This is a genomic window from Paenibacillus senegalensis JC66 (assembly GCF_000285515.1).
Classification (GTDB): Bacteria; Bacillota; Bacilli; order Paenibacillales; family NBRC-103111; genus Paenibacillus_L; species Paenibacillus_L senegalensis.
The window spans coordinates 433,394-491,064 of the sequence record NZ_HE610958.1; the positions used below are offsets into that span (position 1 = coordinate 433,394).

45 protein-coding genes (1 of these 45 cut by a window edge) are annotated in these 57,671 nt (G+C 49.0%); 7 read left to right on the forward strand and 38 right to left on the reverse strand.

Going from position 1 to position 57,671, the window contains the following annotated elements; all coding sequences use genetic code 11:
• The 3 genes from PSHG_RS27245 to PSHG_RS27250 all read left to right on the forward strand — a co-directional run.
• Positions 1-185, forward strand: a 185-nt coding sequence (locus PSHG_RS27245; RefSeq protein WP_010272569.1) for a PadR family transcriptional regulator, incomplete at its 5' end; no start/stop codon positions are given.
• 6 nt (positions 186-191) lie between these two features.
• Entirely contained in the window at positions 192-881 is a 690-nt protein-coding gene (locus PSHG_RS10445; RefSeq protein ID WP_010272571.1) for a permease prefix domain 1-containing protein, read from the forward strand.
• Positions 871-1,476: a DUF4825 domain-containing protein gene (locus tag PSHG_RS27250; RefSeq protein ID WP_157213444.1), complete on the forward strand. Its 606-nt coding sequence runs from the start codon at positions 871-873 to the stop codon at positions 1,474-1,476. The genes PSHG_RS10445 and PSHG_RS27250 overlap by 11 nt, the downstream gene beginning before the upstream one ends.
• Before the next feature lie 228 nt (positions 1,477-1,704).
• On the opposite strand, the gene PSHG_RS10455 is transcribed toward PSHG_RS27250, so the two are convergent.
• The 15 genes from PSHG_RS10455 to PSHG_RS10530 form a co-directional block, all read right to left on the reverse strand.
• Complete coding sequence (locus PSHG_RS10455) at positions 1,705-2,499, reverse strand: ABC transporter ATP-binding protein (RefSeq protein ID WP_010272573.1); 795 nt, start codon at positions 2,497-2,499, stop codon at positions 1,705-1,707.
• A 1-nt stretch (position 2,500) separates the two neighbouring features.
• A complete protein-coding gene (locus PSHG_RS10460; protein ID WP_010272574.1) occupies positions 2,501-3,403 on the reverse strand; it encodes an ABC transporter permease in 903 nt (300 codons plus the stop codon).
• Between the two features lie 127 nt (positions 3,404-3,530).
• Positions 3,531-4,589: an ABC transporter substrate-binding protein gene (locus tag PSHG_RS10465; protein WP_010272575.1), complete on the reverse strand. Its 1,059-nt coding sequence runs from the start codon at positions 4,587-4,589 to the stop codon at positions 3,531-3,533.
• Positions 4,590-4,948: 359 nt separating this feature from the next.
• Positions 4,949-5,386, reverse strand: coding sequence for a hypothetical protein (locus tag PSHG_RS10470; RefSeq protein WP_010272576.1), 438 nt, complete (start codon positions 5,384-5,386; stop codon positions 4,949-4,951).
• Positions 5,387-5,547: 161 nt separating this feature from the next.
• On the reverse strand, positions 5,548-7,590 hold the full coding sequence (locus PSHG_RS27255; protein WP_010272577.1) for a PrsW family intramembrane metalloprotease: 2,043 nt from the start codon (positions 7,588-7,590) through the stop codon (positions 5,548-5,550).
• 794 nt (positions 7,591-8,384) lie between these two features.
• On the reverse strand, positions 8,385-8,486 hold the full coding sequence (locus tag PSHG_RS31705) for an HAD hydrolase family protein (protein WP_010272580.1): 102 nt from the start codon (positions 8,484-8,486) through the stop codon (positions 8,385-8,387).
• An 8-nt stretch (positions 8,487-8,494) separates the two neighbouring features.
• Complete coding sequence (locus PSHG_RS27265) at positions 8,495-9,124, reverse strand: HAD family hydrolase (RefSeq protein ID WP_010272582.1); 630 nt, start codon at positions 9,122-9,124, stop codon at positions 8,495-8,497.
• Positions 9,125-10,809: 1,685 nt separating this feature from the next.
• Positions 10,810-11,547 (reverse strand): 6-phosphogluconolactonase, encoded by a 738-nt coding sequence (locus PSHG_RS10490; RefSeq protein ID WP_010272587.1) that lies wholly within the window; start codon positions 11,545-11,547, stop codon positions 10,810-10,812.
• 123 nt (positions 11,548-11,670) lie between these two features.
• Complete coding sequence (locus tag PSHG_RS10495) at positions 11,671-13,716, reverse strand: alpha/beta hydrolase family protein (RefSeq protein WP_010272589.1); 2,046 nt, start codon at positions 13,714-13,716, stop codon at positions 11,671-11,673.
• On the reverse strand, positions 13,716-15,068 hold the full coding sequence (locus PSHG_RS10500) for a Gfo/Idh/MocA family protein (RefSeq protein WP_010272591.1): 1,353 nt from the start codon (positions 15,066-15,068) through the stop codon (positions 13,716-13,718). Before PSHG_RS10500 ends, PSHG_RS10495 begins: the two co-directional genes overlap by 1 nt.
• Positions 15,069-15,092: 24 nt before the next feature.
• Complete coding sequence (locus PSHG_RS10505; RefSeq protein WP_010272593.1) at positions 15,093-15,923, reverse strand: carbohydrate ABC transporter permease; 831 nt, start codon at positions 15,921-15,923, stop codon at positions 15,093-15,095.
• On the reverse strand, positions 15,916-16,797 hold the full coding sequence (locus tag PSHG_RS10510) for a carbohydrate ABC transporter permease (RefSeq protein ID WP_010272595.1): 882 nt from the start codon (positions 16,795-16,797) through the stop codon (positions 15,916-15,918). The genes PSHG_RS10505 and PSHG_RS10510 overlap by 8 nt, the downstream gene beginning before the upstream one ends.
• Before the next feature lie 105 nt (positions 16,798-16,902).
• Positions 16,903-18,225, reverse strand: a complete 1,323-nt coding sequence (locus tag PSHG_RS10515) for an ABC transporter substrate-binding protein (protein ID WP_010272598.1) — start codon at positions 18,223-18,225, stop codon at positions 16,903-16,905.
• 676 nt (positions 18,226-18,901) lie between these two features.
• Positions 18,902-19,939: a LacI family DNA-binding transcriptional regulator gene (locus PSHG_RS10520; protein WP_010272601.1), complete on the reverse strand. Its 1,038-nt coding sequence runs from the start codon at positions 19,937-19,939 to the stop codon at positions 18,902-18,904.
• A 739-nt stretch (positions 19,940-20,678) separates the two neighbouring features.
• Positions 20,679-20,882 carry a DUF1128 domain-containing protein gene (locus PSHG_RS10530; protein WP_010272602.1) on the reverse strand — a complete coding sequence of 68 codons (204 nt, stop codon included), beginning with the start codon at positions 20,880-20,882 and terminating at the stop codon, positions 20,679-20,681.
• 568 nt (positions 20,883-21,450) lie between these two features.
• Here PSHG_RS10530 and PSHG_RS10535 point away from each other — a divergent pair.
• The gene (locus PSHG_RS10535; RefSeq protein ID WP_010272604.1) at positions 21,451-21,852 is read left to right on the forward strand and encodes a secondary thiamine-phosphate synthase enzyme YjbQ; all 402 of its coding nucleotides are present in this window, start codon (positions 21,451-21,453) and stop codon (positions 21,850-21,852) included.
• Between the two features lie 324 nt (positions 21,853-22,176).
• Here PSHG_RS10535 and PSHG_RS10545 read toward each other — a convergent pair whose 3' ends face one another.
• The 3 genes from PSHG_RS10545 to PSHG_RS10555 all read right to left on the reverse strand — a co-directional run bounded on the left by PSHG_RS10545 (position 22,177) and on the right by PSHG_RS10555 (position 25,193).
• A complete protein-coding gene (locus PSHG_RS10545; RefSeq protein WP_157213445.1) occupies positions 22,177-22,542 on the reverse strand; it encodes a DUF4383 domain-containing protein in 366 nt (121 codons plus the stop codon).
• A 663-nt stretch (positions 22,543-23,205) separates the two neighbouring features.
• On the reverse strand, positions 23,206-24,168 hold the full coding sequence (locus tag PSHG_RS10550; RefSeq protein ID WP_010272608.1) for an aldo/keto reductase: 963 nt from the start codon (positions 24,166-24,168) through the stop codon (positions 23,206-23,208).
• Between the two features lie 20 nt (positions 24,169-24,188).
• On the reverse strand, positions 24,189-25,193 hold the full coding sequence (locus PSHG_RS10555) for a Gfo/Idh/MocA family protein (RefSeq protein ID WP_010272610.1): 1,005 nt from the start codon (positions 25,191-25,193) through the stop codon (positions 24,189-24,191).
• A gap of 293 nt (positions 25,194-25,486) precedes the next feature.
• Between PSHG_RS10555 and PSHG_RS10560 the strand changes: the two genes are divergently transcribed.
• Entirely contained in the window at positions 25,487-26,320 is an 834-nt protein-coding gene (locus PSHG_RS10560) for an AraC family transcriptional regulator (protein ID WP_010272612.1), read from the forward strand.
• A gap of 110 nt (positions 26,321-26,430) precedes the next feature.
• Here PSHG_RS10560 and PSHG_RS10565 read toward each other — a convergent pair whose 3' ends face one another.
• The 3 genes from PSHG_RS10565 to PSHG_RS10575 form a co-directional block, all read right to left on the reverse strand.
• Positions 26,431-30,225 carry an FIMAH domain-containing protein gene (locus PSHG_RS10565; RefSeq protein WP_010272614.1) on the reverse strand — a complete coding sequence of 1,265 codons (3,795 nt, stop codon included), beginning with the start codon at positions 30,223-30,225 and terminating at the stop codon, positions 26,431-26,433.
• A gap of 672 nt (positions 30,226-30,897) precedes the next feature.
• Positions 30,898-31,551, reverse strand: a complete 654-nt coding sequence (locus PSHG_RS10570) for a YigZ family protein (protein ID WP_010272616.1) — start codon at positions 31,549-31,551, stop codon at positions 30,898-30,900.
• 470 nt (positions 31,552-32,021) lie between these two features.
• Complete coding sequence (locus tag PSHG_RS10575; protein WP_010272618.1) at positions 32,022-33,377, reverse strand: glucose-6-phosphate isomerase; 1,356 nt, start codon at positions 33,375-33,377, stop codon at positions 32,022-32,024.
• Between the two features lie 261 nt (positions 33,378-33,638).
• Here PSHG_RS10575 and PSHG_RS10580 point away from each other — a divergent pair, with 261 nt between their 5' ends.
• On the forward strand, positions 33,639-34,271 hold the full coding sequence (locus PSHG_RS10580; RefSeq protein WP_010272620.1) for a CGNR zinc finger domain-containing protein: 633 nt from the start codon (positions 33,639-33,641) through the stop codon (positions 34,269-34,271).
• 460 nt (positions 34,272-34,731) lie between these two features.
• On the opposite strand, the gene PSHG_RS29320 is transcribed toward PSHG_RS10580, so the two are convergent.
• The 13 genes from PSHG_RS29320 to PSHG_RS10650 all read right to left on the reverse strand — a co-directional run bounded on the left by PSHG_RS29320 (position 34,732) and on the right by PSHG_RS10650 (position 53,096).
• Positions 34,732-37,068 carry an MMPL family transporter gene (locus tag PSHG_RS29320; RefSeq protein ID WP_010272622.1) on the reverse strand — a complete coding sequence of 779 codons (2,337 nt, stop codon included), beginning with the start codon at positions 37,066-37,068 and terminating at the stop codon, positions 34,732-34,734.
• A gap of 238 nt (positions 37,069-37,306) precedes the next feature.
• Positions 37,307-38,512 (reverse strand): NAD(P)/FAD-dependent oxidoreductase, encoded by a 1,206-nt coding sequence (locus PSHG_RS10595; RefSeq protein WP_148497540.1) that lies wholly within the window; start codon positions 38,510-38,512, stop codon positions 37,307-37,309.
• A gap of 132 nt (positions 38,513-38,644) precedes the next feature.
• Entirely contained in the window at positions 38,645-39,541 is an 897-nt protein-coding gene (locus PSHG_RS10600) for a methyltransferase domain-containing protein (protein WP_010272626.1), read from the reverse strand.
• Positions 39,528-40,799: a type III polyketide synthase gene (locus PSHG_RS10605; protein ID WP_010272628.1), complete on the reverse strand. Its 1,272-nt coding sequence runs from the start codon at positions 40,797-40,799 to the stop codon at positions 39,528-39,530. The genes PSHG_RS10600 and PSHG_RS10605 overlap by 14 nt, the downstream gene beginning before the upstream one ends.
• Before the next feature lie 1,390 nt (positions 40,800-42,189).
• Positions 42,190-42,621 carry a hypothetical protein gene (locus tag PSHG_RS10610; protein ID WP_010272629.1) on the reverse strand — a complete coding sequence of 144 codons (432 nt, stop codon included), beginning with the start codon at positions 42,619-42,621 and terminating at the stop codon, positions 42,190-42,192.
• Positions 42,622-42,867: 246 nt separating this feature from the next.
• Positions 42,868-45,216 (reverse strand): RNA polymerase recycling motor HelD, encoded by a 2,349-nt coding sequence (helD, locus tag PSHG_RS10615; RefSeq protein WP_010272630.1) that lies wholly within the window; start codon positions 45,214-45,216, stop codon positions 42,868-42,870.
• Between the two features lie 411 nt (positions 45,217-45,627).
• Positions 45,628-45,876, reverse strand: coding sequence for a DUF6199 family natural product biosynthesis protein (locus tag PSHG_RS10620; protein WP_042121676.1), 249 nt, complete (start codon positions 45,874-45,876; stop codon positions 45,628-45,630).
• 38 nt (positions 45,877-45,914) lie between these two features.
• Positions 45,915-46,565: a TraX family protein gene (locus PSHG_RS10625; RefSeq protein WP_010272632.1), complete on the reverse strand. Its 651-nt coding sequence runs from the start codon at positions 46,563-46,565 to the stop codon at positions 45,915-45,917.
• A 240-nt stretch (positions 46,566-46,805) separates the two neighbouring features.
• On the reverse strand, positions 46,806-48,815 hold the full coding sequence (gene tkt, locus PSHG_RS10630) for a transketolase (protein WP_010272633.1): 2,010 nt from the start codon (positions 48,813-48,815) through the stop codon (positions 46,806-46,808).
• A 201-nt stretch (positions 48,816-49,016) separates the two neighbouring features.
• On the reverse strand, positions 49,017-49,589 hold the full coding sequence (locus PSHG_RS10635; protein ID WP_010272634.1) for a hypothetical protein: 573 nt from the start codon (positions 49,587-49,589) through the stop codon (positions 49,017-49,019).
• Between the two features lies 1 nt (position 49,590).
• On the reverse strand, positions 49,591-50,667 hold the full coding sequence (locus PSHG_RS10640; protein ID WP_010272636.1) for a hypothetical protein: 1,077 nt from the start codon (positions 50,665-50,667) through the stop codon (positions 49,591-49,593).
• A gap of 233 nt (positions 50,668-50,900) precedes the next feature.
• Positions 50,901-51,803 carry a formyltetrahydrofolate deformylase gene (gene purU / locus PSHG_RS10645; RefSeq protein WP_010272639.1) on the reverse strand — a complete coding sequence of 301 codons (903 nt, stop codon included), beginning with the start codon at positions 51,801-51,803 and terminating at the stop codon, positions 50,901-50,903.
• A gap of 162 nt (positions 51,804-51,965) precedes the next feature.
• Complete coding sequence (locus PSHG_RS10650; protein WP_010272640.1) at positions 51,966-53,096, reverse strand: deoxyribonuclease IV; 1,131 nt, start codon at positions 53,094-53,096, stop codon at positions 51,966-51,968.
• A gap of 273 nt (positions 53,097-53,369) precedes the next feature.
• Between PSHG_RS10650 and PSHG_RS10655 the strand changes: the two genes are divergently transcribed.
• On the forward strand, positions 53,370-53,795 hold the full coding sequence (locus PSHG_RS10655) for a DUF2621 family protein (RefSeq protein ID WP_010272642.1): 426 nt from the start codon (positions 53,370-53,372) through the stop codon (positions 53,793-53,795).
• Between the two features lie 150 nt (positions 53,796-53,945).
• Here the strand turns inward: PSHG_RS10655 and PSHG_RS10660 are convergent, their stop codons facing one another.
• From PSHG_RS10660 to purH, 4 genes are all read right to left on the reverse strand, one after another.
• Positions 53,946-54,422, reverse strand: a complete 477-nt coding sequence (locus tag PSHG_RS10660; RefSeq protein ID WP_010272643.1) for a type II toxin-antitoxin system VapC family toxin — start codon at positions 54,420-54,422, stop codon at positions 53,946-53,948.
• A complete protein-coding gene (locus PSHG_RS10665) occupies positions 54,412-54,783 on the reverse strand; it encodes a hypothetical protein (protein ID WP_010272644.1) in 372 nt (123 codons plus the stop codon). Before PSHG_RS10665 ends, PSHG_RS10660 begins: the two co-directional genes overlap by 11 nt.
• Before the next feature lie 1,022 nt (positions 54,784-55,805).
• Positions 55,806-57,062, reverse strand: coding sequence for a phosphoribosylamine--glycine ligase (gene purD / locus PSHG_RS10675; RefSeq protein ID WP_010272645.1), 1,257 nt, complete (start codon positions 57,060-57,062; stop codon positions 55,806-55,808).
• Between the two features lie 405 nt (positions 57,063-57,467).
• Positions 57,468-57,671, reverse strand: partial view of a bifunctional phosphoribosylaminoimidazolecarboxamide formyltransferase/IMP cyclohydrolase gene (gene purH, locus PSHG_RS10680; protein ID WP_010272646.1) — the final stretch only. The gene runs 1,338 nt beyond the window's last position; only the last 204 of its 1,542 coding nucleotides appear in the window; its start codon lies off the right edge, out of view; its stop codon occupies positions 57,468-57,470.

Genomic DNA, 57,671 nt, shown 5'->3' on the forward strand with positions numbered 1-57,671 from the left:
GTCTCCGCCGCTTGGAGAAGCAGCAGATGATTGAATCGTATTGGGGTGAGGAAACACAGGGCGGCCGCCGCAAGTACTACCGGATTACCGGCATGGGCAGGGCTTTATATAAACGGAATTACGATTCCTGGCAAGCGGCCAGGCAATTGATTGATCGCTTGATTGAATCTGATGTAAAGGAGTAACTGGTAATGAAAGAACTGCAGGATCATGTTGAGCATTTGTTTGCCAAGCAGCGGCGAACGGCGGAAACCGAGGAATTAAAGCAGGAAATTCTGAGCAATTTGGAGGAGAAGGTCGCGGACTACCAGCTCGAAGGAATGTCGTATGAAGAATCGATTGCCAAGGCGAAACGCTCTATTACGTCACTGGACTTTTTAATGGAAGAGGATAGTGCCATATATATTTATCGTTACCGCCTGGAATGGATGCAGACTTTGCTTATTTATTTACTCATCATCTGGATTTTTACTCTTCCCATGACGCTTATTCAACCGGGCTTTTGGCTGTCTGTACTGGTTCCCGTTGCTATTGGAGCAAGTTTACTAGCCTACGCTTTTCTTAGTTACCGATACAAACAAGAAGGCCGGCTTGACCAGCTTGCTGCGATTGATATCCAGCAACGCCGCCAAGCCAGTCGGATAGCGTGGACGATCTGGGGTCTGTTTGTAATCATAATGCTCCTGTTTGTAACGGCTATGAACTTTGGCAGTCAGATCTGGTTTGGACGCGCCATCCAGGTGAATGGCCCGTATCAATTTGCTTTGCTGCTGATTGACTATGTTAAGCCTCTGACATCGATAGTTATCCCCTTAATGTTCCATCAGTCAGCACGACTTCCACACAAATATGAGGTGAACCGCTATGCAAATGAAGAATAAATGGATCATTGCTCTGCTTGTCACAGGCCTTATCCTGTTCCTGACTATACAAGGGGCAGTAAAGCCCTATTTAAATAAACAGGAGCTCGTTTACGAAGAACAGCAGCAAAGCCCGCTCACTCACGACTTTTCCAAGCTGCTTGCTTTTCAGCACCCCTACATGGGCAATGCCAGCAATCTGTCCAATCTCAATAATCGGCTTCCCCTTTTCCGGGATTTAAGCTTTACCTTTCAGCTGTATCCAGACGACCTGCATGCTCAATTGATCTTTACAGAGCCCGCTGCTTTTCTGGACTCTTCTTCAAGGGGCCAAGCTTTTATGTATAATGTGACAGCGAATTTTGTACTGATCGATAATCTGCAAAGGCTGACCTTGCAGTTTCCCGATCAGGAATATACTTTTGTGAGGGACAAAGTGGCAGAATGGTATGGAGAAGCGGACCTCAGCACGCTCCGGGATGAAGATCTTTGGGATAACAGAGTTCGCAACGGGCTGCATAATGCTGACGTGGTTGAACATTTTATGGAGCAAACGGCTGTCATTCAGACTAAGAGTGCCTTGGCCCCCTCCACTCTATCCGCCTCTCTCTATTAGCACTACCCGTCTTTTTGAACGAGCGCTCTTTAGACGAGCAGACGAGTAGACAAGCAGACGAGACGAGCACCCTTAGGCCTTGCCGTTTACAGCGAGTCTCCAAGCATGAAATATGGCAGCTCAACCCATTATTAAGATTTTTTAATTGTAGTGCATCTGAATTTCAAAAAAAACCAAGCCGCTCACCCAAAGTCAGGCAAGTGAGGCTTGGTTTTCTATTCTTGTTGATCAGCCCAGCACGACCCGGTCATCCGCCAGTTTCGTGCCACGAATTCTTTCGAACTCCTCCAGCAGCCGCTGTACGGTCAAGCCGCTCTTTTCCTCCGGCGGGATATCTAGAATGATTTTCCCCTTGTCCATCATAATCAGGCGATTGCCCAATTCAATGGCCTGTTCCATGTTGTGGGTGACCATTAACGTCGTTAATTTAGACTGTTCTACAATTTCTTTCGTTAAGCGGGTTAACAATGCAGCACGTGAAGGATCCAGCGCCGCTGTATGCTCGTCCAGCAAAAGAATCTGCGGATTCGTAAAAGTCGACATCAGCAAGCTAAGCGCTTGGCGCTCACCGCCGGATAACAAGCCAACCTTGGCCTGCAGCCGATTCTCCAGGCCGATTCCCAGACGGCTCAGCTGCTCCTTGAAGAAGGCCCGCTTTTTGCTGTTTACCCCCATGCCCAGTCCTCTTCGCTTATTTCGGGCATAAGCCATCGCCAAATTCTCCTGAATCGTCATTCGGGGGGCAGTACCCGCCATCGGGTCCTGAAACACCCGGCCGATCCATTGGCTCCGCTTATATTCGGGAATGGAATGGACAGGCTTGTCCTCGATAAAAATCTCCCCTTTATCCGGGAGCAGAGCTCCAGAGATCATATTCATCATCGTCGACTTCCCCGCCCCGTTACTGCCAATAACGGTAACAAAATCACCCGGCTTAAGATGCAGCTGAATATCCGACAAAGCAATCTTCTCATCCGGAGTTCCGGGGTTAAATAATTTGGACACGCTCTGCAGCTTTAGCATATTAACGAGCACCTCCCCCGGTCCCTTGCAGCAGCTGCTCCGCACGTTTTTTGGCAACAGCTTTCTGGTGAAGGGATTTGCGAACCATAGGCACCACGAGGGCAATAATGACGATCACAGCAGTAATTAGCTTCATATCGGTTGCGTTTAACCATTCGACCCGCAGGGCCAAAGCGTAAACCAATCGGTATACGATCGCTCCAAGAATGACGGAGATCGTCGTTACAAACACAGAACGCGAGCCAAAAATCGTCTCCCCGATAATAACCGAGGCGAGGCCGATGACGATCATGCCAATTCCCATGGATATATCAGCAAATGAGTTATACTGTACAATCAAGCTTCCGGAAAGCGCCACCAGTCCGTTGGACAGCGCTACTCCGACAATGACAGTCGTATGAGTATTCACCCCAAAGCTGCGAATCATTTTCGAATTATCCCCGGTCGCCCGCAGCGCAAGACCAAAATCGGTATATAAAAACCAATCCATTAAAAGCTTAATAAGGATAATCGCAATCGGCATCAGGAGGAGCAGAGGAAGACCGGTAAATACTGTTTGCTCCCCGTAAATGGAAATATTGGGCTTGCCCATAATTCGCAGATTAATAGAATAAAGGGCTATCATCATCAAAATGCCGGAAAGCAAACCGTTGATTCTGGCCTTTGTATTGAGCAATCCTGTACAGGCTCCTGCAGCTAATCCGCCTGCGAAAGCTGCCGCCGTAGCCACAATCGGCGAGTAGCCTGAAGCGATCATTAGCGCGGCAATAGCCCCGCCAGTAGTAAAACTCCCGTCTACTGTCAAATCAGGGAAGTCCAGGATGCGAAATGTAATATATACTCCTAATGCCATTAAGGCATAGAGCAGCCCCGATTCAACAGCGCCGAGCATGGCAACTCCCATCAATGCAACCCCCAGTCAAAACGTAATCGGGAGCGGTCTGAATGCTGTAAGCCGCTCCCTCGACCATGTATCATTATGTGATCAAACTACTTCAATCCGGCAGACCCGGTTCGCTCCAATCGACAGATTAGTTATCGTTCAGAAGATTTTCCGCATTCGTGACTTTTGCACGAATCGAGTCGGTGACTTCGATGCCTTGTTTTGCAGCGGCTTCAACATTGAAAATCAAATCCAATTGATCAGGCACGGTAACAGCCAAATCACCAGGGTTTGCTCCGTTCAATATCTCAGCCGCCGTCTCACCAGCCTGATAGCCGTGATCGTAATAGCTGAAGCCAAAAGCAGCTACAGCTCCACCCTCCACAGTATCTCTGTCACTGGAGAACAGAGGGATATTGTTAGCTTCGGAAACTTGCAAGATAGAGTCCAGGGCGCTCACTACCGTGTTATCAAGAGCAACAAAGAAAGCATCTGCGCGGCCGACCAACGATTCTGCGGCTTGTCTTACCTCCGAGGTATTGGTTACCGCAGCCCGGGTCAAAGTTATGCCGTGCTCAGCCAGCACCTCTTCAGCTCGCTTAACGATAATGGTGGCATTTACTTCCCCTTCATTGACAATGGCCCCAACCGTTTGGATATGCGGCAGCTCTTCCGCAATAAATTCCATCAGTTTCACGGTCGATTCCGGATTATAATCAGCCGCCCCTGTAACATTGCCGCCTGGCTTCTCCATATCTTGTACCAATTTTGCATCCAGAGGATCGGTCACTGCAGCGAACATAGCCGGACTGTTTTGAACCTGCTGGACAACTGCCTGGGCGGAAGGCGTGGCAATCGCCAACACCAGATCTTTATTGTCACTGGCAAACTTCTGGGCGATAGTCATCGCATTATTCTGGTCATTCTGAGCATTCTGATAATCAACTTTCAAATTGTCTCCTTCAACAAAACCGTTATCTGCCAGAGCGGCAAGAAAGCCTTCACGAGTAGCATCAAGCGAAGGGTGCTCGACAATTTGGGTAATGCCAATTTCGTATACTTGTCCGGTTTCCCCTTCATTGGGCGCAGAAGAAGGAGTAGGAGATGGTGACGATGCCGAACCTCCTCCGCTGCCGCCGCCGCATGCACTTAAAACTAATAGCGGCACGGCGAGAATAAAAGTAGAAAGCTTATTCCATTTTCTCATTTGTAAAATGACCTCCCCAGTAATGATAAAATTATTATAACAGTATTTTGACATGAACCCCTAAAAATTTCCAAGCTAACAAGACATAGTTCAGAACCCATTCTTATTTTATTTTGTCACCACTTACAATACAAACATCTTATTATGGTTGAACCTCACCGTCAATGACAGAATTTGCAAAGAGCTGTCCGTTTATTTATTCATGTTCTCTCCAATCGGCCCTACTATTTCGCTACATTGCATTCCCGGGAGAAGGGTTGCACGAACGGCGTTTGAATGCATGTCAGAAGAAGAATCAGGCGTGATGTCCCAGTATGAGGGGATCAGCACACCTAACCGCAGTTTACAATAAGAGCCTGTTATCCGTCTGCTTCCTCCCACTCCAAATTTCCTTTTACTCTTACAAGCGTTCCAACTTCTAATTCCAACGATTGCTCAAGCTCCACCCGAACCGAGTCGCCCAAGGGACCAAAATCTCCGATGAATTCATCGTCATCTAGTCGCTCCGTCACTCTGCCAACCGCTTCAATATGCGAGGAGGCTTCCAACTCCTGCTTGAACCCAATTTGAGCATCCGAATGAACAGGTTCACAGCTCAGTACTAGCTGAATACTAAATCGGCCTTCGACACGGCAGCCGGATCTTAGGGCTTGCGGCTCCTCACCCGGCTCCAAATATTCGTCATGCTGAATAAAATGGCACCAGACCGCAGGCAATTCGTCCTCTCTTTTGAATTTGGCCACCCGTTCGTAACCATCACCCTGAATTTGCTCAATCACCATCGACTCTATTCCCATCCCTTGTCCCTCCATGGCTTTTTAACTGGTTATTTCCTTGGAAAATATCATTGCGTATAAACGGTCAAAGCGGTAAAAATCCGCGTGGTTCGTATTATGGAGTGCCTTGTTTCCATAGCTTTTAATAACATGACGGATGTCATCTTAAGGGCAGCACTCATCTATTGCAGCTTGTTAAAAGATCGCGGATCACTCGGCATCATCGATTGCAGCTTGCCGTCCTTCAGGATGACCACTACCCCTTTTTTCGCTTTTTGTGCTCCTTCAATGAAATAGATGTCCTTACCATTCACATGGCGGTGGACGCCCTGCTGAACTACCCTCTCTGCCTGACTCGTAAAGTTCTCGAAGCCTCTGACAGAGAGATCAAAGTCGGAAGGATCGACACCAAGCCGCTGCGCCAGGGAAGGAACTCGCTCCGGGTATTTGTCCCAGTAATCGGCATAATGCTTGATGCCTTGGTTAGTGCCATCCGATAGCGTCCCCCACTTGTCGCTCGAAGGGCTCTCGGCCATGCCCCGGCGCATCTCCTGATCGGCGCTGCGTCCGCTCCCGCCGCTGCCTTCGCCTCCGTCGCCTCCGCGTCCGCTGCCGCCGCCTTCGCCTCCGCGTCCACTGCCGCCGCTGCCTGCTCCGCCACGGCCGGCTCCACCGCCGCCGAGGCTAGCAGACGGTGCTCTGCTGCCGCCAAACAGCCTTCCCAGAGGGATGCGGCTTAACAGCATCTCCGTCCCTAACGCCACCGCAGTAGACGGAGTAAGGAGACGCTTCGGATCACGAATGGAAGCGGCTATCTCGTGCCCGCTGCCGGCCACTCCGGATAAGGTCATGCCTATTCCGACTGCTGGCCAGAAAGAGACAAAGAGCATGGATAGAGCGATCGCACCCAAAATAATAGCGCCTTGCTCATACCATTCCAGGCGGTCCCACCAGCTTTGCAGCCGATCGAATTGACAAGCGAGACAGGACTCTTTCTCAGAGAGAACTGCAGAATCCAGGACGAGGCCAGCGGCTGCAACGACAAACACACCTAGCAAAAGGGCAAGCGCAAGCGCCTTCCCGTATTTCTGAAGAGCCTGCCTGATGTCCGGCAATCGCTCCTGCGCTTCTTCTTTTCCGTACAAGTGGATGAAAGCTTCGTCCCGCCGAACCCGAAAGAAATGCATATAGCTATGGAAACTGGCCCTGTCGACAAAAGCTGATTTTACCATAATCCATACTTCCGTTGTCGGCAAGATCCAGCGCTCCCCTTTCAACATAGGGAGGCGATCCCGCACCTTGTTCAACTGGATATAATCGTGAGTCGTAGCCATTATTAAAAAAGCAAGCAGCACCGGTTCCACCGCGTAACCGCTGCCGAACATATCGTGCAGCTTGCCGACCCAATCAGGAAGCGAGTACTGTCCGTTCCAATCGGCATGGCCAATAATCGACCAAACTAACAGAAAGCCTGGAAGTATAACTATGTAAGCTTTGTAATGCTTGTAAAGACGTATCGCTATACCTATACCGATTGCCGTTAAAGCGGCATGAAGAGCATGCCCCGGCATCATCCGGTCCGGTAACCAGCTTTCCTCGAAATATCCGGGGAACAGATCGAAAAGCTCCCAATGAATCGACTGCCCCCCCAGCAGCGTAGTTCCATAGGGAAACCAGCCGCTGATCCAGCGACGTGCCGTTTCTTCGACAAACTGAAAGCCAGCCCCTGACGCAAAGCCGATCAAACCGTAATCGATCAAGCTTAAAGACCTTGCCCGGCGCGAGAAGAAAAGATATACCAATAGGGGCAGTACCTTGTAAATTTCCTCAACAATCGGAGTGACAACAGCCTGACTCCAGGTGTCGCTCGTCCTTCCTCCAAATATTCCGTGTGTTACATTCAAGGTCAAGGCCGTAATAAAGGATACAAGATAAGCACCGATAAAGAAAAAGACTATGTAATGCTTCCAGGAAAGCGTTTTGCTGCGGCACAACAGCCAGAATTGAATAATCAGATAAAATGACCACAAAAACTGAACCATCATTTCTCTGGAAGCTTCTACAAAAATCAGACTGAGAATCAGCACGATCAGCGACAGCCAGCTTAACACCGCCAGCCCCTTTTGCAGGATCGGATAAGCCTCCAGCCATCCCTTCCCCTTGCGGTATAAAGCCTCCGCTCCGTCTCGCACCACAATCCGCAAACGATTGATTGTCGTTGTCATTACAGCTATAGCCCCTCCCTTTTCCAATATGGCTTTGACGAAGAATAGAGTATGCTGGCTAAGTCAATTTCACTTCTTAAAAGCATTCGTAAAAACCAGCTGTTTTCAGGCACTTCCCGCTTGTTTGTTGCCAGGATCCCGCTTGAGAAGCTTATTTATTTATATATCTTTTGCTTACACTTCAAAGAAGACAATTTTCCACAACCTTTAACCCAACTGCACCCGGGCGAAACAGGGGGAATGCGGTGCTTGGCACTTTGAAAAATTTGCAAACTAAAATTAATTGTCTGAAATCCAGCGAGAGAAAAATGGCGATTCAAAGGCCTTAGAAGTAAAATAAAAAGCCCGGCCGCAATCAGGAGGGAAAGAAGTGGAGCTGACAGACGCTCGCTTGAAGCGCATGAAACTCCAGGCGGCATACAGATTACAGGGGGGAGCCAGACACGGACATCGAGTTGGCGGATCGCCTTGAATTTACTACGAAGCTTACTCCGGAAGCGGCCGCACGAGCGGTAAATGGACAACGCGGATTCCACATGCTTAACTTTCATGGTGTAACCCGCTGCTTCTACCAATTCAATAATTTCGCTTACGACAGAGAAAAGACCGATTTATACTGAACAGCTATTGGATCTCCGCGAGAACGGCGAAGCTTCGGTGTTATTCCGGAATCAAGATTAGAGAAGCCCTTAAGCACTCGTTGTTGAAAAAGAACTTTTCGATAACGAGTGCTCCTGTTCCAATGCCATCGACAGACCGGCAGATTTGACTAGAAGACCGCAAAAAAGATTGTTCTACAAAATATATTTGTAAATAACCTGCGCCACCCCGTTGTCATCCTGATGGCCTGTTACCTCATCAGCGGCTTGCCGGATTTCCTCGGGTGCATTGCTCATGGCTATGCTCAGACCGGCAACACGGAAGCGGAAAGATCATTGTTGCCGTCTCCCACCGCAATGGTATCCTGTGGAGATATACCAAGCAAATCGCACACCTCGATTAGCCCAGCCCCTTTGCTGCGGCCTTTAGGATTTACTTCCACATTATCGGGTGAGGAGCTGCTGACCTCCACTTCTCCCCAGTCTGTTAATTGTTTCCGCACCTGGCTCAGCCAGGATAATTCACTGGTTTTAAATCCAAGCTGCAGCCAAATATGATGCTTCGGCCAGCGGATAAGCTCGTCTATGGACATAAGAGACGCTTCCGTTGAATGTGCCCAGAAAATAAGCGGATCCGGACAGGAATTAATAACATCAAGGATATGCCGCACCTGGATTTCCTTCATCAAGTATCTGCCGTGCAAGATACCTGGCTTGACCCATATTTCACTGCCGTTATTGGCAATAACAGGTCCTGGAAAATCCATCCCCGCAGTCAGCTGCTTAATTTCCCGCAGGCTTCGCCCAGTAGCCAGAACAACCTGCACACCCGCTTGCTGAGCCAGATGAATCGCCCGCCGGTTCTCCTCCGATACCTCAGATTGTGAATTAAGCAGGGTCCCATCCATATCCAGTGCCAACAATTTGCAATTCATAAGCTGTCTTCCGCCTTTCCATTCTCTCTGTTCCCAAAGAACTATTATTCCATCTGGTTCCCTATAGATTACTATCCCATCTGGTTTCTATGATACTACTATCCCATATCTGGATCAGCTGTATGCTTAGTCTACAAAACTAATGTTAAAAATAACAAAAGCACCTTACTCCGAATACCTGCGGACACCTAGCCGCCAGCCGGAGGAAGACGCTTTTATTCTCCATGATCTGAATCTAAAAAGAATTAACGAGGTTAAATGGGAAAGTCAGCAGACTTTCCGCTTAACGTCCGCTCAAATCGTATCAATAATATAACCTCGCGCATTTCATGTTAATAATGGACCGGCTAATAAAGGATCAGCGGCTCATTTCGTTGACAATCTTCCCACTAGTTTGCTGGAAACGTGAAGCAGGGACCGATGCACGACGGCGTCTCCAGAACTGCTCAGTTTGATTAGCATGCTCCATAGCCATAAATACGCAGAAGCTCCCAACCCCGAATAAGATAAACAATACAAGCAATGGCAGTAAACTCATTTTGTCCGTTCCACTCCATCCTAATCTTTATCCGTCTTTAATCCGTCAACAATGATAATCATTATCACTATTGTACATGAATGAAGAAAGAAATCAACTGGTTTTTATTCGAGACCAAAATTTCTGTGAAAATAAAACGCCCGGCATGACGAGAAATCTTGGGTAATAGCACCTCAATCCCATGCATAGTACGACGTTTCGTCTGTAACACTGACTGCAGCTCCTTCGTAGCTTAAAGCCCTGTATTTGTATGCATTTGTACGATTTGTCATACAAATCTCCAGTAATCGCACTTCAATCTCCCGCATTTGTACGATTTGTCATACAAATCTTGGGTAATCGCCCTTCAATCCCCTGTATTTGTACGACGTTTCATACAAATCTCCGTATTCGCCCTTCAACCCCAGGCATTTGTACGACATTTCGTACAAAATGCAGGAAACAAGCCCGCGACCCCCGCCAACCCGCCAATCTTGGCTATTTTCATGCAGGAGGTGTGCCTGAGAATTCAATGGCATGACGGTTTTCATCGCATTATCGAATTTCCTTATCCTATTCTCCACTACTGCCTATGGAGTCTGTCTAGGAATTGTAAATGTCTTTCGTTGTACCACCGCGAGCGTTAGAATCCAAAGCAGCTGCTTCCGGGCGCAGCAGCGTCAAGCTTTATTATTATGCATAAATCATCGATTGCTTTGACAAATAGAAAAGAATGGGATATAATTATTTGATTCGCTTGAAACCCTCATCATTTTCCCTATCTACGCAGGAAAAATCACTTCTATGTACCATTCTATTTCACCCAACAAATAGAACATGAACAAGAAAGTTAAGGTTTACAAGTATCACCGATTCACACTGGCGCGGTCTTCGGAGCCGCAAGGATGGAAGAGAGGCAGGGCTTTCATTGTTTTGGAGATGCTTTAACATTGAGCGAACACACACCGCACAGAAGACCATACCGCGGTCTAGACGTGGAAATAACCATAACCCGACATAACTCGCGGCTTTGAAGTACCGCGAACGAATGTCGGGTTTTAACATTTTAAGGTCGGTTTTAACTTTTTATTGAAAGGTCCTGTTCATTTTCATTTTTATTGAAAGGTCCTGTCCATTTTTATCGAAAGGTCCAGTTCAGCAGCCGCTTTTACACCCATTGATAAATGCTGGCCGAAGATTCCTTATCCAAATAAAGCCTCCAGCTCGGGTGTGTTTTTAGGATGGTAGCGGGCACATTCGGATCAACGGTCTCTCGAAACGTATCCGCTATTGCCTTTGCCTTGGCTTGGCGGGGGACTACGGAAACGATATGACGGCTTTTTAAAATATGTTGAACCGTCATCGTGATAGCCTGCTCGGGAACGTCCCCGGTACGCTCAAACCACCCCTCTCTAACCTGCTGCCGCTTGCAGGTTTCACTTAAATTGACAATGGTATAAGGAGATTCTAATTGAAAATCCGCCGGAGGATCGTTAAACGCAATATGAGCGTTCTCTCCAATTCCGATCAAAGCAAGGTCAACAGGCGCCTGTTCAATCTCTTTATTTAACAGCGCAACGACTTCCTCGGCTTTGCTCTCGCCGTCGATTAGACAGGCCCGGCCTACCGGCGCGAATTTCAAAAAACGCTCCTTCAAATAACGGCGGAAGCTTGCAGGATGCGACTCTGGAAGACCAATATATTCATCCAAATGGAACATTTCCACTTTGTCCCATTGTATTTCCCTTTTTACAAAATGCGACAAAAACTCAAACTGAGATGCCCCGGTTGACAGCACAATCCTGGCTCTTCCCTGTTCGGCGATAATTTCCTTGAGCAAAGCTTCGCAAGCAAGAGCTGCCGTAAGCCCTGCCTGATCCGCCTGCTCCATAATAGTTAATTGCATGTCAGTAAGCCTCCTTGCTTAGATGTTGATTTTCATGAGGATTCTATTCAGCATTCGCTGCGCCAAGATTTCCCCTTGGGTCAGCGGTCAAACAATCGCGATTCCCCGGCGTCAAGACGTTTGTCATTCCCCGATGTCAAGAACCCGTAAAATGCCTGGCCAAACAACACTCATAAGCTCGTTCTCGTCCCCAGGCGGGGCGGTAATCAGATCTTTGAATGAGATCGGTCGCATCTCGGAGCTGATCCGAATGCTGTCATCCAATAATGCGGCAAGCTGGATATAGATCGCTTCACGCCCCTCAGCATGAAACCGGATATCTTCGCTCAGCCATTCTCCGAAGTGCGCTATTGCTCCGACACATCGCAACACATCATAAGTCCTTAGAGCAGCCAGACTGTCTCCAAGCCAAATCAAATCATCGGTCAATTTGTGCAGCACGCCAAAAAAAGAGTACGGCGGTTTGCCGTATATCGGATAAGGCTCATGAGGGCCCATACCCGAAAGATTAACGACCAGGACAGATCTGCCTTTGCCGCAAGTCTGCGCGATCCACGGCCAGTGCTTCTGAAGCTTTCTTGTCCCTCCCTGCCAAATCGCAACGGTTAAAGGCAGCTTGCCGGGATGCTCTTCCTTTTGAGTTCCATTGTTGACACCGTGAAAAACATAAGCACTGTTCATGATCCCCTCCTGGGACCACCACAGCCGGTAATCGACACGCAGCCCCTCCACCTTGCCAAGCTCTACAACGCGCGGGTTCCAGTCACAGGGCCTGCGGCCGGAGTACACCTGACTGGACAGCCATTCCCTTGCTTGATTCCGCGCAAGCTTCTGCGGCCGTGCGGCGCGAATATGCCGCCACTGCTCGCAGCGGTCCGCATTTTCATCGCCAATTGTGCGGGCATCCTTCATATCCCTATGCACCTGCCCTGTTGCTGAACACCACAGCTTCTTCGGCGAGATGGCCTCCAGTCTCACGTCGCTCTGGGCAACCTTCACCTGCAAATGGCGAACAAAGAACGCAGCCGCTTCGTTAGCCATACGGTCCGTATAGTGATGTGTGGAAGTGTCCGTAACGAGCTGCAGCAGATCGGGTTCGCCAAGCAGCTTCCAGTATCGCATGCTGCGTTCGACCGTACGGCGCGTTGCTTCAATCGGAAAAAAATCATACTCGGCCGCCAATATCAATAACGGCTTCGGAGCAAAAGCAAGCAGCAGGTCCTCATGATCATAACCGAGCGCAGTCAAGCCCGGCCAAACCTGCTCTGCATCCTGTACGCCGCCGGCATGCATGTACTGCTGCCGATTCATAATAAACGTTGCCGGAGCTGCCGCCGCAATGCGATCGTCGCCTACCATCATCATCGCGGTTTGAGTGCCTCCGCCCGAATTGCCGGTCACTCCAATCCGGCTCGGATCGACCTCCGGGCGGGCGCACAAATAGTCGAGAGCGCGCGCAGCATCATGGAGAAAATAGCGGGCTACGCTTTCCCCAAGGAAATGGCACTGCACACCGTAATGCTGGTGCTCCTGAGTGCCCCAGGCAACCTCCCCATCCCGCTCCGGATGTCCGCAAAAGCTGAGCCGTTCCCCCTGCCCCGGCGGATCTATAGCAAACACTACGAGGCCTGCCCGGACAAAATGGCGGATGACCCGCTGATAATATGGACTGTGCTTGCCTTCCTTCTCATGGCCGCACAGAAACAAGATTGCAGCTGAGCGCTGCTCGCGGACTTGCGGAAGATACAGGTTACCTGTCACATAGTGGCCGCGCCTTGCTTCGAATACGATATTCTCGATAGTAAGCCCGCTTTCCCTGATCATCCCTATCGTCCGTGCATTCAGCGGGCAATCTTCCCCTGTGCGTCGTATTGCATCTTCACATTTCGTTTCATAGTTGTTGTGCAGAACCTTCTGCCCGTACTCCGCCCGGATGCGGCTATCTGTTCGAACATCATCGTCAGGCCAGCCGCCAAGCGCCTGAAAAAACGCCTTGCGAAATTCCTGCTGCCTGCGAAGCACATCCTCCCGTGTGATCAAACGGTCTCTCGCCCGGTCTCCCGCAGCAAACGCCTCGTCAGCACGCGAGAACACGTACTGTTTTAACTGATCTCTCGTATCGTATAAAGTACAGCAGTACTGCTCAAGTTCGTCTATCTTCATCTTCATCACCCGCGCTCACCTTCTGACAACCGTCCGCTTCCCAGGCGCGGCGACTGATTATCTTCCGATGATCGCTCCCTTTTCAGACGCAGCTCCCGCTCGCCTTGTTCTGCGCCGTATGGGCCAGCCGCACGAATAGCTGCTGCCGACAGATCAGGCAGCTTCTGCACCCCGCCTTCGGCAATGGAGCGGTTCGCCAGCACGCCAATCAGCATAGATTGCGCTCCAATCCGGCTGTCTGCCTGCTGCCCCAACGGGTCGGGCACGCCATCTTGAGCAAACAAAGCTCTGCGCAGCTTGGCATCTCCTCCACCGTGACCGGAAGCGGAAACATCCACTTCCACAAGCTCCTGTCTGCCGTCCGCGTGATAGATGTAAATCCGGTTGGCCTCGCCCTGCTTCATATCCGCATTCGCGTATATATTGGAGACCTCAATCCGTCCCTTGCTTCCGTTAATCGCAGCCCGCCAGCCCTCGTAAGGGCTGTAAGCGACTAGCGAATAGGTCAGCATAGCCTGATTCTGGTAGCGCACCTGTACCGACATCGTATCGTAGATATCTATCCGGCTGTCGAACAGACAGCGGTCACGGATATACCCATCCTCACCTTCAGCCTGACGATAGTACTGATTCATAAACTCATCCTTCTCGATATCCAGATAGAATTCGCAATCGTCCTGACGATGACAGGTCAGACAGCGCCCCCCGTGCTCTTGGCGGTCGTCCCCGTAGACCCGTCTCGCTCCGAAAGCATGCACCTCTTCAGGACAGCTATTCATCCACCAATTCACTATGTCAAAATGATGAGTGGACTTGTGTACGAGCAGCCCGCCGCTGTTGCCCAATTCCGCGTGCCATCTGCGGAAGTAATCCGCCCCGTGGCGGCGGTCAAGGAACCATTCCAGATCAATATGAAAGACCTCTCCGATCGTTCCGGCCATTAACAACTCTTTAACCCGGGCAAAGTACGGAGCAAAGCGGAGATTGAACGTAACGGTTACTTTTTTCCCGCTCTCCTGCTCCGCTTTGAGAATTTCCCAACACTTCTCTTCATCAATGGTCATCGGCTTCTCACTGATGACATCACACCCTGCATTTAGAGCTTCCACAATGTAAGTGTGATGGGTGTAGTCGGCACTGGCCACGATCACCACATCCGGCTGCACCGAGGCAAGCATCCCCTGGAAATCATCATAAACGGGAATCCCCCCGCACTCCTCACTCAAGAAGCGGGCACGCTTTGGATTAGTATCGTAAACCCCGGCAAAGGACACCGTGTCTTTCCAATCAGCGGCCAGCGGCTTGGCAAACATATATAGCGCTCTCGAACCGGCTCCGACCAGCACGTATTTCTTCATGTCTTGGTTCCTCCTTTTACGCTCTTACCCTTTCATTCCCGTTGAAGCGATACCTTGGACGAACTGCTTCTGGGCGAACAAATAGACGATAATGACGGGAAGTGTAGTAATAACAGCCCCGGCCATCAACAGAGCCTGGTTCACATTTTCCGATTTCAAATAAAGCAGCCCGAGCGGCAAGGTATACAGCGTTTTATCCTGCAAATAAATGAGCGGTCCCAAAGTGTTGTTCCAGGCTCCCATAAACGTGAACACACCGAGCGCAGCCAATGCGGGCTTGCATAGCGGCAAGTAGATGCGAAAAAAAATCCCGAGCGGATTGCAGCCATCCATCGTAGCCGATTCATACAGCTCCCTGGGCAGCGATTTAATGAACTGATGCATCAGGAAAATCCCGAACGCCCCGCCCAAAAAGCTGGGAATAATTAAAGGGTAGTAAGAATTAAGCGCCCCGAATTCCTTCCAGATGAAATAAGTCGGAATCATCGTCACCTGGGAAGGAATCATTAGAGAAGCCAGCATCATGACATAAATAGGCCCGCGCAGCTTAAAGTTGTACATCGCCAGTCCAAAAGCGACAAAAGCACAGGACAGCAAGGAGCCGATCATATCAAAAACAACAATGATAAAGCTGTTTAGCGTATACCGGCCAAAATCAACCCGATTCCAGATCGTGGCGTAATTATCCCAATTGAGCGGATTGGGAATTAATTGCGGGGGCATCTGGGCTATTGCCCCTACCGTTTTTAAAGAGGTGGACAGCATCCACACAAAAGGGAAGATCATGCAAACAGCCCCGGCTATCAGCAAAATATACATCAGCACCTTTAACGGCCAAGGGGTAGCTTTAGTCATAATGCACCCACCTCTTTTCAAAGTACTTCTGGAACAGGGTAAACGCTAAAATGATAACAAACAGCAGCCACGCAGCCGCCGAGGCCGGACCCATTTTAAACAATAAAAACGCGTCACGGTAAATCAGCAGGTTAGGTACCATATTCCGTTCCGGAATGCCTGTTGTAATTGAACCGAACAAGCCCAGGAACACATCGAAAGCCTGAAAAGCAGAAATGGTGGATAAAATCATCACCAGGTATACCATCGGCGTTACCATCGGGAAAACGATTTTGGTTAGCTGCTTCCATCCGTTGGCACCGTCTATTTGGGCTGCTTCCAATACTTCCTGCGGCACATTCTGCATTCCCGCCAAGATCAGAATCATCGACTGCCCGGCGCCCTTCCAGACCTGCACCAGAGCTATACTGGAAATAACCATCAGCCAATTGCTGCTGTCGATCCAGCGTATGGCGGCAAGCCCGATGCTTTCCAGCGCCCAGTTAATGACCCCGTATTGATAGTTAAACATCCATACCCAGACAACCCCTCCGGCAATCCACGGCGTAACCACTGGCAAAAAATAAAACAAACGGAACAATCCCTTGGCCCGAATTCCCTGATTCAGCATAAAAGCAACAAGAAAGGCAAACGCGGTTTGAACAGGAACAAATATAAGGGCAAAAACAAATACATTGCGTAACGCTACCCAAAACTCACGCTTGTTCAGCACCCCAATCCAATTGTCCAGTCCTACCCATTGAGGGGGGTTAAACAAGTCCCATTCCGTAAAGGAAATATAGGTAGAGAACACAATCGGGAACAAGAGGAACACGACTATCTGGATGACAAAAGGCAGTGTGAAAATGTAGCCCCAGTATCCTTGTTTTTGCATGGAACAACCACCTTTCAATCAGGAAAAAAGGAGCTCCGCCCGCAAGCTGTAACGCAAGCGAACTGAAGCCGTACAGCGGAACTCCCACCCCTTGTAAGATGCAGCCTATTGTGCGTCCAGCACCTCCTGGACTTTAACGTGGATTTCCCGAACTCCATCCTCCACCGTTACGTTGCCTACCATAATCTCATTGACGACCTGCTGCACCAGAATCCGCCATTCGCTCCAGCTGGCGTTCTCATCGAGAGTCACCCCGGCTTCTTCAATGCCCTCCGTGAACGCCGCTTTGTTTGAGGGCTTGGTTGTACTTGATTGCAGTTCTTCCAAAGCGCTTTTCTTAACTGGCAAAGTGGAACCGGATTGGACAATGATGCTTTGCGCCTCGTCTCCTAAATAATACTTCAGAAATTCCCAAGCGGCGTCTTTGACGTCCTGGCTAGCTCTGGATGAAACGAGCCAGGAGTTGGCCACCATCGGAACATACCGCTCGCCGTTAGCCGCCTTCGGGATCTTCACGACATCCCAATTCGTATCCGGGAAGCTCTCATTCATATTGACCTGCTGGCTGTACTGCAGGAAGTACATAGCCGCCTTGCCGCTGGCAAATACTTCGAGCTCTCCTCCGTTGGCTGTCAAAAAGTCGCTATTGGTGAAATAACCCTGTTCAATTCCATCATACAGCTGCTGCAGGCCTGCTGCGGTTTGCGGATCATCGAACCGAGATTTCGTCAGCGTTTCGTCCAAGGCGGAGCCTCCAGCCTGTTTAATCCACGGAAACCATCCTGTAGTGATGGAAGTCGAGCCGATAAAACCAAAACGGGAGGTTTGATTTCCTTCCCCTACTGTGAGCTGCTTCGCGGCTTCAATCAGATCCTCGTAGGTCCAGTCGTCCGTTGGCAGATCGATTCCTGCTTCGGCAAAAACATCCTCGTTGTAAGCAAGCGCTATCGGGTTGATCCCATGAGGAACACCCCACACCTGGCCTTCAGGAGTTTGCGCTGAGAATAAGCCGTCAACATAGTCATCAGGGTTCAGGTCACGTTCTATATAGGAAGAAAGATCCTCAGCTACCCCGCGCTGACCATAACCCAAAATAGTGGCATTCTCTTGGAACCAGACGTCAGGCATGGTGTTGCCCGCAATTTGGGTTGCGATTTTCGAGGTGAAATCACCCCAGGGGGCCTCCTGCACCTCCACGCGTATATGAGGATGAGCCTCTATAAAACTGTCAATGATTTCTTTACTGGTTACTTCGTAGCTTCCAGGCAGGCCAATCTTTAATGTAACCTGCTCCCCGCCACCTTGGCCTCCTGATTCACCCTTACCATTTGGGGAACCCCCGGAAGATGAGCAGGCCGCGATGACGAGCATAGACGATAGCATTAGCGGTACTGAAATTTTCGGGATGGCAGTCATTTTTTTGAACATGTTTATAAACCCTCCTTCTTTCTTTCACGAGCTAATTTGTACACCTTATCAGCACAATTCCTCTCCAGCTCATTTACTTCCGGTTTTTCTGGTTTAGTTATTCGCAATCGACTTTAACAAAACTACTGCAATCGATCATTGAAACTACATCAACCGATTATCGAAACTACAATAATCAGTCATCGAACCTACGATAATCGATCATCGATTATAGAAACTACAATAATCAATCGCTGAGAAAAAGGTATAGTAATCGATTACTAAACAAAGTATAGCATGAAAGCACTTTCTTGAATAGCTGTTTCTTAATTTTTTTGCCGAATAGATTCCCTTGAAAACGTGCATATACTCTTTAATTATAAGGAATTTCTTGGTTTTTTACTCTTCAAAAGCGGCTGATTAAAAGTGTCTAGAACGGGTAGGTCCGGGGAAATTTTTAGTAATCGATATCTTGACAATTAAAAAAACCTTACAAAAAAATAACCTTGGCCGAAAGCCAAGGATGGATTACAGACTGGATTGGTTGTTGGAATTGCTGGCCGGGCTGCTTACTGCGTTGCTTGCTGGACTGCTCACTGGATTGCTCACTGGGCTGCTACTGGGTTACTTACTGCGTTGCCTACTGAGCTGCTTACTGGGCTGCTTACTGCGTTGCTGGCTGTCCAGGTATTGTCGTCTACTGTTCAGAGCGTATATCCATCACCGATTTCCTCTCCAGCAGTTTAGGCTGAAGGGTTATATCAAACATCGGACTGTCTTCTCCGTTCATCATATCGAGCAGCATTTTGCAAGCCATTTTTCCCATTTCATAATCAGGCTGCTTAATCGTCGTCAAGGGCGGGTGAATCATTTCGCCGACATCAATTCCGTCAAAGCCCATCACCGACATTTGCTGCGGCACCTGAATGTCACAGCGGGACAATTCATTAATGACGCCAAAGGCCATCATATCGTTGCAGGCAAAAATAGCAGTTGGCCGTGGTGACTGGTTCAGCAGCTTCTTTGTAAGCTGTTTTCCTGTATCAAAATCGGTAATGGCATTGTACACCTCATCAGTTTGCGACTCTACAACAAGCGGCTTAAGCCCCGCATCCTTCATCGCCGCTGCATATCCTTCATAAATGCTGCGGCGGCTCGGTCGGTCCAGCTTCGAGGTGACATAACCAATCAAACGGTGACCATGCTCCAACAGATATCGGGTGGCCAGGCAGCCGGCTTTATGGTAATCGAATTCGATTTGGTTGATGTTATCTTCCTCGATTTTCTGATCGATGGCAATCACATTCAGGCCCATTTGAATGAGTTGTTTGAGATGCTCTTTGTTTGTGGAAATGGAAGAGATTATAAGCCCTTTTACCTGCTTCTCCATAATCGTTCTGATATATTCTTCTTCCAAAGATGGATCCTGCAGGGAATTGCAGACAATGACGGTAAAACCGTTCTGGCGGGCGATTTCCTCGACCCCAAAAATAACGGAGGAATAGAAAGGATTAATGATCGATGGAATAATAACGCCGATCGTTTGGCTTGTGTTTTTTTTCAGCTGCTTGCCAAGCATGTTGGGAATATAGTTGGCTTCCTTGGCAATGCGTTGAATGCGCTCCTTCAGCTCCTTGCTGACCGGATAACCACTGTTGCTCAGCACCCTGGAGACAGTCGCTGAAGAAACATTGGCCATTTTTGCTATATCGTGAATGGTGGTTTGCTTTTTCATAAAACCCCTCATTTTATCGTTTCTTTTGGTTTTCTTCATTAATGGTAATGGTTTTCTTCATTTCATCTAGATTATAAGCTTCATTGTTGTGGACTTTATTATTATGGGCTTTATTATTAAAACCTCTTTGTTATAGGCTTTATATGAAGCTTATTTGCGGATTTATATGAAGCTTTATATGCGACTTTATATGCGTCTATATATGTGACTTTATATGCTTCTTTATAGTAATCGGTTACTATTAAAGTATACAAATAGCTGAACAATAAAGCAACGATCAAAAGGAAAACCTCCTTTTGATACTGTGAACAAAGCTAAAGAGCAATAATGACGTGAGGAAAGGTGAGAAATGGTGCGGACATAGGACAGAAAGGAACTCGGCGGCTCGGGGAGGTACACTATGTGCAGAACTTCATATTATTGCAACTGTTATTGCAACATTCTATTGCCTGGCACAAGGATGAGGCTGTCGATTAGCTGTGGAATAGCAATTTGCTGCGATCAGCGAGCGTTAGCGCAGAGCCACCTCGCCGGGCCACCTAGCAGCCACCTCGCAGAACACCCCCGATATCCAAAAAATAGCTCCAGGAAGCATTAGCCATAACTTCTCTCTACACCGCTAGCATCCTATACGAATAATCTTGGGCAGCACCAACACCGAAAAACAACATCTTATCAAAATCAAAAAAAGACGGCTTCTGAATTTAATACAGAAACCATCTCCTGCCGGACAGTGTCCTTATTCTTTGCGCAGCCTTCCAAGCTCCATCACTATTGCATCCATTTCACTGACGCTGAATTTGTCCTTACTCATAACCAGTTCGTAAATATCTTGCAAATCCTCGTGTTTTCGCTCGTCAATATGGCTTGCTTTAATTGCCGATCCGGAAGCTACCTTCAATTTCGCTTTGATCGCCTCCAGCATGCGTTCAGCATTATCCATCAAATCCCCCATCCTTTCTCTAACTGATATTATTGTAACATGAACTGAAACGGTTGCAAAAAAGAATCTTTTCAGGGTAAACTGCGGTTAACCTTATTAACTTTTAACTTAAACAAAAAAGGTACCATCCTGAAATGGCCATCGGATCTCTCCGTTTACAACCTCGCTAGCTATTGGTATACACCTCGGCTCATCAGTGCGCGTACCTGCTCCGCTTTGCGGAAACCTACTCCACATTGCGGAAGGAAGCGCGTCACGGGGTACCAACAGCGTTAAGGAAAATGCGGAATAGGCTAAGGGAACACTCCCAATTGAAAGAAGCTTGATGGCCAAGCCAACAGGAGAAATAGAAACATTCAGCAGGTTTCCCTAATGACATTTTCCCAAAAAGACGTTCCCAAATCGCAATACTTAAATGCTATTTCATCCCTCCGGGCCGCTCCCGAAATTTGCTTGGGCTGCACCCCCGCCGGGACATCTGTAAATTGAATTTTCAAAAATCAAAATGTTAGTAAGAGCAACCCCAAATTCAGAAGCTGCTGCTCACAGCATTCAAGGAGGATTTACTATGCTGCATACCTTTACTTTACACACCAAACAGCGTGACGAAATGATAGATATTACGGAACAGGTCCGTTCTTTTCTGCGAGAGGAAGGGCTGGAAAACGGACTTGCCATTATTTATTGCCCACACACCACAGCAGGGATTACCATTAACGAGAACGCCGATCCGGATGTCCAGCATGATGTGCTGCTTCGGCTTGACGAGGTATATCCCTGGAAGCATCCCCGGTACCTTCACGCAGAAGGCAATACCGCATCTCATCTTAAAGCGATAACAACCGGAAGCTCGCAAACGGTCATCATAAATCGCAACCGTCTTGTCTTAGGGCAATGGCAGGGAATATATTTCTGTGAATTCGATGGTCCCCGGCAGAGAACCTGTTACGTCAAATTTATTAGCGGATAAAAAAATTCGAACTGCTTTATAGTACCTCATACTTATGATGGCGCTCCTGCGATCGATGGCGCTCCTGCGAGCTGAATGAGGCTTTGCCGGAGAGGCTGAATAATGCTTTGAGCGAAGCACTTGGATCAAAAAAAAGCCACAGCCTGGTCACTTTTTGCAAGCATCCAGTCTATGGGCAGGTGCTGCAGGGTACGTTCCCGTTTCTTTAAAATAAATGACCAAGCTCCGGCAGCATAGAGCTGGATCGGGTGGAGTGCTCTGCCAAAGCTGTTGTTAGCGGAGTTTTGTTTGCAGCTTGGCTTACACGCATAGCACACACTTCCTTCAGGCCGCCCGGGATCCACCCGATTTGGCTTCTGCATATACAAAGCCCAGATAAGTACCCAGTGCCCCGACGAGTAAGTGGAAGATGTTCTCCGCCATAACCAAATGCATCATCCCGAACATATTGGGAGAAAATATACCGAAAGCTCCGAGAATCAGATAAACAATTCCAATAATTTTGGCATACAGCACTGAAAAAGAGTACTTGGAAGCCGCCCCTATGCCAAGCGCTCCTATTACCAAATGCACGACGTTATGTACGGTGTCAAAATGAAAGAACGGCAGCAGCTCCTTAATAAAAAAACCGACCAGCCCCAGCAGCAAAAACACAATACCCGACCACTTCGCAAACGCTCTTATCAACATATTCTCCTCCTTCATCGGGGAAAGCTTCCCCCATCATTCTATATTTCATCTTATGAACAAGCTGCTGGGGTTCATGCCTTTTATTTCTTGCAGGCAATGGATATTACCCGGTGTTACTGGCGAAGTAATCCTATGAATTTCTATAAAAGATTGCTCCAGCAAGAGTGCTTCATCCGGTTTTTATTTGCCGTGAGGCTTTTGTACCGCAATTGTAAGCTGCCAGGCGGGATGTGGGGGTCTCTGAGCCATTTCGATCGATGCAAAAAATGGATGGATGGAGATTGCTTCCGTTAGCACTGAATACGACTGACTACAGGAATTACGGATCGTGGTATCGCCAGCTTCAGACCTCTGGCCCTCCTGTACCGCTTCCGGTACGTCGGAGTGACGGCAGAATGCCGGACTGCTCCGCCTCCTACGCCGCTTCCGCCTACAAAGTCCGGTGATTCTCCTCAAAAATGAACTTCTAACATAAAAAAGCCGCGCTTCGCCAATGGTAGATTGACGGGGCACGGCTATCCTTTTATTATTGCGTAAGCGCAATGGCTAGAAAGCACAATTTCTAGAAATCAGTGCTTTTCCAACATAAGTGCTTCTTCGCGGGGAGCGAAGCCCCCTGCACTTGGTGTATGGCGTCCCAAGACAGTGGTTAACTACATGGTCCTATGCCCCTGGTACATCTTGCGGGGCATTTGCTCCGGGCTTCAAGTCGAGCCAATCCCTTTCCTCGGCGGTTAACTTGATTTGTGCACCAGCAAGGCATGACTTCATTTCCTTATCATTTCTTGCTCCGATCAAAGCACAGGTCGGAAACGGCTGATTAAGAACATAAGCAAGTGCGATTTCAATCGCAGTAGCTCCTTTGGCAGCTGCCAGCTGCTCCGCCCGGCGGAGCCGTTCCCAGTTGCCATCACTATAAAACACTCTGACAAGATCGGGATTATCCCGCTTCTCAGGAGTAAATCTTCCGGTAAAAAAGCCTCTGGCCTGTGAAGACCAGGAGAGCAAGGGCAGCTGTGAGGACTCATGCCACGCCAGCGTATGCTCATCCGCAGATACGCACCCCGCCCAAAATGGCTCGTTCGCCTTAGCCAAGCTGAGATTGGGACTGCTGAAAGCAAATCCCTGCAGCCCGTGAGCAGCAGCATAATCATTGGCTTCCTGCAGCCGCTGGTGAGTCCAATTGGAAGCGCCTATGGCCTGAACCTTTCCGGCTTCAATGTGCTCATTAAGCGCTTCGATGATCGGGCCTACAGGGACGGAAGGGTCATCCCGATGAAGAGCGTACAGCTCAACAGAATCGGTACGCAAGCGCTCCAAGCTCGTCATCAAATCACTATAGATAGCCTCCCGGTTAACCCGGGGCCCGCTGCTGTCATGATGCGCTCCTTTCGTTAAAATGACGATTTTCTCCCTGTTGTTCGTCTCTTCCAGCCAGCGGCCAATAGCCTGCTCGCTCTGTCCGCCGCAGTATATATGGGCGGTGTCAATCGTATTGCCGCCAATCCCCAGATAGGCGGCCAACACCTCGCTAACTTCCTCTGCGTTATCCAGCGTGAAAAAATCAGAACCCATGATCAACTGCGATACCGGCTTTGCCGTTCCTTGAATCGCGATATAATTCATTACGTTCTTCCTTTCCTCTATTAAGATGTGAGATCAATCCGGACCCGCTCACGGCATGACCGCAGACACGCTTCCAGCACACGCATATTCGCTATGGCATCAGCAGGGGCAAATTTTGCGTCCTTCTCCCCCCATACCGTTCTTGCAAATTCATCTGCCTGCAGTGAATATTGGTTAACTTTTGGCGCCTCTTCCTCCCGTCTGCCTTCCTGGGTTATAACAAAAAAGTTAGAATCCATATCCGGCCGGCTGACATATGCCGAAGGAACTTCGATCCGCCCCAATGTGCCGAGCACTTCAAGCGTATTACGGGAAGCAGCCCACATTCCGCAATCAAAGGTCAAGGCCGTCCCTCCGGCAAATTCGATCAAGCCTGATGCCATCATGTCGACATCACCATGCTGCGGGGAGAAAAAGGCATGCGCCGTAACGGCCTCCGGCTCTTTGTCCAGCAAATACCGCGCCACACTAATCGGATAGCAGCCTACATCATACAATGAGCCGCCTCCCATCTCGCGGTGAAAGCGGACATTCTCCCCGGCACCAGAGCTGTTGAAGGTAAAGGTGCTGTGGATTCCGCGAATCTCACCTATCTCACCAGAACGGATAATTTCCTTGATTCTGTCGTAGCGGGGGTGATATCTGTACATGAACGCCTCTGCAAAAAATACTCCTGCTTCCTTACACGCCTGCACCATCTCTTCCGCTTCCTGTTCATTAAGCGCAGCAGGCTTCTCGCAAAGCACGTGCTTGCCCGCCCGGGCTGCTTTAATCGTCCATTCCTTATGCAAATGGTTCGGCAGCGGTATGTAAACAGCATCCAGTTCAGGGTCAGCCAGCAGCTCCTCATAGCTTCCGTAGGCTTTGCCGATTCCGGCCTGCTCTGCTGTCTCTTTAGCCTTCTCCAGCCGCCGGCTGGCTATAGCTACTACTTTGCCTGTCTCCGATTGCTGAATCCCGGGAATGCAGGCTCCCACTGCGATCCCAGCACAACCAACGATTCCCCAGCGAAATTCTTGTTTCATATTTCTCCCATCCTCTCTCGTGAACTAGCATGATATTGCAATTTTAACAGCGTTATTAAATTCCCATCATCGTTGTTATAGTGCAATTTTTATTGTTCTATTGCCATTATATTGGATAGAAACTAAAATGAATATAGTATGATTTTGATATGACTATAACAATATTGTCATTATGAAGCTTCACAACAAAACCATGCACGAACGGGACTAGGCAAAAAGAGGTCCCTAGTACGAACGGGACTAGGCAAAAAGAGTCCTCAGGTACAAACGAGACCAGGCAAAAAGGAGCTCCCATGCGCAGACAAGTTATTTTTCCTACCATACAGCAGCATCCTTATTTTATTTTTCCAGAATCCGTCGGATGGTACTATGACATGCCCGAGCATACGGTTTACCGCCCTGACGGGGCCACTTCCTTCAGCCTTCATTTTCTTATTGAAGGTAAGGGCTATGTGGAAATCAACAATGAAGTATTTACCCTCCATAGAGGCGATGCTTTTCTCTACTTTCCCCAGCAGCCGCAAACGTATTATTCCAGCCAGGACGAGCCGTGGAGCGTTCACTGGGTTCATTTTTACGGTCATAAGCTTAAAGATTTATTAGTTGAACAGGGATTTCACCGCAATTTATGGACGCTGAAGCAGTGGAAGGGACTTTTGCAAGGGTATGAAGAGCTGCTCCAGGAAGCTGAGCAGAACAGCATTTTACAGCGTACTCGCCTGTCTGCATTAACGTATTCGATTCTCGTAGAATTCATGAGCCACGCTACCCCTTTGGCTGCTAACCGGGGAACTGATCCTGTCGATCATATTACTAATCTGCTGCCGGCCATGCAGACTTCTTCGTCAGAACCCTTTGAACTGGAGCATTGGGCCCAGAAGGCCGGGGTTACTCCGCATTATTTTTGCAAATTGTTTCGCAAGGCCACCGGCATGACTCCTATGGATTTTATTACGCTGTGCCGAATTCAAAATGCAAAGCAGCTGCTGATTGAAAACAGCAGCCTGCAGGTACAGGAGATTGCCAGGCAAGTGGGGTATCCGAGTGTGAGCTATTTTAACCAGCGGTTCATGCAGTTTGAACGAGTGACCCCTGGGCAGTACCGGCGTAAATTTCATGGTCACTGACCATCTGCATTCAACCAATGCTAGCCATTCAAGCAAATTTGCTAGCTTTATAAAACAAACGGCAGCCCGGTTGGGCTGCCGTTATTCGTTTCACTAATACTATGGAATCGTTAGTTAGTCCACTGTTCCAACAAGTTGTTAGCCAACTGCTCAAGCGTCTGCTTCGCTTCCGGATTCACATGCCGCTGCATCGGTTCATTGTTCAGATGCTTCAGGAAATTCTCCAATTGCTTAGCAGCCTGAGCGACCCGGCCGGCAGAATAATGATGCTCGACTTGGCGAATACGGTTCGTCAGCTGATTAACGAGAGGTCCGCGCACATCACCGGAATCGATGAATGCTTCCAGTTGATCGCGAAGTTCCTCAATGGCAGGATCCGCCGGCTCTTCTGGCTCTGTTGGTTCCTCAGGCTCGGTCGCCCCGTTTCCGGTAACGAAGGACCATATATCGGAAACCGTGCGGCCGCCGAAATCATCCTGTACCAGAGCGTACCAGGAATATGCCGTATTGGCTGCAAGTCCTCCCCAAGTGACCGAAGCTTCATTACCGCTTGCCACTTCCTGGGCAGAGCCGATAATCGCCGCCTTGCGATGATTCACTTCAATGGAGTTCGTAGCTACACGCTTTACCTTAGGCTCGAGATCCATTTCTATAACGAACTCGTCCACACCGTATTTAGGATTGTAATGGTTGTACTGATCCAAATAAGGAGAATACGTGTTCACGTATACTTGACCTGTTTCCGTGTCGAAATGGAACAGTCTCAGGAAACCATTCCCGCCATTGGCATGCCCTTGATAATCGGCAAGCATCTGATATACGGTACGCTCGGCTACTCCGTCTCCATCATCGTCAAGATGATTGACCAGCATATTGGAGCCTGTAAAGTGTCCGCTTAATACCGCTACCACATTAGCGTTCGGCACTACCACTTCTTCATACAAGCGGTCTCCTACAGGTGAACGGGTTCCATTCGGACGCAGATACTCATGGAAGTTTAGGAAGGCAGTGCGATCCGGATGTTGAGCCAGCACTTCGTTCATCCACTCAATGTCCTCATCTTCAATTCCCCAACCCATGTAAACCATAATGTAATCGTTGCCCTCAACCGAGATCAAATCATAATGGCCGCGGTTGTCTTTGTATGATCCGCCATAGTAAGGCTGATCCTTGTAACGGTCTTCCCCGAAGTATTGGCTGTAAATCGTATAATCCCAGTCGTAAGATCCTACATCGTGGTTACCGGCCAGCACGCCATAAGGAAGTCCGGCATCCTCGAACATTTTCTTATATTCGTCCGCACGAATCCATTGATACTCGGCGAACGGGTCATTCACGATATCACCGGTGTGGAATAGATACTGAATGTTCATTTCCTCGATTTTATCAACGATCCATTGATACTGTGCAGTTTGAATATGAGGATACAGTTCAGTCAGGAACTGGGTATCTGTCACCCATACGAAAGTATAATCATAATCTTCACGGCTCGGAATTTCATCCTGCACGATAACATCGACGACGTTGTTTTCAATATAGTCGGCGCTGACCTCGGCCTCCAGCACAAAGTCGGCTTCATCCGCAGCAATATGATCAGCTAGCGCTTCCCATTTTCCAGTTGTATGGTTCCAAGCGTAAAGCGTAACTTTACGGTTAGGCAGCGTATGTCCGCGCCAGGACACTTCTACCGTATCGCTCGCTTCCACGGCATCTTCCAGTTCTACCTGAAAACGAAGATACGGGAACTGTTTCGTAGAATCAACGGTTACATATTGTCCGTCTGCTGCTGAAATTTTGGCACGCTCCTCGGCCGACAGTTCTACTTCTCCCTCAGGATTTCTCACCGTGGGCGGCTCATAATCCGTTGCATTCGTATATACTTTGACCTGCTCCTCATTAAGCGCATCATAGCGATAAGCTTGATGGAACGTTACCGAAAGGTCATCTCCGGTCGGATCGCTCACGCGAACCTTCAATTCCGGGGCAAGGCCGGTATCATCCGCGCCATCAGCCGGGGAAATCAGCTCCGGAGCATTTGGATGCTCTTCTACGGTTGTAAAGGATAGCGTACGGCTGCTCTCGTTACCCGCCAGATCGACTGCGCGTACACTCAGTTCATGACTGCCTGGGGCCAACTGGGCAGAAGAAGCCGCATAAGGAACTGCAATCTCTTCCCCGTCCAGCAAAACCTCTATTTCATCTACGCCGGATACGGAATCCTGTGCGGTTACGTTAATTTCAAAGCTTCCTTTGTACTCTTGTCCGTCAACAATCGTAGTGGAAATAACAGGCCCCTGGTTGTCCACCTGCACAACAGCTGCAGCAGATTCTCCTGCGGCAGATACGGCAACCGTGTGAGTGCCCTCAGATGCCGCAGTTGTATCCCATGCGTAAGCTATCGCCTTCAGCTTGCTGGCTGGGATATCGAACTGGAAGTATTCTACCGGATAAAATCTTCCGTCATCACCAAAATCCAAAATGAGCGCAGGATCGGTAAATCTCGGATCACGGATTTCCGTGCCGTCTCCCAGCAACAAACGAACGTTGCGAATATTGAAGTCATCCAGATTGCCGGTTGGCGGATTATCTTCAAAGTAAGTGTTGTCATTGTCACCTGCACGCAGAGCAATTTCATTAACACCGGCATGCAGCCATTGAGGCTCAATAGGAACAACTAGTGTTTGGTAGCCGTCAATATTGGCTGGTGTCTGATACAGAATTTCTCTATCGATGGTTATCGTATTGATGCCATCGTCGATGCCATCCGCTTCAAACAGCATATAAGCAGTATGCTCCAAAGAAGGCTGTCCGCTAACCGGCTGACCATCAATAGTCAGGACAAGGTCATTCGGGGCCGCGCCCTCTGCGGCTCCGCGCAGGTACACTTGACCGGTGACGACTTGGTCATTACTAACATTCAAACGCGGACTTTGTGTCTCACCAGTCAAATCGATCTCATATGTTGCACTTTCCGTCTCATTAAAGCCGTTTGAGGCGGTAAAGAAATATTCGAGTTTATTGCTTCCCAGCAAATCCAGGAATGGAATTGTATAACGGAACCCGTCTTCGCCTTCCTGCAGTTGAACGACCGTGTAGTCTGCCTCACTATCTGTCCGGTAAGACAGCGTAAATGTGGTAACTAGCCGATTATCACTGGCCGTCGCCCAGATCTCAACATCTTCCCCAGGACCTGCCTCTGTAGTCGTTGTCAAGTTTTGTACAGAAGGTGTGGTGGTTACATCCACCTGAACGGGGGCAGCCGGAACGATAGAATGCTCGAGCGAACCCGGTGTTCCTATATGTTCACCGTAGGAGATTCTCTGCATACGGTTAGTGCCATCCTCGGGATATTTATAAAAAATCCCCAGATCCTCACCAACCTGAACCTCGCCATCATTGTAAAAAGCCGAAGCAATAACATGTCCGGTATTCGATACGATAACCACTTCCCGCATTCGGGAGTTCGACATACCGCCGGCAAATATTCTGAGTACTTCCGTATTTTCCTCCAGATTTGTACCATAATTATTGTTAAAATCATCAATAGTCGTATGACCGTTTTGCGCGTTAATAATCCATAGTACGATCGTACCGCCTGGTTCAATCGTCACCTCGTTAGGCACATGAGCCCAAAGGGTATCGCTTTCTAAGTAGCGGTAACGAATTTTATAATTGCTGAAATCAATCGTTTGATTAGTATTGTTATATACCTCAATAAATTCGTATCCATCTGCCGTTCCTACATTGGTAGAATCAGGGACCAGCTCTGTAATCAAAAGCTCGGGAATTTGCTGATAATTAACCTGCGCGGATGCTTGTCCGCTTCCAGCTGTTACCCAGCCGGATAATACCAGGCTAATGATGAGGAAGTAAGACATGAAACGCTTCATCATAATTTTAGACATGGAAAAACCTCCTAGAATGTTGGAATGCGACATCACGCGTTCGTTTTCCCATTTCTCCAGGTCTCCGTGGGATCCCGATTAATTGCGTAAACTTAAACCGGAAAGCGTTTGCAATAAATTTCCTCTTTTTATCATTTCTTATGTAACTTTATTTCAGTATTCATCACCTCCGACAAGTCCATAATTACATAAATCTACTTGGGATGAAACGGCTAATTGTCCTAGTCCCGGTCTCAAATCAACTTCTCTTTGTCGAATTATGACATTTAATGTTGATTCTTTTTAACTACTGTAACCCGTACTTATTTTTTATTTCTTAATGACAGCTACATAGACCGCTCCAGCTAAACCTGTCCGGTACAGCTTATGGACATGGTTCCAGCGGTTTCTGCATACAGATTTGGATATACCAGGATATACCTGTTTCTAACTAGAATATTAGCTTTTTTATGTAATTTAATTGCATGGAATAGATTGTGATTTTAGGCTTAGGAATAAAGTCTGAGCGTCTTACCCTTTTGTGGAACAAAAAAAGAAGAGGGTGTCCCCTCCTCTATCAATGATAGCCAGCAACCGTCTATATTTGCCGCGGCAGTTTAATTTCTTGTCCCCCTAAATCCTCACCCCGAAACACGTGACAATAAGGTCCGGTCGCATGGGAATTGCTCTATTTCAAGATTCAAGGCCTTCCGGTAATTCCTCGTGATCCCGGTAGACAGCTTCTCCTGTTTCTATCTTCGCTTGCCCTTGTGTCAGGTCTGTCATCCACATCACAAATGCTTCCGCATGAGCTTCTAATGGAAGGCAGAGGAGAGTAACTTTGTCGGTGAACTGGGATTCTCCCTGCACAATTCCTTTTAAATGCAGCTCATTTTCCACTTTCCCCAGCCAGGTATAGTCGATTTCAACGCTCACTTCCCGATGCAGCACCTTGAACACCGGCTCTCCCGCTTCAATGGCAGCCACCGCACCATCGGTGTAAGCACGAATCAAACCGCCAGCTCCGAGCATAACGCCGCCGAAGTATCGGGTGACCACGATTGCGACATTTTTCAGCGGCTGGTTCTTGATCACCTCAAGAATCGGCTTGCCTGCTGTTCCGCTAGGCTCACCATCATCAGATTGCTTTTGATACTGATCCCGTTCTCCTACCATGTAAGCCCAGCAATTATGGGTCGCTTGCGAATGCTGTTTGCGAATAGATTCAATGAAGGCGACAGCGGACTCTTCTGTGTCTACAGGTTGGATATGACCTAGAAACCTCGAGCGCTTAATCACAATTTCTTTCATTCCAGATTGCTTGACGGTTTTATAATGCAGCAGCATAGTATTCCTCCTTTCAGGTCGATGAGAACATTCCGCCTCGGTGAACACTGCATGTGACCAAAGACCACAGCTTGGGTTTTCGCTCAACATGCAGGCGGCAGGCGGCGGGCCCTTGAATCCCTGCCAAACCTTGGCTATTTCTATGCCGGAGTTATGACCGAAAAAGCATGTGTGTTTGTCGTATACATCCGTTGTGCAGCTTACAGGGTTACTAAATAAATACGGCAAAGGGCAGCCCACCTTCTTAAGGTTGAACCACCCTTTGCCATAGCGCTATTTGAGGATCCCGGCAGCAACATCCCCAACGGAAAAATGAAAAATTAGACAATATCCGGTCCGTGGACATCTCGTGAGCATCATGTGCGTACCTCGTAGTATTCCCGTATCTATTCAGCGGACGTACCGCAGCACTCCGTTTGCATACCAGGGGGAATGCCCTAAGATCTGAAGCGCTTAATTCTTAGCCTGTACTACTGCCGCAAACGCGCCTCAAGCTCCGCCTTTTCCTTCTCGAATCCCGGCTTGCCAAGCAAGGCAAACATATTTTTCTTATAGGCTTCCACACCCGGCTGATCAAAAGGATTCACGCCAAGCAGATAGCCGCTGACGGCGCAAGCCTTCTCAAAGAAGTACACCATATAACCGAAGGTATATGGGGACATATCCGGCAAATTAACGATCAGATTAGGAACCTGTCCATCCGTATGCGCAAGCAGCGTGCCTTCAAACGCTTTTTTGTTGACGAAATCCATTGTCTTTCCGCTCAGAAAGTTCAGACCATCCAAATTATCGCTGTCTGTGCCGATCGTAATTTCCTCAGTCACCCGCTCTACTTGCAAGACGGTTTCGAACAGGTTGCGGGAGCCTTCCTGCACAAACTGCCCCATGGAATGGAGGTCCGTAGAAAAATCAACGGCCGCCGGGAAAATGCCTTTAAAATCTTTTCCTTCACTTTCTCCAAACAATTGCTTCCACCACTCAGACACAAAATGCAGGGAAGGCTCATAGTTAACCAGCAGCTCAATCGCTTTGCCCTTGCGGCCCAGAATATTGCGGACAGCTGCGTACTGGTAGCTCTCATTCTCTTTCAAATCCGGGTTCGAATACGCTTCACGAGCATCAGCCGCCCCCTGCATCATAGCATCGATATCAATTCCTGCTGTAGCAATAGGCAGAAGCCCTACCGCTGTCAGAACCGAATAGCGGCCGCCTACATCGTCCGGAATGACGAAAGACTCATAGCCTTCTTCGTCTGCGAGCTTCTTGAGAGCGCCGCGTTCGCGGTCTGTAGTCGCATAGATCCGGCTGCGCGCGCCTTCCTTGCCGTATTTGTTCTCCAGCAGTTCGCGGAAAATCCTGAACGCAATCGCGGGCTCCGTTGTCGTCCCCGACTTGGAAATAACATTGACCGAAATGTCTTTTCCGTCCAGAAGCTGCAGCAGGTGAGTCACGTAAGTGGAGCTGATATTATTGCCCACAAAATAAATCTCTGGCGTCTTCCTTTTTTCTTTTGGCAAATGGTTGTAGAACGAATGGGAGAGCATATCGATAGCTGCCCGCGCTCCCAGATAAGAGCCGCCAATTCCTATCACGACAAGCGCGTCGGAATCAGATTGGATTTTGCCAGCCGCTTTATGTATGCGCGCGTATTCTTCTTTATCATAGTTTACCGGCAGGTCGATCCATCCGAGAAAATCGGAGCCTGCGCCGCTTCCGTCATGAAGCTGCTGATGTGCGAGTTTGACCTGCGCGGCCATATTTTCCAATTCATGAGCACCAAAAAAAGAAAGCGCCCGACTGTAATCAAAATGTAGCTTGGAACCCATCTTTCGTTTCCCTCCTTGAGCATCTGCTGTCTCTTGTCCGCTTAGGACAACACTTATGCTAAGAATACTGGCTTCGCCCTTTAAATGCAAGTTTTTCACTTGGTCAATTCCGTGGTGATAAGGGGAGCTCCTGCTTCAATTTTATAGGACTGCACATGAAAACAGCCGAATTCTCGAGCACTAAATTTTGAATGATTGTATATGCGGGGCATTGACTATATAATGGCAGGACAAAAGGTACAAAGAGGAGAGCGAAGCGATATGCCGAAAAAAATAGCGCCCCGCTTTTATTTTATAGGTAATCATCCCGTGCTGGATTATGTAAATACGAAGATCATCGACCAGGGACAGCCGCTGGATTTAATCGGAACATTCGATGACTTGTTGGACTGGCTCATCAAAGCCGGGCTGTTATCGGAATCATTAGGCGTACGCTGCAAACAAGCGTGGGGCGGTACAGAGCAGGAAAACGAGATTATGACAGCAGCCAGCGCGCTACGGGAGGAGCTGTTTAAGCTTGTCCGGGCAGGTCATAGCGATGGGGAATTTGCCGGGGAAAAGGACAGCATCAGGTTCATAAACCTGTTTTTGAAGGAGCAATCGCTAAGCACCAAGCTAGTTTTAGATGAAAACGGCTTTAGACGGGTATCTCATACCGTACTGCGCAAACCGCTGGACTTACTCACTCCGGTTGCCAATGCGGCAGTTGATTTTCTCACTACGCACGACTTAAATCTCGTAAAAGAATGCGAAAATCCCGCCTGTGTGCTTCACTTTTATGATAACAGCAAGAACAGTACGAGAAGATGGTGCAGCCCCAAAACATGCGGCAATCGGATGAAGGTGGCCGCTTACTTGGCAAGGCAAAAACAGCGCTCGGCTGAAGAATCCTAGCAAGCAGGCTGGGGTTCTTTTTTAGTTCGTCTATTCAGTTGACTATTAGCTTAACTATTTAGTTTGACTATTTAGTTTGACTATCTTATTACCTTTCTGTCGTTAAGATCGAATCAGTCATACATTTTAAGAGAAACGATCCCAAGAACGAGCAAGGCATGATTAACCATCAAAAATTTATTTAAATGGTTATAAAAAGATAATTTTTAACCTTCAATTTATTCTTTTGGGAGTTAATAAATATTTCCTCATTGGGAAGAGGCGATGTAGAGTTTGAAGGAAAGCTGTCAAGCCTATGATAAAAACAGGCAAAACTCCGTAATTCAACGGAAGCTAATAAGGGGAATTAATAGGATAATTAATAGGGTAAATTAAGCAAGGGAAATTGCCCGGTAAAAAACTGAATCAGTCAATTGTAAGCGCATTTATAATGACGGACTTGGCGGCCAATGCCGCTAGGCTATATCCGATTGTTACGGGGGAACCACCAATTCCACCTCCCCATCAGCTTCATCAGCGAAGGAACGAGCAGCAGACGGACGAGCGTCGCGTCAATCACAATCGTCAGAGCGATGCCCACACCAAGCTGTTTCACCCCGGTTACTTCACCCATGGCAAAGGGCGCCGTTACTGCTATCATAATCGCCGCAGCGGAAGTAATGATTTTGCCGGTAGTGGCCAGCCCCTCCAGGACAGCCCGGTCATTATCCTTCGTTTTACGATATATTTCAGCCATTCGATAGAGCAAAAAAATGCCATAATCGAGACTGATGCCAAATGTTAACCCGAACACAAAAACAGGAATCATGATCGCTATATCGGAAGACTCCCAGCCAAAAGGACCAGCTTGAAAAATTGCCGTTACAAGACCGAATGAGGCGGCGATAGTCAGCAAATTAATGGCGATTGTTTTGAACGGCACCCATATTGAGCGAAAAGCAAATAGCAGAACCAGATAAATCGCCACCAGAATAAATAACAGCACCGGCAGCAAATGATCGGTAATCTGATCAAATACTTCCTGTTCGTACTTAGCGTCCCCTCCTATATATATGTTCAAATCACCATACTTGGACAATCTATTTTCCTGCTCCCGAACCCAGTTTCTAGCCTCTTTGCTCTGGCTGCTCCTTCCCACATCGGCCGCCACTACCATGTAGTTTCCCTGAACAAATCTTTCAAAAAGCGGTTCGTGTCCCTGCCTTAGCGTATCATGCCGGTAGAGAACCGGAAGATGAACATGGCTTACCGGCATATGCCGGAATAAAGAGTCTACCGCAAGCACTTGCGGATCTCTCGATAGCTCCTGGACAAGCTCATGCGCACTCTGCCAAACCTTTTCCTGGGCCAGCCACTCCCCCTCCAGCACAAACAGCACCTTAGTGCGGTCAGGACGGGTCATATGCTTTTCTATCAGCTCGGCAGCCTGCCGCGACTCATAATAATGCGGCAGAGATGTGGTATCCGGAATGGCCAGCTGCAGACGACCCAGAGGAAGCACTCCGATCACCAATACGACAAGCGCTAACAAGCCGCTGGTTACCGGTCTTTTCATCAGCCAGCCCGCCAGCCGGTACCATCCATGATGCTCCCGGCTGCCTCGGGGCTGCCCGTTTCCCTGGGACTGCTCCCAGCTAGCTCGGGGCTGCGCCTTACCCTGGGACTGCTCCCAGTTACCCCGGGACTGCCCATTTCCCTGGGATTGCCCCCAGCTGCCCCGGAAGTTTTTATCACTGACGCCTGCTCCCTTGTCCGATCTGGTTTTAATACCCGTAAAAGCCATTCCGTGCGGCCGCCGCCGAGTGCGCTCTTTTTTGATTTTATGGGCAAATGCCGCCAGCAGCGCGGGAACCAGTGTCAGCGTCAGCATTAGTGAAAACAAAAGGACCACCACAGCGCCAAGCACAACTGTATAAAAGATAGGCAGCCGGATAAACAGCATACCGGCCAGACCCAAAAGAAAACAAAGAGCGGAAAGCATGACCGTTCGCCCGGCTGTATTCATCGTAACGTCCATCGCATCGCTAAGCGGTCGATGCTGAAACTCTTCGCGAAAACGGCTGACGACAAGCAGGGCGAAATCAATGCTGAGAGCAAGACCAACCATCGGGATGACATTAAGTACGAAAAGAGACAGATCAACGCCGCGGCCTATTTGATACAAAATACCGAACGTGCCCGCAACTCCGATCAGGCCGACCAAAATAGGGATTAGTGAAGAAATAAGCCCGCCAAAAGCTAGCCAAAGAACACCAAAAGCAAGCGGGATCCCGAGCCATTCCGCTCTCACTAGATCTTTCTGACTGCTTTCGCTTACATCAAGCCACACGGCGTCCTTGCCGGTTACGGTAACCGAAAATCCGGAAGCTTGCGGCAATCGGCTGCGGATTTCCTCCAGCACCGGCTTCATTTGATGGGCCGGCTGCTGAAAGCTAAGTGACGCATAGGCCCAGCGGCCGGAGCGCATATCAGCATAATCAAGAGGAGATTGCACCCCGTGCAATCCCTCAAGAGAAGCTAACCCTGACAAAGCTTGTTTAATAAAGCCTGCAAACTGCTCGTCTGTTCCTGAGCCATTGCTTTCGAACAGCAGCAGCACCGGGTGCTCCGACTGATGGAAATGCTCGCTCATGATTTCACTCGCCCGTTCATAGGAAGCCGAGATTCTAAGACCGGCATCCTTGAGCACAGTGGGAAATCGGATGGCACTGCCGGCAAAGCCCAGCAAAATCGCTAACCAACCCAATATAACAACTTTGCGGTAACGAACAGACAGGCGTGCCAGCAAGGAGTACATCTTCTTCCCCCTTTCGGTTTGTCGCTTCTCGGTTTCTTGCTTCGCGCTTCTTGGCTTCTCAGTTTCCCGGATCCCGGCTTCGTGCTGCTCGGATTCTCGAATCCCCGGCTTCCCGGTTTCCTGACTTCCCGGATTCCCGAATTCTCGGATTCCCGGTTTCCTGACTTCCCGGATTCCCGGATCTCGTTTCTCGGGCTGTTTTATACAAATTAAGTAGACATAGTGCCCTCAAGTGTGATCAATCAAGGCCGTCCAGGCGGGTAGCTCGGAACATCCGCTGCGTCAACCCCGGCAGCAGGCTCCCGAGCTGGAGGAGCGGCGGAGCCCAGCAGCGGCTGCCAAGCGCCGCCTGCATCAGGCGGCCCCAAAACAGCGGGCGCTTCAGCTCGCGGGTAAGCGCCGCGCTGTACTGCTCCCGCCATTCTGCGAGGGCCAGCTCGCCCCGCAGAAAGCGCTCCGCCAGCGGCGCCGCCAGCTGCACCGAGCGCAGCGCCATGGTCATTCCATCCCCGCACAGGGGTGGAATGACCATGGCGGCATCGCCGATGAGGGCGAACTGGCGCCACGGCACCGGTGAACGGCTGATGTTCACCGGTGCCACAGCCGCCTGTGTGCCCGCTATCGGCTCGCCTGCGCGTAGGCGCTCGCGCAAGCGCGGGTGAAGCGCTGCGGCTCGGTCCAGGACGCCCTGGACCGAGCCTCCCGCTTCGCGGAAAGCGGCGCGCGGCAGCAGTGCCGCGGCGTTGACCCGGCCGCCCTCGATGGGCGCAAGGCCCAGGTAGCCGCCGCCGGGGAAGAAGTACAGCGCGATAGCTTCCCCCGGCATCAGACCCTGGTAGTGAACCTTGATGCCCATCCACGGCTCCCGGCCGCCGCCTTCCCGGCCCGCGTCTCCAGCCTCCGGCCGGCCGTTTGCACCCTTGCCGGACGGCTGCATCAACCCGGTCTGCGGATTTCTCCCCCAGGCGCCAATGACGGCTCGGGCTTGCAGCCGCCGGCTTTCACCATGTTGCACATAATCAATAGTAAAGCCAAGCTCGGGCTTGGCCGAATCGATCTCTGCCACCTTCTTCACCACAGCCGGGGATCGCCATTCAGCCCCGTATTCCTTGGCGAGCTGGTGAAGCCGGGTATCAAGCCTGTACCGGCTAACGCCTATCGCCGGAGCTGGCAGCGCAAATTCCAAGAAACCACCGCTCGGCCCATGAATTTCCACCCTATTCATCGGCGCTGCACCAAGCCCGGCCACTGCTTCGGCAAGCCCTAAAGCGGACAGCATGCCGGCAGACTCAGGAGATAAGAACTCACCACAAGACTTATGCCGCGGAAATCGGGCTTTATCCAGCAAAACCGTCCTCCAGCCAAGCTCCGCCATTTGATAAGCCATAACACTTCCTGCAATCCCCGCACCCAATATAGCCACATCCGCTGTGCCTTTCATCATGGACCCCCCCTTCAAAAAAACTGAACACCCTAGTGAAGGCGGAACTCCGCCCAGCACCAATCTAAAACGCTAGGCTATTTACCTTGTTTCTGTATTCGCCAAGCATATGATTGGCAGTAGTTTTAAGCTTTACTAAGATGAGATGCTGAAGCTCCTCACCTTATCTACCAGTACAGCGTAGCGAAAAAGCGGCCTCCAGCTATATTCGAAAGTTATAGGTCCCAATCTGTCCGTCAAATCCAGCTTCAGCTGTTCCCAATCCGCATCACGAAAGCCTTTGGCCACAGATAATGGGCCATCGTGCCGAATATAGCGATTACGTGACAAGATACGAGTAGCCAGCCATACAGCCGACCAGGCGAGCCAATGGCGATGGATATCGTTAAGCACAACTCCTCTTCCTGACAGCCTTACCAGCTGCTCTGCCATATCGACCAGCTGCTGCCCCGTAAAATGATGGACGAATTGACTAGCTGTCACGATATCGGCCTGCTCGCCCTGCAGGTCCAGAGCATTCTTGCGAATGACTTGCACGCGCGGCTCATCAGCAAACTGCTTGCGAGCCTCTGAGCAGGCTTCCTCCGTAATGTCCGCTAAAGTAATTTGAAGGTCGACCTTCTCCCGGTCAGCCCAGCGGAGCAGCTTGCGGTTGTTATCACCGCTGCCTGCCCCTATATCGAGCAAGGTCAAGCAGGAAGGGCGGCCCATTCGCTTCCAGAGCTTCTTGACCCCATATAAGGTAGGACCGGCCGCCGCAAAAATACGGTTAAGCTTACGCAAATGCTGCAATGCTACCTCCAGCTCCTTACCGCCGAGGGAGAAATCGTCCATCCGTTCTGCTTTTTCCGAGCGTACTTGCAGCCCCTTCCCTCTTACCGCGGAAGCCGCAATGATGTTTCTATGCAGATCTGCTGGATCTGCGGAACCAGGCTGGGAACACTCCCCCCTCCCATGATGTAGAGATTTTGCTTGTGCCGTCCGTTCAATGCTTTCCTTGTCTGTTCCCACTATCGGATTAAATCTTGACATAGTGCATGCCCCCATCAGCTTCCTGATTAGCTGCACGTGGAGACCCCGCGCTCCCCGAAGACCCCGCAGACGGCAGGTACGTTAGTTCCAGCAGCTCGGCATGAAGACCCGGACCGAAGCCAATCGCTATTCCTGAACGGGAACGAAGCTCCGAACTCTCCTCTTCCTCTGCCTGAATCTGTTTTAGCATCCTCTGGAGAACAAACAGAATGGTCGCTGAGGACATATTGCCGTACCGGCGTAAAACTTCCCGGCTCGGCGCTGTCTGCCGATCTTCCAGCTTATAGATGCTCTGCAGACCATCGATAATTCCTTTTCCGCCAGGATGAATGGCCCATAGCTCTAACTCTCTAAGCGGGCTCTGCTCCCCTTCACTTGCTTCTGCTCTCTTGACATCGCTGTACGCGTGGCTCTCGCCTTGTTTTCGCTGCAATAGCAGATCCAGCTCGTCCGGCAAGTACTTTCCGATGAGTTCGGGAATAGCTGGAGAAAGATACAGATCAAATCCGAAATCCGCAAGCGTCCAAACCATATCTTTGCCACCCGCCGGAAACAACGCCGTTCGTCCGTTACCTAAATGGAACAAGCCTTTATCCCTTTTTGCGGCACGGCCAATCACACAAGCAGAAGCTCCATCGCCAAAAAAAGCAGCACCGAACAAAGCCTCTTTCTCGCCGCTCGGCTGGACATGAAGGGTGCACAATTCTACACATACAATGAGCACCTTGGCATTGGGATCAGCCTTAACAAGATCGGCAGCAGTCCGCATCGCCGTCACGCCGGCCGCACACCCCATAAACGTTAGAGGAAGCCTCTTTATATCAGAAGGCAAACCGAGGCCGCGGATTAAAGCAACATCCAACCCGGGCAAAAACATTCCCGTGCAGCTTACAGCCATTAGATGCGTTATGTCTTCTTTTGCCGTACCGCTATCGTGCAGAGCCTCCCTTGCCGCGTTTGCGGCCAAGGGCACACTGTGCTCCTGGTAGCTTTTCATTCGTTCGGAGGTGCTTGGCGCCTGTTCATTCAAACTATTAGGGAGATAGCGCGAAGGTCCACTCTCGGCGAGACTGGCTTCGCACGTATAACGGCTGTCCACCGCCACCTGGCGGAAAATCCGCTTCGCCCAGCGGGCAGAGGAAGGCGAATGCTCCAGAAAAGCGGCTATACGCTCCGCTGCCTCCTGTTGATCTACCCGATGCTCAGGCACCGCTGTTCCTATTCCCAATAATGCGGGGTATGAATTATAGTTTGACATAGTCCTATCATCCTCTCATAAACCATCATGCGATATACGGCGGGCGCACAGTAGGCAGGTTATTTTCATCGAAAAATGATGCTGCATTGAAATAGAGGGAAGTTGTTTGAAATAATCAAGGGGAGCCATAATCCCATAACCATAATCGGATAGCCAGTTTCTCGTTCGCCGGACAAGATGTGGGTTAATTCAATGTATTCTGAAACTATACAACTTATTACGCTTACAACTGTTAGTCTGCTGTCTTTCTTTCGCTTACACTACCGCAAGCCCGTGTCTTTCTTTCGCTTACATACCGCTACACTACTAGCAAGCCTGAGTCTTTTTTACGCTTACACTACTAGCAAGCCCGTGTCTTTCTTTCGCTTACATACCGCTACACTGCTAGCAAGCCTGCTGTCTTTCATTTTAGCCGCTTCTCAAGTAATCATAGACAATCATAGGAATGCATAGAAATTCATAGGAAAAGCATAGAAACAAATAGGCTATCATAGGCAACCTTGGGCAATCCTAATCTATTCTTATCCTATTTCCTCTATTAGAATCAGATCAAATTCAAAATCCATGCCCGTGTTTCCCCCGACTTCGGCTCTTTCTATGCGATTTTCCGATTACATTTCCGATTACATTTCCGATTACATTTCCGCCGAGACGCGCTAGTGAAGTGAAATGTATCGATTCTCTGTAAATATAAAACACCCCACATGATGAGCATCTCGGGTAGTCGTACCTCAATCCCATAACTTATACAAAATTTCGTTGAAACACTGGCTGCAGCTCCTTAATAGCTTAAAGCCCTTGCATTTGTACGATTTGTCATACAAATCTCGGGTAATTGCCCTTCAATCCCCTCATTTGTACGATTTGTCATACAAATCTTGGGTAATTGCCCTTCAATCCCCTGTATTTGTATGACGTTTCATACAAATCTCCGGAATTCGCACTTCAACCCCATGCATTTGTACGACATTTCGTACAAAATGCAGGAATCCAGCCAACGAACCCCGCCAATCTCGGCTATTTTCATACTGGAATTGTGTCTGAGAATTCAATGGCATGACTGTCTCCCATACATTTCCGCCGGAGTGCGCTGGCGAAGCGAAATGTATACGGTTTTCCGCATACATTTCCGCCGGAGTGTGCTGCCGAAGCGAGTTGCAGCGAAATGTATGCGATGTCCGAAAAGCAGCTTATTAGTGCAGCGCATAAAAAAATCAACACCCAAGAATGCCGTAAACATTCTTGGGTGTTTCATTTTGACACCTTTCCTTGAAAGAGGACTTATTAAACAGCTCCTTCGTATTACTCGGTCAACTAGAGAGTGCTGGCTGGCTTATTCTTTTTGGATGTCCCGATAGAAGGGACGGGAGAAATTGACAGCACCTGACCCTTAATCCGCAGGCAGCCCTTGCACGCTGCAGCCCGGGCAATAACGCAAATAATTGAAATTTTCAGTGGGTACCCGCTTCACTATATTGCCTTGGTTATCCTTGTAAATTTCGATCAGCTGATAGGTATGAACCTCGTACTCGCCATCTTGAAAAGCGTCTGCCCACTCCCATGTGTTATAAAGATGAAAGGTCTTGGCTCCCACAGTCGCTTCTTCTTCATGAAATCCTCCGGTGGGTATCGCTTGGAAGCTGTCTTCCAACATAACCTTCCCTACGTAAGTTTCCTCCAATCCGTCAGGGAACGCATCCGCGTTTTTTGACGAACCGTTTTCTTTATTAATGATTAACAGGAGCAAAAAGATATTAACAGCAGTGACGAGCACCACCCATAGCTTTTTATTAGTAATGGCCTTCGCAATCTGCTTGATCATACTTGTCCCCCTCCTCCATTCCACACGGGTTCCCCGATATTAACCGTATAACCGTATTAACCGTCTTAGCGTCTTAAACGTTTTAACCATCTTAAACGTCTTAAACGTCTTAAACATCTTAAACGTCTTAAACATCTTAAATGTTTTAAGCGTCTTAACCATCTTAAACGGTCTTTACCGGTCGCCGGTTTGTCCTATTAGTATTAGGTATGTGGAGGAAAAGGGAATTATTCCGTTAACTCCGATCTATTCAATTACATAGCGATCTTTGTCTACGTCATTCATGAACGGTGTCAACGAACCGCGATAAACTAGAACCAGTTCGTGCATAGCCCTTGTACAAGCGGTATAGAACAGCTTCCGTTCACGCTCCAGACCGTACTGCTCTTCAGATGCGTTGTATACGATCACCGCATCGAACTCTACACCTTTAGCCAGGTAAGAAGGAATGATGGTTATTCCTTTTTCAAACTCCGTGGTGTCCTGGTCGACCAGCTTCAACTCCACTAATGGGTTTAACTGCTTCCATGCTTCCCGGCTTTCGGCTGCTGTCTTCGTAATGATCGCTATCGTCCGGTGATTGCTGGCGCGAAGCGAGCGGATACGTTCTGCAACGGTTTCTGCATAATCAGCATCTTCATGTACCCGTACCACAACCGGCTTCACGCCATCACGCTGGAACGGCTCGATTTGCTCCCCGTCCTCGATAACCTGCTGCGTCATCTCTACGATTGGTTTGGTGGAGCGGTAGCTCTTCGTCAAGCGGATCCATTCACTTTCTCCTTCACCATAGGAATCTGCAAGACTTTCCAGGCCGCTCCTTCCAGTCGCATGAGCATAGATTGCCTGGTTCAAATCGCCCAGCACGGTCATTTTGCTGCGGGGGAACAATTTGCGCAAATAAGCTAATTGAAAAGGGGAGTAGTCCTGGACTTCATCTATCAGCACATGACGAATAGTATTGTTGATTTGGAATCCTTCCATACTTTCCTTTAAATACAAATAAGGGGTAGCATCCTCATACGCCAGCTCGGAACGGTCAAGACGGTTTACGGTCTCCTCGCAAATCTGGCTCCAGCTTGATGGCAGCGGTCTATCACCTGCCAGCTTCGATGCAAATCGGACATCACTGAACAATTGGCGGTAGACCGCCGTCCAATCGACAAAACGGTACTGCTTCACCTGCCGGCGGAGTTTTTTGAAGCGAAGCTGCACCACTTTGGCCGCCAGAAACTCCTGTTCCCGCTCAAAATCATCGAAGGAATCAGAGCTGTAGCCCTTTTTGCGGAGCAGCTCGTGGTAAGCCTCCTGATACTGCTCTTTATCCAGCAGCTCGATTTCTTCCTCAACCCAAGGCTTTTTCCTTTCCTCACGGGCTCTCAGCTTTAACTCCTTTAACAGCCGCTCCGCTGTTTTTCTCAGTCTCTCACTGAAGCTGAGAGAAGGATCCAGCGCATAGAACCATTCGTAAATTTGCCCAGCTTCAATCAAGGTTTCTTGGCGAAACTTCACACTTGTAAACTGCAGCCCTTCCGTCCTCAAATAGTCCATATAGTTGTCCAGTAGCGCTTTATAGTCAATCGACGCTTTGAAGCGGATACCTTCTAATTTTGCTTCATAGGAAGGCCCGCCCGGGTTGGAATATACGTATTCCATTTGGGCAAAGGGAGTCTCCAGCACAAAACGGCTTCCCAGACGGTGCTCAAGATATTCCTGATAAGTGGTTTGCTCCATATTTTCTTCACCAAGCTCGGGAAGCACAGTGGATACATAACTGTTAAACATCGGGTTAGGGGAAAACAGCACAATTTGACTTGCACTTAAGCTCCCTCGATAACGATACAGCAAGTAAGCGACCCGCTGCAAAGCTGCCGACGTTTTGCCGCTGCCCGCAGCGCCTTGCACGACCAAGAGCCGGCTGCGTTCATTGCGGATGATCAGGTTTTGCTCCCTTTGGATGGTAGCAACTATCGTTTTCATCTGTTTGTCCGCCCGCTGGCCCAGCACTTCCTTCAGCAGCTCATCCCCTATTGTCACTCCCGTATCGAACATGCTTTCAATGCTGCCCCAGCGAATAATGAACTGCCTTTTAAGCTCCATCGTTCCTCGGATCGTTCCGGCAGGAGTTTCATACTCTACCGGACCAGGAATATGGTCATAATATAAGCTGGAAATAGGTGCCCGCCAATCGTAGATCAGAAAGTCCTCTTCCCGTTCATCGAGCAGGGAGCCTATTCCCAGATACACCTGCTCAGCTTGAGAGTCACCCTCTTCCATAAAGTCTATCCGGCCAAAATAGGGAGAGGATTTCAATCGTTCCAAAAGTGTTCTCTGCTTATGGGCATGCCGGTAGGAACGCTCCCTCTCCGCCAATACCTCAGCCTGCTGCTTCATGCTGGCTGCCGTTTCGATCACTTCATCCGGTTCATCCAGATTGACCGTCACATCATCCCAGAAGCTCTTGCGGTAATCGGTAATCACTTGCCGCAAGTCTCCCGCGGTATCCTCAAGCGTATGGATTCGCTGTTCAATAATATGCTTGACCCGGTCTACTCTTTGCTGCTCTTCTATCCATTCCGGCGTTTTTTGGCTCAATCGTATCGCTCCTCTGCTTATGGTATACAACAACATTTCCCCAGCAAGCTTTGCTCAACATGACTTCCTAAATACATGCCAATCAAAGCATGATGATGAATCGGCTTTTAATACATACCAATCAAAGCACATGATGATGAATCGGCTTTTAATACATGCCAATCAAAGCACATGATGATGAATCGGCCTGAAAAATAATGCAGGGGGAGTTGACAGTCCCTCACTTCTGTGATAATATAAAATAGGATAGTAATGAAAGTAACTTAATAAATCAACAAAAATCTGTACTCGTTATCGTAGCACAGATTTTTTTATTTTTCAATTTTTATTGTAACTTAGAAGATTGAAATCCTTTCCACAACCCGGTTAGGGCCTCCTCATTATTCACCGTATAGCCTCTTTCCATTCCTTTCAGAATGCTCCAGACAGCAAAGCCATGAACAGTACAATAAGCACAACTACACTGCTGATTCTTGACATTACCAGGTAAGCCTCGCTAGGCTCGGAATCCCCCTTCACCGCCCAGCCATATCTCATATACCAGCCAAGCTGGGGATAAATGATGTTAATAACCGCAACCAGGACGATCAGAAAAAGAAAAAAAACATTTTGCTCCCTCCCTTTACCGGATATACGCAGCGATAAAGGAATAGGTTCCATCAGCCTATCATGTCCGGTCCGTATCACTAACCATCTGTTTACTGCACGTGGGCATTTAACCAGCTGCTGAGGACAGCAAGCAGCAGTAAATGTGCAGGATAGAAGCTTCTCCACAGCCAGCGGGGAATTGAAATTCCGCCGAACCATTCCTTCACCTTCGGATACTGCACAACAGCCCAGGTCGAGATGACGCTGAACAATTGAATAATCCAGAGCTGATAAACCGCAAAGAACACATTTAATGCCGTATGCCAGATCAACATCCATCGGGGAGAGCTATATCGATAGATGAGCACCAGCAGCAATGCGTATCCGCCGTAATCCATCGGTACCCACTCCATCAATACAAATGCTGGAATGGCGACTACATAAGCAAGATACCGTCTGCGATTATTCGGATTCAGCCAATCAATCAGCATAAGAACGAGAAGACACAGAAGCAGAGTTGCGATGACGTTAAGCGATGTTTCGCTAAAAGCCCACATAAAAGGAAGCTGCGATAATATTGCGAGCACGAATAAGCGCCATGCATATTTGGGACGGCTTCTCGTATAATGATACCCCTGAACGAGAGCATACGCATACAGAGGAAATGCGATGCGGCCGATAATCCGCAAGTAGGCGTTTTCCGGAAAAAAAACGACTCCAATATGATCAATTAACATAGTGAACATAGCTAAAAACTGCATATCTGCTTCCGGCTCCTGTTCCTGTTAAAATATAAAGCACTGCTTCCCTTCAGAGGAAGCCATCGCCGAGATCTGAGGCCTATTAGGCAGAATCGGGTGCCTCGGCATCAATTGCATTCCTCAACTTGTTTTTGATATGTATGCATGGACACGCCATCCGCTAACGGGTTACTTGAATGAAGGCAGCCGTGCTGGTAGGCACGGCTGCTTTACTCGGTCAAGCTCTAATTCTGATTATAGTTACTTCAACAAAGCTTTCACTTTGCTGATTACATTGTCCACGGTAAACCCGTATTCCTCAATAATCTTGTTTGCTGGAGCGGAAGCCCCGAATTGATCAATTGCCAAAATATCGCCTTGGTCACCAACATATTTATGCCATCCGAGAGAGGAGGCCATTTCGATAGCAAGACGTGCTTTGACGTCCGGCAGAATGACCGACTCCTTGTATTCTTTGGATTGCTGCTCAAACAATTCCCAGCTTGGCATGCTGACGACACGAACGTTAATGCCTTCTTCTGCCAGCTTCCGGCTCGCTTCCACAGCGAGGCTTACTTCGGAACCTGTAGCGAGCAGGATCGCCTGCGGCTTGCTGTCTGGAGCATCAACAAGCACGTAGGCTCCTTTATCCAGGTTTTGTTTAGCCAGCTCTGCGGTGCCTTCCAGGTTAGGCAGACCTTGACGGGTAAGCACCAGCGCCACCGGGCCTTCCTGATTGGCTACTGCGTAACGCCAAGCTTGGCTCGTTTCGTTAGCATCAGCCGGACGAAGCACTTTCATTCCTGGCATACAACGAAGGGCAGCCAGCTGCTCAATCGGCTCATGGGTAGGTCCATCTTCACCAACGCCAATACTGTCATGCGTAAATACATAGATGACCGGAAGCTTCATGATCGCCGCCAGACGGATCGCCGGACGCAGGTAATCTGAGAAAACGAAGAAAGTACCCGCGTAAGGGCGTACGCCGCCGTGCAGCATCATCCCGTTGATTGCGGCTCCCATAGCAAATTCACGAACACCGAAGTAAATGTTGCGACCGGAGCTGTCTGCTGCCGTCATATTGCCGCTGTTGTTCAAATGGGTGAAGGTCGAGGACTCCAGGTCAGCTGAGCCGCCGATCAGCGCAGGAACCTTGTCTGCGATTGCATTCAGCGCAGCTTCGGACGCTTTACGGGTGGCCAAGGCTTTATCTTCCGGAGAATAAACCGGCAATTCGGCGTCCCAGCCCTCAGGAAGCTCGCCTTTTACAGCCTGCTCGAATTGAGCCGCCAGTTCAGGATGAGCTTTCTTATATTCTGCTAACAGCTCATTCCAAGCTTCTTCCTTCTTGATGCCCTGCTGCTTCAGCTCATTGAAATGAGCCTTTACGACAGCAGGAATAAAAAATTCTTCCTCTTCCAGCCATTCGTAGTATTTCTTAGTGGCGGCTACCTCATCCTTGCCAAGGAACGTACCATGTGCTGCGGCTGTTCCGCCTTTATTAGGACTGCCATATCCGATTACCGTCTTCACTTCAATTAAAGTCGGCTGATAGTTTGCACGCGCCTGTGCCAGCGCTTCGTGAATCTCGAGCAGGTTATTACCATCCTCAACTCGAAGAACCTGCCAGCCGTACCCTTCGAAACGGGACTGTACATCCTCAGAGAAGGACAAATTCAATTCCCCGTCGAGCGAAATGCTGTTGGAATCGTAAAGCACGATCAGCTTGCCAAGCTGCAGGTGCCCGGCCAAGGAAGCCGCCTCTCCGCTGATGCCTTCCATCAAGTCGCCGTCTCCGCAAATGGCGTACGTATAATGATCCACGATGTCAAACCCTTCCTTGTTATACACACCTGCCAGATGCTCTTCCGCCATAGCCATACCGACAGCCATAGCAAAGCCTTGGCCGAGCGGACCAGTTGTTGCTTCTACACCCGGTGTATGGCCAAATTCTGGATGCCCCGGCGTCTTGCTTCCCCACTGACGGAAGTTTTTCAGCTCGTCCAGTGAAAGATCATAACCGAACAGGTGCAGCAAGCTGTAAAGAAGCATGGAACCATGTCCGGCCGATAGCACAAAACGGTCGCGGTTAAACCATTCCGGGTTCTCAGGATTATGATTCATAAATTTAGCCCATAATTCATATGCCATTGGAGCTGCGCCCATAGGCATGCCAGGGTGTCCGGATTGCGCTTTTTCCACCCCATCGATTGATAGTGTGCGAATCGTATTCACAGCCAATTGTTCCAACGCATTTGTAGCAGTTGTCATATACATCCTCCTTGTTCCGCTGCCTGACAATTCCAGTGGCAGCAGCATAGTGTAACGGTTACATAAGAAATCCCAGATTCTTATATTCTATCATTCCCTGTGGGGTTTATCTACTTGTAGCCTCAAGTTTTCACCGAAGAGATCAACGGCTTGTTTTCCACAGATCACTCTCATCAGACTATCATCCGCCAAGACGAATCATTATTCACGAGGGCGCTCGTAGAGGTTAGCTGCCCTGCGACAGAGCAAAAGGATAAGGATCTGTGAAGCAAACGCCAGAATGGAGATCACGATCTGCAATCCGGCAATTTCCGCTTCGTTTAGCCCAAACGGAGTGATCAGCAGCATAAGGAGCATTAACGAGCAGGCAAACCATTTGCGAAAACGGGCTGTATCGGCGAGGTCTGAATAACTATCCCGAGCTGCCTGAAGCTGCATTGCAGTGACGAAGAAATAGATCAGTGCAAGCATCAAGAGCAGAGTCAGTCCGTCTACGACCAGCCAGCCTACCGAGACAGGGCGATGTTCGCCATAAAACAGTACACGGAAAAACTCAGCGATGGAAAAAGGCAGCAGAACCAAGCTTGTGCAAGCTGACCACCAGTAAAGCTTTCGCACCTCGGATGAAAAGCCAATCTGCCGGGATAGCTTTACCAAAGCATTAAAGATCATAATAAAGCCTGCCGGATCTGGCAGCAGATCGAATCCAAATATCCGAATGTCGAGAATAACCAGCAAAATCCCCCAAGATAGTGTGCGAAAAAGTCCCGGCATTTTATTCCTCCTCCCGCTGATTCTTCACAACCTGCCTTACATTCGCTTTATTCAGCCAAGGAGAATGGTGCATCCGTTCAAACCAGGAGTAAGCGGCTCCGTCCTCGTTCAGCCCCTCAAGCTTCATCCGCAGCTCAGAATAATACACATGGCTCTGCCGTACATCCCCGTCTGGAAAACGGAACGTGTACTCCACGGTGAAATGATCCCCTTCTTTCAGAACATGCGGCGGCATCCAGGACTCTTCTTGCGAATCCTCATATTCAATGCCATGCTCAAGGGAAAATCTGAAGTCCCGACTATTAAGCTGATAATCCACCGCATCACCGATCCTATCAGCCAACGCCAGTTCAATCTCCGTCATCTCCAGATCGGAATTAACTCTTACAGTGCTGGAGAATTCCCCCGTACTGCTGCCCATCGAGCTAATCCCTGACCACGGCAGCTCAATTGAATTTTTCAAATTCCAAGGGAGCAGTTGAATATCTCCGACAGAGACCAGATAAGACGTCCCATCCTGAAACCACGCCTTCATCTCCCGGAAATGATAAGCAGCTCCATCGCCTTCGTTCTCATTTGTCTTAGCCTCTGCTGTTTCCGCTGCCTCAGTCTTCCCGACTTCCCCTGTGTCTGATTCCTCAACTTCTCCTCGAACCGTACCTGTCTCCCCGTCTGCATCATCTTCCTGAGTCCAGTCATAAGGCTTCTGAACAGACACTTTATGAACTTGGTACGGTCCATAGGAGCCATAAGGAGCGCTGTGAACCACACGCCAGCTCGTTATTTCTCCGTCGAGCGAGGAGGCCCTTCCCTCTTCCTCTCGAATTAGAATCGGCTGAATACTAATCAACCGCCTATCATCACTCTTATGTGTAATGTAATACAGCTCTAAGGTTTCTTCCGGGTGAAAACTAGCCTCATAATAATGCTCCAAAAACACCGGTTCATCCAATAAATGAGCCTGGTAATATAACAGATTCCCGACCCAGGAGGCTGCGATAATCGTAAAAATGACCGCACCCCCCAGTACCCCATAGAGCCTGGACTTCCTGCTCTGCAAGCCAGCGTTAGGCTCCATCCGGTTTCCATCCTTTCTGTGCTTCCATAATTCCAGATAAAACGGGCGCTGTCTTACCCCGTTATGAAAATAAAAACGCAGCAGTCTTGCCTCATCATGACTGCTGCGTATAAAAGCTATTAAGTTTCTGTGTTTCTAACTAAGTGCCTTTATTTCTAATTAAGGCCTGTTTCTAATTAAGTGCCTTTGTTTCTAAATTAAATGTCTATGTTTCTAATTCATAGTCCGCTTTTCTAATTAAAGACAACGGTTTTATTATTGTGAACGAGAATCCGATCCTCCACATGCCAGGCGACGGCACGAGCCAATACGACCCTCTCGATATGGCGGCCTATCCGTTTCAGGTCCTCTACATTGTCGCGGTGGCTTACCCGCTGAACGTCCTGCTCAATGATCGGGCCTCCATCCAGCTCCTCTGTGACATAATGGGCTGTAGCTCCAATAATCTTCACACCGCGATTATGTGCCTGCGCATAAGGCTTGCCGCCGATAAATGCCGGCAAAAAGGAATGATGGATGTTAATAACCCGGTTAGGGTAATGCTCCACAAACTTGGGCGATAGAATTTGCATGTAGCGCGCCAGCACGATAGCATCCACTTTATCTCCGATCACTTCAAGCTGCTTCTGCTCCGCTTCCGCCTTCGTTTCTTTCGTTACCGGAATGTGATGATAAGGGATCTCGAAGGACTCAACCAATTCCTTCATATCCGGGTGATTGCTGACGACCATTTCAATATCCGCGTCCAGGTCGCCGGCCTGCCACTGCCACAGCAGCTCGAGCAGACAATGATCCTCCTTGGATACAAAGACCGCCAGCTTCTTCTTCACAGCCGCCCGGTGAATGCTCCACTCCATCTGAAATTTATCTGCCACCACTTCCTGGAAATCCAGCTCCAGCGGCTCCAGTCTTCTCTCGATTTCATTCAGATCAAACTCTATCCGAATAAAGAACATACCGCCCGAAGGATCCATCGTATATTGATCAGATTGCACAATATTAGCTCCATGTTCATGCAAAAACCGGGACACCGCAGCGACAATTCCCGGTTGGTCCGGGCAAGAAATCAGCATGCGGGCACGGTTGCTCTGCTGCTTATCCAGCTTACGCTGGGAAGGGGTTATCACTCGATTCATCTCTATCCTCCAACTCTCTATCCTCCAACAGAATTAGCCATTTCAAGACGTATATCGTTAAATACAATCGGTATTTATTCTCACAGTCTGAATCCGTGTTTAGTAACGCGCTGCCTATAACAGCTTAGCCGCAAATGCCGCCATCCAGCGTCAAAAGACTTGTCATGCCAACTGCAGAATGCTTTTGGAAGCAAACCATGCGGTCAGGCGCTGATTCACCTGCTCTTCACTCAACTCCGGCAGCAGCTTCTCAAGAGCTACCATATCAAACAGCCGTTCCATAGGCTCCCGCTTGTCTTCCTTTTTCGCCTTGGGGTCGTGCTTCAGCATATCCCAAGTGTCCAGAATGTACTGCCGCGGATCAATCTCCTGCTTTTGGAAGAAATGCTGCAGCTTCTCGACATCCTCCAGAAACTCCGCTCCGAAGCGCGCTTCGGTCTCCCCTTTCAAAAGGGCGATTTCCGCCTCGTACATCGGCCGTTCCGATTTGTCCACCTTCCCGCCGATCCATGGGGTTTCCAGTATCATTGGCAGGTGCTTGAGCTTGTCATGCCCGACAACCTTGCTGATCGTCTCAAACCCGAGATAGCCGGATCCGACAGGAGCGTGACGGTCTTTCGATGCCCCCCGCGGATTTTTACTATCATTAAGATGTACGACAGCGATCCGCTCGAGTCCCACTACCCGGTCAAACTCTTCCAATACACCATCCAGGTCGTTCACTATATCATAGCCGGCATCATGAATGTGGCAGGTGTCGAGACAAACCGTGAGCCGGTGATTGTCGGTCACCCTTTCGATGATTTCCGCCAATTCTTCGAAGCTGCGGCCCACTTCCGTCCCCTTGCCTGCCATCGTCTCCAAGGCAATGTTGACGTCGGTTTCCTTGACGCCCTCCAGCACCTCATTCAAGCCCTCTGCTATCCGGGCAATCCCATATTCTGCATCCTTATCCGTATAGGCGCCGGGATGCAGAACGATGTTTTTGACTCCTATATAATGAGTGCGTTTAATTTCTTCCTGGAGGAAGGAAACGGCTAGCTCATATGTGTTGTCTTTGTAAGACCCTAAATTGATGATGTAGGGGGCGTGAACGACTATCTCCGGCACATTATTCTGCTCCATCAGCTCCAAGCCTTCTTTGACAAACAAATCTTCAATCGGCTTACGCCTTGTATTTTGAGGAGCACCGGTGTAGATCATGAATGAACTGGAGCCGTATGAAGCGGCCTCCTGGGCAGCGGATAGCAGCCCTTTAGGCGAACAGGAAACGTGTGATCCTATTTTTAACATTGATCTCAACCCCACTCTTAGAATATTCATAGGAAATGAATTGAATGAATTGCTTTTAAAAGTATACCTGATCCGCTGGCTAGCCTTGTCATTAACCGCTCCTATCAGCCTGTCGGTTAGGGATGCGGACAGGTTTGTCTAGATGCCGACACTTCCTCCTATTTTACTAATAAACTTCAAATAAATCTAGGAATGCGGTATAATTTCCATAGAATACCCGAACTATACTTCAAGCTGGTAATGATATATGGCTTAACGAGGTGAAGAATAGATATGTTTTTGCAATGGGCTCTGATTTTGTGGGGCGCTGTTATGGTTTCGGTGCTGGCAATTGGCGGATTTTTTATGTTCCGGAAGTTTATGAAGGTGCTGCCCAAGAAGGACGGAATGTCCAAGCTGGACTGGCAAAATTATTACGTAGAAGCTTCACGCCACATGTGGACAGAGGAATCGAAGCAGTTTTTGGAACAACTGGTTTCTCCGGTTCCCGGGCCATTTCGCGATATAGCTAAGCATTCCATTGCGGCACGCATCGGACAGGTCGCTCTGGAAAAAGGGGCCTCTGAAGTTACCCGCGAGCATTGTATTGAAGGATATATTCTGGCTACTCCGCCGAGAGACTACAAGTCGTTAACGTCTTTTCTCGATAAACAAAACATCGATTATTCCTCCTATCGCCACCTGCTAAACCAATCCTGATATTGCTGCAGGACTACTTTGAAGGTCATGCGGCTAATGTTTTGCATTTATGTATTGGCTGGCGATTATGCAGAGGAAGAAGGAAGATAAATCAACAACAACCGGAAGCTGGGGATAGCTGCCGGTTGTTTGTTTGTAAGTATACAAATTTTAGTAAGCCGTAGGAATAACGCGAATATCTTGGTTCAACGTAGGCAGCCTCAAATAACTGCGGTTGAATGTGAAGATGCGGCGAATCTGATAAGTGAGCATAACCACGGCTGTGGTCGCTTCGCGCAAGGAGAAACGAAATTCGGGACATTGCTGGAGGAAATTTTTGGCTTCCTGTTCCAGCTCGGAATTGCCGGAAATTAACGTCAGCTTCCCTTGGCGTACGGAACGCTCAATCACATCCAAAAAAAACTCCGCATGAGTATAACCATGATTATCCCTCAGCCACTCGTGCAGGTCAAAGATGAGATGGCTCGTGGAAATAAAGGGACGATCCAAGTCTTCCATGTCCATGATGAAGGAGCGCGCTTTAAAATAATTCGGATCATCCGGATTCATATAAGCCATCAAGGCACTCTCATCGAGAAAAACTGCCTGCTGAAACTCGATAGAAGCTTTTGTTGTACTATTCATCATAGTCAGGCTCCTCTCCTTTTGCCGCGGCTACAGGGGCCATCATCGGCTTCAAATCTTTCTTCGCGGTCAATCCATCGAGACTTAACAGCGGATTGCGCTGGATTTGCTCCGCGCTTACCGGAATTCTCTCTTCCGTTTCCTTATCCTCCAGCAGCAGTTGGACCGCACGGTGAAACAAAGCTTGGATGGTGGTGTTTTCCCGCTCCGCCTTCTGCCGCAGCAGCTCGTACACCCGAGGATCCAGTTCAATCGAAGGCTCCTCGTCTATCGAGGAAGAAGAATCCGGCTCTGACACCAGCTGGCTCGCCGACCGCTTTACACGATCGAACTGAGTCTCCACATATTTTTTAAATTTATCCATAGGTTTCATCCCTTTTTCTAATTGTCTTCACGTTGTATCCCATTTTATCTCGCAGATTTACTTTGTCACTTACTTTTACTATTTTTGCTTGACTTTGTTTTGTTTTCCTTACTTATTTTTTCTTTTTTTAACTTACTTTTCGTTTTTCTTGCTTGCTTTTCGTTTTCTTTCGTTTTTCTTACTTGCTGCGGATCTTCACTCTATTTTTTCGTTCTATTTTTCCTGCGTTGTTGAAGCCATGATAAAGCCTAATGAGCAAGCTTAATGATCAAGCTCGATTTCGACATATTTCCACACCTGCTTCTACAGCATTCGCATGGAATCGGCAATTTTAGCGGGCAGCAGCCAAAAAAGGCTCCGCAAACAGCCGAGTCTTCCCGGATCGATTACCCGCAAACTTCTCATGTGAAACAAGAGAGCTAATATTTTTTAGCTTTACAAACCTAGCGCTATTAGAAGTTTAAACGACACCCGCTGAGGGAGCACACTTTAACTATGCGCAGGCCAATCCCCTTTATTATTTAGTCTTGAGATGTATTGAGATAACAATCGATTTTGGGAAACGGCACGTAATCTCTCCTGTCATTCCCCCTTTTATTTATTCTATCATGCTTCCGTATGTTCGCGATAGCGATTCATAGCGTTCTATGACTGGATCGGGCTGTTCTATGTACCGGTTGGTGCTGTTCTTTGCCCTGGACCGCCCTGTTCTATGTATGGATCACCCTGTTCTACGTATGGATCACCCTCCTGACCCCGGTTTTTCCGCCCATTTGTCACAAATAAGAGCGAGGAGGAGCGTTAGAATTCAAAACACTGCTTTTTCCATCAAATAAGTGCGAGGGCGAGCGTTAGCGCCTCGCGCATCCCTTGACACATGCTGCCCTATGCTGCTCGACGCTGCCTCGCCGCATCCCCATCTGTCTGATGCCGCTGCTCCGTGCTGTCTCGGCCGCCGACAAAATAGCCGTTTCCGAAGAAACGGCTACAAGCGAGCAAACCTGTGGTTGCTCTAATATTCATTACACCAGCGCCTTATTAGCGATATCGGTGCGATAATGCTTGCCTTCAAAATGGATTCGGTCAGCCTGGGCGTAGGCTTTTTCTCTCGCCTCAGCGATCGTTTGACCCTGGCCAACTACACCGAGCACGCGGCCGCCGTTGGTAACCAGCTTGCCATCCTGTTCCGCTGTACCGGCATGGAAGACGAGCGCATCCACCTGCTCCAGCCCTTCGATGGCCAGCCCTTTCGCATAGGAGCCCGGGTAGCCGCCAGAAGCCAAAATAACGCAAACAGCCGCGCCATCACTCCACTGAATATCTACATCCGCCAAGCGTCCATCCAGGCTGGCTTCTACAATATCAAGCAGCTCCGTCTGCAGCAGTGGCAGCACCACTTGGGCTTCGGGGTCACCGAATCTGGCGTTGAACTCAATCGTTTTCGGACCTTCATCGGTAATCATGAGCCCAGCAAACAGTACACCGCGGAAAGGACGCCCTTCCGCCACCATCGCCTTTGCCGTTGGTTTAATAATCGTTTCGATGGCTTCCTGAACGATCGAATCGGCAATATGCGGAACCGGGGAATAGGTTCCCATCCCGCCTGTATTCAGACCCTTATCGCCATCATAAGCCCGCTTGTGGTCTTGAGATGGAATCATCGGGCGAACAACCTCTCCATCCACAAAGGACAGGATCGACATTTCCTGTCCGCTCAAAAATTCTTCGATGACCACGCGGCTGCCGGATTCGCCAAACACCTTGCTGACCATAATGTCCTGCAGAGCCTGCTCGGCTTCCTCCAGCGTATTGGCGATAATTACCCCTTTACCTGCGGCCAGTCCATCTGCCTTAACTACTATCGGCAGCTTTTGGGCGCGCAGGTAAGCAAGCGCCTGCTCATAGTCATCGAACGCTTCATAAGCTGCGGTAGGAATGTTGTATTTTCGCAGCAGATGCTTGGTAAACACCTTGCTGCCCTCGATTTCAGCCGCATTTTTACGAGGTCCGTACACCTTAAGGCCTTTGCTTTCCAGATGATCGACAATTCCGTCAGCCAGCGGATCATCCGGGCCAACAAAAACAAGATCGATCTTTTCTTGCAGAGCAAACTCAGCCAGCTTGTCAAACTCGCTCTCGGCGATCGGTACGCACTCGGCCAACTGGGCAATCCCCGCATTACCGGGGGCGCAATATAATTGGCTAACCCGCTGACTGCGATTAAGCGACCATACAATCACATGCTCACGACCGCCCCGGCCGATGACTAATATCCGCATGTAAATCCCTCCCGAACCTTATCCTAGACCTTACCTTGAACTCTATCCTGTGGACTTTGCACTGAGCCTTACCTTGACCTATCCTGTGGACTCTGCGCTGAGCCTTACCTTGACCTAATCCTGTGGACTCTGCGCTGAAATTTATCCTGAACTTTATCCTGAACTTTACGCTGAACTCATAGAAATTTTTAACCCTCATCTTGAACCTTGCTTTAAATCTGAATCAAATCCTAAAACGGTACAAGCGGCAGCTAAACTACATCAGTATATCAACGCATATACGGGTTGCGTCCTCCACATGGTTGAGCCGTTTCCTAAACTCATCTTCAAAGCCAGCATATAATTTATAAACGTTATATCATCTTTAAATATATAATCAATTAACCTTATATCATCAATTAACGATTAATGTTTAAAGTGGCGCACGCCTGTCATGATCATCGTGATCCCGTTCTCATTAGCGGCGCGAATCGATTCTTCGTCCTTGATGGAGCCGCCCGGTTGTATAATTGCGGTAATGCCATGCTTGGCAGCCAGCTCAACCGTATCCCCCATCGGGAAAAAGGCATCGGAAGCCAGAACGGAGCCTTTCGCTCTTTCTCCAGCCTG

Excerpts from the sequence above, each read along its gene's own strand:
- PSHG_RS10445 (WP_010272571.1), top strand. The coding sequence starts at position 192 with ATGAAAGAACTGCAGGATCATGTTGAGCATTTGTTTGCCAAGCAGCGG.
- PSHG_RS27250 (WP_157213444.1), top strand. The coding sequence starts at position 871 with ATGAAGAATAAATGGATCATTGCTCTGCTTGTCACAGGCCTTATCCTG.
- PSHG_RS10455 (WP_010272573.1), bottom strand. The coding sequence starts at position 2,499 with ATGCTAAAGCTGCAGAGCGTGTCCAAATTATTTAACCCCGGAACTCCG.
- PSHG_RS10460 (WP_010272574.1), bottom strand. The coding sequence starts at position 3,403 with ATGGGAGTTGCCATGCTCGGCGCTGTTGAATCGGGGCTGCTCTATGCC.
- PSHG_RS10465 (WP_010272575.1), bottom strand. The coding sequence starts at position 4,589 with ATGAGAAAATGGAATAAGCTTTCTACTTTTATTCTCGCCGTGCCGCTA.
- PSHG_RS10470 (WP_010272576.1), bottom strand. The coding sequence starts at position 5,386 with ATGGGAATAGAGTCGATGGTGATTGAGCAAATTCAGGGTGATGGTTAC.
- PSHG_RS27255 (WP_010272577.1), bottom strand. The coding sequence starts at position 7,590 with ATGACAACGACAATCAATCGTTTGCGGATTGTGGTGCGAGACGGAGCG.
- PSHG_RS31705 (WP_010272580.1), bottom strand. The coding sequence starts at position 8,486 with ATGAGCAATGCACCCGAGGAAATCCGGCAAGCCGCTGATGAGGTAACA.
- PSHG_RS27265 (WP_010272582.1), bottom strand. The coding sequence starts at position 9,124 with ATGAATTGCAAATTGTTGGCACTGGATATGGATGGGACCCTGCTTAAT.
- PSHG_RS10490 (WP_010272587.1), bottom strand. The coding sequence starts at position 11,547 with ATGCAATTAACTATTATGGAGCAGGCGGATCAGGCAGGGCTTACGGCA.
- PSHG_RS10495 (WP_010272589.1), bottom strand. The coding sequence starts at position 13,716 with ATGAAGATGAAGATAGACGAACTTGAGCAGTACTGCTGTACTTTATAC.
- PSHG_RS10500 (WP_010272591.1), bottom strand. The coding sequence starts at position 15,068 with ATGAAGAAATACGTGCTGGTCGGAGCCGGTTCGAGAGCGCTATATATG.
- PSHG_RS10505 (WP_010272593.1), bottom strand. The coding sequence starts at position 15,923 with ATGACTAAAGCTACCCCTTGGCCGTTAAAGGTGCTGATGTATATTTTG.
- PSHG_RS10510 (WP_010272595.1), bottom strand. The coding sequence starts at position 16,797 with ATGCAAAAACAAGGATACTGGGGCTACATTTTCACACTGCCTTTTGTC.
- PSHG_RS10515 (WP_010272598.1), bottom strand. The coding sequence starts at position 18,225 with ATGTTCAAAAAAATGACTGCCATCCCGAAAATTTCAGTACCGCTAATG.
- PSHG_RS10520 (WP_010272601.1), bottom strand. The coding sequence starts at position 19,939 with ATGAAAAAGCAAACCACCATTCACGATATAGCAAAAATGGCCAATGTT.
- PSHG_RS10530 (WP_010272602.1), bottom strand. The coding sequence starts at position 20,882 with ATGGATAATGCTGAACGCATGCTGGAGGCGATCAAAGCGAAATTGAAG.
- PSHG_RS10535 (WP_010272604.1), top strand. The coding sequence starts at position 21,451 with ATGCTGCATACCTTTACTTTACACACCAAACAGCGTGACGAAATGATA.
- PSHG_RS10545 (WP_157213445.1), bottom strand. The coding sequence starts at position 22,542 with ATGTTGATAAGAGCGTTTGCGAAGTGGTCGGGTATTGTGTTTTTGCTG.
- PSHG_RS10550 (WP_010272608.1), bottom strand. The coding sequence starts at position 24,168 with ATGAATTATATCGCGATTCAAGGAACGGCAAAGCCGGTATCGCAGTTG.
- PSHG_RS10555 (WP_010272610.1), bottom strand. The coding sequence starts at position 25,193 with ATGAAACAAGAATTTCGCTGGGGAATCGTTGGTTGTGCTGGGATCGCA.
- PSHG_RS10560 (WP_010272612.1), top strand. The coding sequence starts at position 25,487 with ATGCGCAGACAAGTTATTTTTCCTACCATACAGCAGCATCCTTATTTT.
- PSHG_RS10565 (WP_010272614.1), bottom strand. The coding sequence starts at position 30,225 with ATGTCTAAAATTATGATGAAGCGTTTCATGTCTTACTTCCTCATCATT.
- PSHG_RS10570 (WP_010272616.1), bottom strand. The coding sequence starts at position 31,551 with ATGCTGCTGCATTATAAAACCGTCAAGCAATCTGGAATGAAAGAAATT.
- PSHG_RS10575 (WP_010272618.1), bottom strand. The coding sequence starts at position 33,377 with ATGGGTTCCAAGCTACATTTTGATTACAGTCGGGCGCTTTCTTTTTTT.
- PSHG_RS10580 (WP_010272620.1), top strand. The coding sequence starts at position 33,639 with ATGCCGAAAAAAATAGCGCCCCGCTTTTATTTTATAGGTAATCATCCC.
- PSHG_RS29320 (WP_010272622.1), bottom strand. The coding sequence starts at position 37,068 with ATGTACTCCTTGCTGGCACGCCTGTCTGTTCGTTACCGCAAAGTTGTT.
- PSHG_RS10595 (WP_148497540.1), bottom strand. The coding sequence starts at position 38,512 with ATGATGAAAGGCACAGCGGATGTGGCTATATTGGGTGCGGGGATTGCA.
- PSHG_RS10600 (WP_010272626.1), bottom strand. The coding sequence starts at position 39,541 with ATGTCAAGATTTAATCCGATAGTGGGAACAGACAAGGAAAGCATTGAA.
- PSHG_RS10605 (WP_010272628.1), bottom strand. The coding sequence starts at position 40,799 with ATGTCAAACTATAATTCATACCCCGCATTATTGGGAATAGGAACAGCG.
- PSHG_RS10610 (WP_010272629.1), bottom strand. The coding sequence starts at position 42,621 with ATGATCAAGCAGATTGCGAAGGCCATTACTAATAAAAAGCTATGGGTG.
- PSHG_RS10620 (WP_042121676.1), bottom strand. The coding sequence starts at position 45,876 with ATGGAACCTATTCCTTTATCGCTGCGTATATCCGGTAAAGGGAGGGAG.
- PSHG_RS10625 (WP_010272632.1), bottom strand. The coding sequence starts at position 46,565 with ATGCAGTTTTTAGCTATGTTCACTATGTTAATTGATCATATTGGAGTC.
- tkt (WP_010272633.1), bottom strand. The coding sequence starts at position 48,815 with ATGACAACTGCTACAAATGCGTTGGAACAATTGGCTGTGAATACGATT.
- PSHG_RS10635 (WP_010272634.1), bottom strand. The coding sequence starts at position 49,589 with ATGCCGGGACTTTTTCGCACACTATCTTGGGGGATTTTGCTGGTTATT.
- PSHG_RS10640 (WP_010272636.1), bottom strand. The coding sequence starts at position 50,667 with ATGGAGCCTAACGCTGGCTTGCAGAGCAGGAAGTCCAGGCTCTATGGG.
- purU (WP_010272639.1), bottom strand. The coding sequence starts at position 51,803 with ATGAATCGAGTGATAACCCCTTCCCAGCGTAAGCTGGATAAGCAGCAG.
- PSHG_RS10650 (WP_010272640.1), bottom strand. The coding sequence starts at position 53,096 with ATGTTAAAAATAGGATCACACGTTTCCTGTTCGCCTAAAGGGCTGCTA.
- PSHG_RS10655 (WP_010272642.1), top strand. The coding sequence starts at position 53,370 with ATGTTTTTGCAATGGGCTCTGATTTTGTGGGGCGCTGTTATGGTTTCG.
- PSHG_RS10660 (WP_010272643.1), bottom strand. The coding sequence starts at position 54,422 with ATGATGAATAGTACAACAAAAGCTTCTATCGAGTTTCAGCAGGCAGTT.
- PSHG_RS10665 (WP_010272644.1), bottom strand. The coding sequence starts at position 54,783 with ATGGATAAATTTAAAAAATATGTGGAGACTCAGTTCGATCGTGTAAAG.
- purD (WP_010272645.1), bottom strand. The coding sequence starts at position 57,062 with ATGCGGATATTAGTCATCGGCCGGGGCGGTCGTGAGCATGTGATTGTA.